The organism is Pseudomonas taetrolens (assembly GCF_900475285.1).
Taxonomy (GTDB): Bacteria; Pseudomonadota; Gammaproteobacteria; order Pseudomonadales; family Pseudomonadaceae; genus Aquipseudomonas; species Aquipseudomonas taetrolens.
Genome location: NZ_LS483370.1, coordinates 4235678 through 4293348, shown reverse-complemented (window position 1 = coordinate 4293348; position 57671 = coordinate 4235678). Strand labels below are relative to the sequence as shown.

The window sequence follows — 57671 nt, the reverse complement described above, 5'->3', positions numbered from 1 at the left end:
TGTCGCCGAGGATATCGTCACCGCCGGCGGCTTCGATCAGGGCATGGGGAATGCCCAGGCGACCTGACGTCATGGCGCGGTCTTCTCCGCTGTCATACAAAAACACCCGTGGCCGGCTCTCGGGCAGGGTCTTGCGGGTGTCTGCAACGCTCTGCTGCATTTGTGCAATCAAGGCGTTGGCGCGATCCTGCACGTCGAAGATCTTGCCCAGGTTGCGCAGGTCGTTGTAAGTGTCTTCGAGGCTGGCAGCCGGGCGCTTCATCACAAAGGCGCAGGACTCGGTCAGCTCATACACATTGATCCCCAGCGGGGTCAGGGTTTGTGGGGTGAGATCGCCGCCTACCCGCATGCCGTAATCCCAGCCGGCGAAGAAAAAATCAACGTTGGCATTGAGCAGGGTTTCGATCGAAGGGTACTTGCTCGCCAGTTCCGGCAGGCCGTCGAGAATCACCTGCATCTCGGGCGTGACCGCCTTCCAGCCGCTGATGCCGCTGTAGCCCGCCATGCGTGGCTTGAGGCCCAGGGCAAGCATCATTTGCGTCATGTTGATGTCGTGGCTGACCGCGTGTGTCGGCGCCTGATTGAACGTGACGTCGCGGTTGCAGCTCTGGATTGTCAGCGGGTAGCGGGTGGCTTCGGCCTGAGCCCATTGGGTAACAGACAGCAGGCTCAGGCAGAGCGCGAGGCGGATAAAAGTCATGGTTGGGTTATCCAGGTAATGCGCGGGTAGCCGGACAGGGGATGGTCATCGACCAGGGCCTGGACACCAAACACGTCGCGCAACAGGTCGACGGTCAGCACCTCGCGCGGGGTGCCGCTGGCGATGATCCGGCCGTGGTCGATCACATACAGCCGGTCGCAAAAAGCTGCGGCCAGATTAAGGTCGTGGATGCTGGCCAGGGTGCCGATCTGCAGGCGCTTGAGCAGTTGCAGCAGTTCGAGCTGATAACGTGGGTCGAGGTGATTGGTCGGCTCATCGAGGATCAGCAGCTCGGGCTGCTGCGTCAGCGCCCGGGCCAGAATCACCCGCTGCTTTTCGCCACCGGACAAGGTGGCGAAGGCGTGGTCTTCAAAACCGTGCAGGCCGACAGATTCCAGGGCGTCCCTGGCCAGTTGCCGATCGACCTCGGTGTCGCCATCAAACAGGCCTTTGTGCGGGGTACGACCCATGGCGACGATTTCAGCCACGGTCAGGCCGAAGGCGTCGGGGAATTCTTGCAACACCACCGCGATGCGTCGGGCGCACCAGCGCGATGATTGTTGCCAGAGGTTGTGCCGGTCCAGGTGGACTTCACCCCGCTCCGGCTTGCTGAAGCGATAAGCGCAGCGCAACAGGCTGGTCTTGCCGCTGCCGTTAGGCCCGATCAGCCCCACGAACTCCCCGGCCGCCACGTGCAGGTTGGCATCGCGCAGTTGAAACTGGTGATGACAATGGCCATGGCCCAAAGGCGTCCAGGCGAGCTGAGTGAGGGTGAGGCGGGTCATAAGGTTCCGGGGTTTGTGAACGTTGTCGCCGCTGGCGAAGGCTGCGATCGAGCGCGAAGCGGTCGCGCTCTTCTGCGCCAGCGGCGACAGGATTCCAGTTAAAAGGTGTAGTCGGCGGTCACGAAGAACGAGCGGGGCTCGCCCATGATCCATTGCTGGCCGCTATTGTATTGGCTTATGGCGTACTGGCGGTTGAACAAATTGTTCAGGCGCAGGCCCAGGGTGGTTTTGGGCAGGGCTTTCCAGCTCACGGAGGCATCGACCACGGTATAACTTGGTAGCTCAACGGTGTTGGCCGTGTCGGCATAGCGTGCGTCGACATAACGTACGCCGGCCCCGGCATTCAGCTCATCGGTGAGGGTTTTGCTCAGCCACAGGTTAGCGGTACGGCGCGGCACGTCGGTCGGGCGGTTGCCTTTGCGCGAGACGCCGCCATCATCGAAGGTGTCGTATTCGGCACGCACCACCGAGGCATTCGCCTGCAATTGCCAGCGGTTCGGCAGTTGCATCTCAAGGCTGGCTTCGAGTCCGTCGGATGATTGCTCACCGACTTGCAGCGACACGTTCGGGTTATTGGGGTCGGGCGTCAGCAAATCCTTTTTAACGATGTGGTACGCCGCCAGTGTCCACTCGCCGCGCTGGTCCCAGAACATCTGCTTGACGCCAATTTCGGTCTGGCGGGCTCTGGCCATGTCAAAACCCTGCTCGGTCGGGTACAGGCTGATCAGCCCGGCCACGCCGTCGACGCTGGTAGCTTGTTGCGCGTACACCGACATGTCCGGCGTCAGTTCATACACCAGGCCGACTTTCCAGCTGTTGGCCGACAGGCTGCGGTCAGTGCGAGTGTGGTCGATCAGGTCATCGCGGTCCAGGTGCACGATGTCGCGGCGCACACCGGTGACCAGCGACAGTTGATCGCTGAGCTCGGTGCGGTTCTCGGCAAACAGCGACACCTGTTGGGTGGTGGTCTTGAACTGATCGCGGTACGGCGAATGGCTGACGAACTCGCCGCGGTCCGGGTGGTATCGATCAATCGGTTCGCCGCCGTCTACCACATCGTCATAGGGCGCATTGCTGTGCAGATCGAAATGGATACGGTTGTAGTCGACGCCCACCAGGGTTTTGCTGTTCAGGCCCATCAGGTCATGGTTGAGGGTGAAGGTCTGACGGTCGCCCACCTGTTCCTGCTGATGCTTGATGCTGAAATAGCCACTGCGCAGCAGGGTTTGCCGGTTTTCGTCCCAGGCATGGTTTTCGGCGTTCTGCCAGCGGCGCTGGGCCTTGAGGTAATACAGTTCGTTGCGGGCGACGAGGTTGTCGTTGATCTGCCACTCGCTGTTGAGGCGTGTCCATTGATCGTTGTAGTGCAGCTTGGCGTCCCGCACATTGTATTGCTTGTCACGCAGGCTCTTGTGGTAGCGGCCGTTGATCAGCGGTACGCCGAAATCGTTTTGCGGTTGTTGGTCGCCATAGTCGTGGCTCAGGGTAAAGGCCAGGTCATCGCGTGCCTGCCAGCGCAGGGCGGCGCTGATATAGGTGTTCTCGGAGTCGCCGTGGTCGATCCAGCCATTGCTCTGGGTATGGTTGATAGCTAACCGATAGCTCAGGGTGTCGGTCAGCGAGCCACCACTGTCCAGTGCCTGCTGCCGGGTGTCGTCAGTGCCATAACCGACACGGATGCGGTTTTCGATTTCGCCGCTGAACGGCTTCTTCGGTATCACGTTGATCACTGCGCCGGTCGCGCCTTCGCCGTACAGCACCGAGGCCGGGCCGCGCAGCACGTCGATTCGTTCCACTGACCAATCGTCGACCGGGAAGGTCACGGTGCCAGCGCCGCTGTACATGCGGATGCCATCGTAGAGCTGCATCACCGAGCCTGCGCCGACAAAACCGCGGGCCGAGTAGGATGAACCTCCGTTGCCAGGGTTGCCATTGCTGGTGATGCCCGTGGTACGGGTTACCGCCTCCTGTACGTTGCGGTCGCCGCGTGCGCGAACCCGTTCGCCGCTCAGGCTTTCGACACTGGCCGGGGTTTCGAGGCTGTTGAGGTTCAGCCGTGAGCCGGCGCTGGTCGCGGTCTTGAGGTCGGTGTGTTCGGCATCGACTTCAGGCGCTGTGATGCTGGCTGCGGGCAACATCAGCGAAGGGGCGGTGTCGTCGGCCTGGGCGCTGTTGATCGCCAGCAGGCAGAGGCTGGAAAGCAGGTAGTTGTTCATCGGGGCAGTGAGTCGCTTATTTCAAGAGGTGTGCCCGCTGCCTCCTGGCGGCGGGTCATGCTGCGTGCAGCGTGTTGCCATTCAATGGGTGATCGTGGCGCGTCAGTATAACCAGCGCTCTGGAATGCGCCTCTCGGATGCCTAATCCTGGTTATGAGTGACGTTCACGTTGCCGGGTTGAACGAAAGATCAGCACCAGGCGATCCAGTGCCCACACGGCAATCAAAGAGGCGCCCACCAGCGGGAACACAATCGCCAGCGCGAGTATGATCAGCACCCCGGTTTTCCAGGTCGGCAGCTCGTGACGCAAGGGCGGTACGCCCCAACGACCTTGCGGGCGGCGCTTCCACCAGATCACCAGGCCGCTGATCGAACTCAGCAGGATCATCAGGCACACCAGCAGGATCGCAATCTGGTTCAGTGAACCGAACATTTTGCCTTCGTGCAGCATGACGCCCATTTCAGTGACGCGGGCGACAGTGGGGTAGTGCTGCCAGCGTACGTCGGCCAGTACCTCGCCGGTGTATTGATCCACATGCAGGGTGGCGTCATTGCGCGGGTCGTCCGCAAACACGGCGATGGTGAACACGCCTTCGGCGGTGGTGGGCAGGGTGATGCTGTAGCCCGGCTCGACCTTGCGTGCCGTGGCGGTTTCAAACACCTGTTGCAGGGTGACGCCGGGCGCTGCCGGGCCAGCCGAGTGACCGGCATGGGCCATGTGTTCGGCATGGGCGCCGGAGGTCGGCATGGGCGTGTTTTCCATGGCCCAGGGCACGGTCTGGCGAGTCGCGGTGTTGAGCGTTCGGGCTTCAAGGTCGGAGGCGGGCACGTTCATCCACATGGCGGCCGGGAACTGATTCCACAGTTCGGCGTATTGCTTGCCCCAGAAACCGGTCCAGGTCATGCCGCTGAGCAGCATGAACAACAGCAGCGCGGCGCCCCAGAAACCGGTCACGGCGTGCAGGTCGCGCCACAACACTCGGCCGCGCCGGCTCAGGCGCGGCCACAGAATGCCGGCTGCCGATTGCCCGCGGGGCCACCACAGGTAAAGCCCGGAAATCACCAGCACCACGCCCCAGCCGGCGGCCAGTTCGATCAGCCGGTCACCGAGGGTGCCAATCATCAGTTCGCCATGCAGTGCCCGAGCCACGGCTTGCAGGTTGAGTTTGGCGTCTTGCTCGCCCAGCACTTCGCCGTTGTATGGGTTGATAAACACATTGAGCTCGCGCCCGCCGTCATGAATGACGAACTGTCCGCTGCGCTCAGGGTTGATCGGGGGCAGGTACTGGCTGATATGGCCCTGTGGATAAGTGGCTTGCACCCGCTGCAACTGCGTGTCGGCGCTGAGGCGGTGATGGCCCGGGCTGACGTTGAGCAGGTGGTCGTACATCAAGGGGTCGAGCTGGGGCTTGAACAGATAGATGATGCCGGTCAGCGCCAGCAGGATCATGAATGGCGCAACGAACAGCCCGGCATAGAAATGCCAGCGCCAGGCCAGGTTGTAAAAAGACGGTGTTGGTTGGCTCATGTGAGCGGCTCCGCGAAGATGAGTTGGCGTTCTGCAGGCGCGATCACGCGCGCCTGCAGAGTGCGGGTCAGGTGTTTAGAAGCTCACATCCACTTTGGTCCACAGGGTGCGGCCCGGTTCATTGATCGGCCTCGGGTCGTTGGCCGGATAGCCGTAGCCCGCGTTACCCGCCATGTTCAGGTGCTCGCTGTAGTTTTTATCCAGCAGGTTGTCGACCCCGGCGCTGACTTTGAGATTCGCGTTGATGCGGTACGCGCCATTCAACGAGAACACGCCAAACCCGGCGCTTTTGGCGTAGTCCTTGCCGACCACGTTACCGGCGTTGCGGTCGATGCGGTTTTGCGCGGCAACCACGCGCCACAGGGCACCGGCGCTCCAGTCGTCTTCGCTGTAGGTGAGGCCAAAGCGAGTATCCAGCGGCGGCATTTGTGGCAGTGCCTTGCCGTCGGTGCTGTTCTTGCCCCAGGCGTAGGCCAGCGTCGCGTCGGCTTTCCAGTGCGAGGTCAACTGATAGGCTGCCCCGAGTTCGCCGCCCATGATGCGCGCATTGATGTTTTGTGCCTGGGAGGCGCCGCGGCTGTAGTCGAACAGGATGTAATCACGGACTTCCCCGGCGTAAGCCGATACCCAGGCTTCCAGGTCCGGGGTTTTGTATTGCAGGCCAACGTCGAGTTGCGTGGTTTTTTCAGGTTTGATGGCATCGAACGCATTGACCGAGCCGGTGGGGCCGGACGTCGGCGAAAACAGTTCCCAGTAATCCGGGAAGCGCTGCGCATGGCCAAGGCCGGCATACACCGTGGTCGGGCTGTCTGCCAGGTCGTGCTCGTAACGGATGAAGCCGCTGGGCAGGGTGTCGGCGCGGGTTTTATCGAGCGTGGGGTTGGCGCGGGCCATCATCCCCGAGCCCAGTTTTGCGCGGTAATCCTTGGCTGACGCGCGGTCCACGCGTGCGCCGGTAATCACGCGATCCCGCTCGGTGGCGTACCAGGTCAGCTCGCCAAAGGCGCCATAGTTATGGAAGTCGGCGTCTTTGCTCCAGTTCTGCTCCTTGTAGGTGTCGATGCCCATGCCGGAACGCTTGCGATGCTCGTTGGTCTGCGCGTCGATCCCGCTGATCAACTGGTAATCAGCCCAGCGCCAGGTGGCTTTGATCCGCGCTCCCAGGGTCCGACGGTCAACGTTGCTGGCCATGGGGCCGGCCATCATGCCGGTGCCTGAAGGCGTGCGCAGGCTGTAGTTATCCATGACGTGGTCAGCGTAGTTGTAATAGACCTGCGCTTCGATGCTGTCGAGCACCTCGCCGATATTGGACTTTTCAAAGCGCAGGCCGAGGCTTTCACGCTTGTACTGGCTACCGTCCATGCCGCGCCCGGCGGAACGTGCTTCACCATCGCCCTTGCCGGCGGTGAGTTCGAGCAGGGTGTCGGCGTCCGGGGTCCAGCCGAGGGCAATATCGCCGTTCCACTTGTCATAGCGCGACGGCACCGTGTCGCCATTGCCGTCTTTGTAATCGTCCGAGTGGGCGGTGTTGCCGATCACCCGCACATAGCCTTGCGGGCCACCGGCTGCGGCGTCCAGGGTCTTGTCGAAGCGTCCGTTGGAGGCCGCCAGCAGGCTTGCGTTGACCCGTGTGCCCAGCTCGCCAAAGTGCTCCGGTTCGCGTTCAAACAAGATGGTGCCCGCCGACGCGCCAGGACCCCAAAGCACGGTTTGCGGGCCTTTGATCACCGTCAGCCGGTCGTAGGTTTCAGGTGAGATATAGGACGTCGGGGCGTCCATGCGTCCGGGGCACGCGCCGAGCATCATGCCGCCGTTGGTGAGGATATTCAGGCGCGAGCCGAACATGCCACGCAGCACCGGATCACCATTGGTGCCGCCGTTACGGATCAAGGCGAAACCGGGAATGGTCTTCAGGTAGTCACCGCCGTCACTGGCGGGAACCGGTTGGCGCGGGTCCTTGGGGTGGGTGACCACCGTCAGCGGCGAACTGGGCGCCACGGCGGTGACCACCGTGGGGCTGAGTTCGTTGACAGGCCCGGTCGAGGTCTCGGCCAGGGCCGCAGGTGACAGCAGGGCGCAGCACAGTGCGCTCAAGGTAAAAGGCAATACCGTTTGGCCATGGGTCAAACGGTAAGCAGCAGTAAAGCGGGACATAGACATTCCATTCTTCAAGCAGATACGACACGGCCATGCACCTGCGCCTGTCTTGAGCAGGCTGCGGGCAGGCCGGGTGGTGAGAGAGGCGGTTGCTTAAAGAAAGGCGGGCGGTGCGCGGGAGCGAGCGCCGGGGAAGACCGGTTGCCGGGCATGGCCCAGTCGGGTATGCAACGCCAGATAACCCTTGGGACGCGGCGCATCCAGCAGGGTCAGATCAGGGCTGTGCGGCAGCGCCGGGCAACTGAACAGCAGGGTGCAATAGCCGCACTTTTCCCACATGGCGTGGTGATCAGTGGCAGGTGCCTGATGCTCTGCATGTTCCCCATGCCCGGCATGGGCCGACATATCCATATCCATGCCCACGTTCATCGACATGGGCATGATCATGGAGGCGTGATGATCCATCGGCACCGCTTGGGAAATCAGCGGGCCGATAAAGATCATCAGCATGGCAAACAGGCTCAACCAACTGCCGCGAATCTGCGACATGGCGTGCCTGGCGCGAGGGGCGCGCACCGGGTTCAAAAACCTTGGCGGTTAGTGGGCGTGAGCGTGATCCACAGGGGCGCCGGGGGCTTGCTTCTGCACATTGACCTCAACCGGAACGGCACCGGCTTTTTCAAAGTGCAGGGTCATCGGGAAGCGTTTGCCGTCTTGCAGCAGGCTGCGGTCTTTCAGACCGACCAGCATCACGTGGTACGCCATGGGCGCAAAGGTGACAGTGGCGCCGGCGGGCACGTCGACGCTCGGTACCGGCTGCATTTTCATCAGGTCGCCCTGCATCACGTGCTCATGCAACTCGGCCTTGTCGGCAATCGGGGTGTCGACGCTGAGCAGGCGGTCGGCGCTGCTCCCGGTGTTGTGGATCACGAAATACGCCGCCACCGTCGGTGCGTTGGGCGGCAGCTCCTGGGACCATGGGTGAGCGATATCCAGCTCGCCGCTTTTGTATTGATGGGCGTTGGCAAAAGTGGCAGGCAGCAAAAAGGCCGCCGCAATCAGGGCGTGCTTGACCAGTGACAGGTTCAACATGGCAATTCTCCGGAACGATTCAAGGCGCAAAAGGGTGCGGGGATGAATCAGGCCAGAGGCGAAGCGCGGGGGTTGAGGCTCGGCCATTGCTGGCGCGGGGTGGGGCGTTTGAGGTGATCCGGGACCAGGCTGTGGCCATGTTCGATGGCCGCGAAGTACAGCGTGGGCACATGGGCGGGCAAGGCCACCAACGGGGCCGAGCCTGAACAGCACCAGCAATGCTGCATGGTGGAGTGATCATCTGGCTGGCTGTCACCGGGCTCAAAGGTCCCCAGCGATACCGAGACCATTTTGGTGCCCATGGACGTGCAAAAGCTGCTGACCATGAACTGTTCGACGGGCGCACGATCTGACCGGGGCATCGCACCGGCCATCGACATGGCGAGCATGTTGAACAGCACTGCGAAGCAGGCGATCCAGGCAAATGCAAACCGTTGTCGGGACATGACGGATTCCGTGAATCAAGCGATCAAGGCGACTATTAAGCCTGAATGATCAGCGTAAGTAAAAAGGTCGGGTATGCGGTGAAACGTCGCGCAAGTTTAAACAATATGCGGCTCTTTGGTTCTGTATTTCATGTAGGAGAAATCTGGTGGGTAATGGGCACTCTACTCATCGGAATGATCTGGTGCCCTGCTGTTGACTGGGCTTTTGCCCACCGCCGAACAGGATGATCAAACGCTTTGCGTCATGTAACAAATAGATTCTATGCAAAACCCTGGGTGTTCAAAGCCTGCAACACCTCATCCACCGTCCATAACTCGCGTTCCACCGCAGGCAGCACCGGGCGTTTGAGGATCAGCACCGGCAGACCGTGTGCCCGGGCGATTTCGAGTTTGGGTTCGGTGGCGCTGCTGCCGCTGTTTTTGCTGATCAGCACGTCAAACCGGCGCTGTTCGAACAGGGTGCGTTCGTTGTTGAGGGAGAAGGGGCCGCGTGCGCCGATGACGTCGCAGCGGGCATTGCCCGGATACGGGTCGAGGGCGCGCAAGGTCCAGAATTGGCCTTGGGGGATTTCATCCAGGTGCGCCAGTGGCTCGCGGCCCAGGGTAAAGAACGGTCGCTGGAAGGGTTTCAGCGCGTTGACCAGTTCGGCCCAGTCAGCGACTTCACGCCAGTCGTCGCCTGTCTGCGGCTGCCAGGCCGGGCGACGCAAGGCCCAGCACGGGATGGCGCAGATGGCTGCCGCCTGAGCGGCGTTCTGGCTGATTTGAGCGGCATAGGGGTGAGTGGCGTCGAGCAACAGGTCAATGCCTTGATCGCAGATGTACTGAGCCAATCCCTGGGCGCCGCCGAAGCCTCCGACCCGTACCTGGCACGTCAGATCCCCGGGCACGCGGCCCACGCCAGCCAGGCTGTACACGTGGTGCGCTGGCAGTGTCCGGGCGATGGCCAGGGCTTCGGTCACCCCGCCAAGCAATAAAAGGCGTTTCATGCAAAGGCTCCGGCGTGACCGACGATCCCGCCCTGACGGTCAATGGCAAACACTTCGACCTGCACCTGTGCCGGGACGACGCTGCGGGCGAAGTCCAGAGCGTGCTGGCACACGGCGTCGCCCAGCGCGATCCCGACCGCACTGGCCATCGCCAATGCTTGCTGGCTGGTGTTGGCCTGGCGGATGGCGTCTTGCAGCGTGGCATCGGCGCCGATGGCGGCGGCCCAGTCGGCCAGTTGCGGCAGGTCGATGCTGGAATGCCGGCTGTGCAAATCCATATGCCCGGCGGCCAGTTTGCTGATTTTGCCGAAGCCGCCACACAGGCTTAACTTATCCACAGGGACTTTGCGCAGATGCTTGAGTACGGCCCCGACGAAATCGCCCATCTCGATCAGGGCAATTTCGGGCAGGTTGTAGACCCGGCGCATGGTGTCTTCGCTGGCATTGCCGGTGCAGGCAGCAATGTGCAGAAAGCCATTGGTCTTGGCGACGTCAATGCCTTGATGGATGGAGGCGATGTACGCCGCACAGGAGAACGGCCGGACGATACCGCTGGTGCCCAGAATGGACAGCCCGCCGAGAATCCCCAGGCGCGGGTTCATGGTTTTCAGCGCCAGAGCTTCGCCATCGCGCACATTGACCGTCACTTCGAAACCGCCGCTATAACCGAGCTCTTGCGCCAGTTGCAGCAAGTGACCGGTGATCATTTTGCGCGGCACCGGGTTGATTGCCGGCTCGCCGACGCCCAGCACCAGACCCGGGCGGGTCACGGTACCGACACCTTGGCCGGCGATAAAGCCAATGCCCGGCTGCGGTGTGAGGCGTACGCGGGAGTACAGCAACGCGCCGTGGGTCACGTCGGGATCGTCGCCGGCATCCTTGATCGTGCCCGCTTCGGCACCGTCATCGAGCAGGCGACAGAACTCCAGGCGCATCGTGACAACCTTGCCTTTGGGCAAGGTGATTTCCACGGCATCATGGCTGACGCCGCTGAGCAGCAAACGGGCGGCAGCCAGGCTGGTGGCAGTGGCGCAGCTGCCGGTGGTCAGGCCACTGCGCAGGGGCGCGGGTTGTTCGGCGGTTTCGTCACGCATCGTGGGGTTTGGTCATTTCAAGAAGTGTGATCGGCAGGGCTTGCCGCCAGGTGTCGAACTCGCCCAGCGGTTGGGCCTGCGCGACATGCACGCGGGTCAGTTCGCCACCATGCTGCTCGCGCCAGCTCATCAGGCGCATTTCACTTTGCAGCGTCACGGCGTTGGCCACCAGCCGGCCGCCGGGCCTGAGCTGCTGCCAGCAGGTTTCGAGCACGCCCTCGCGTGTGACGCCGCCACCGATGAAAATCGCATCCGGCCTTTCCAGGCCTGCGAGGGCGTGCGGGGCCTTGCCGCGAATCAATTGCAGACCGGGTACGCCTAACGCATCACGGTTGTGTTCGATCAGTTGCTGGCGCCCGGCATCGGCCTCGATGGCCAGAGTGCGGCAGCTCGGGTAGGTGCGCATCCACTCGATGCCGATCGAGCCGCTGCCCGCGCCCACGTCCCACAGCAACTCACCGGGTAACGGCGCGAGGCGGGCGAGGGTGATGGCGCGTACATCGCGTTTGGTCAGTTGGCCGTCATGCCGGAAAGCGCTGTCGGGCAAGCCGCCAACCCGTGACAGTGGTCGGGCGGTTTCATCGGCCAGGCATTCAATGGCGACCAGGTTGAGGTCGGCGATCGGCGTGCCGCTCCAGTCATTGGCGCTGGTCACGACTTGCCGTTCGGCCGGGCCGCCCAGATGTTCAAATACGCTCAGGCGGCTGGGACCAAAGCCGCGTTCGCGCAGCAGGGCCGCGATGGCCGCCGGGCTGTTGCCATCGTTGCTCAGCACCAGCAGGCGTACACCGCTGTGCAAATGGGCATTGAGTGCGGCAAGGGGACGGGCGACCACTGACAGCGTGACCACATCCTGCAACGTCCATCCCAGACGAGCGGCAGCCAGTGAGCAGGAGGACGGCGCAGGCAAGATCAGCATCTCGTCGCACGGTACTGCGCGAGACAGGCTGGCGCCCACGCCGAAGAACATCGGGTCGCCACTGGCCAGCACGCAAACCGGCTGCCCGCGTGACACCAGCACCGGTGCCAGCGAAAACGGGCTGGGCCAGGTCAGACGCTCGGCGCGGACACAGGCGGGCAGCAAGTCGAGCTGACGCGGCCCGCCAACCACCCGGGTTGCACCCAGCAAGGCACGGCGGGCGTTTTTGCCCAAGCCTTTGAAGCCATCTTCACCGATTCCCACAACTGTAAGCCAGGGCGACATGCCAATCCTCTTGTTCAACGTCGATTGATCCATCCGCACCGACCGCACTGGCCCGCAGATACTCGACGCATGATACGCGCCTTGGCCTGCGGATGCCTTTGGTAGCCGCGCACGAGTAAAACGAGGCCGCGTCCGGCGGCTACAAGGGTGAGTTCGTTATGCCTCAGGCTGCAGGCGCCAGCCCAGCACATTGAGCAAGTCACAGCCGTCACGCAGTAACAGCGCCGCTGCGATCCAGCGCACACCTGCACGATCCGGCCATGGCCGCCAAGCCATACGTCAGACGTATCGTATCCAGGCTTTTCATGCCAACGGCCAAAGCAGGCATAATGCGCGATCCGCACGCGCGCCTAGCCTTCTCTGGACCGACTTTTGACCTTGCCACCTCAACCTTCTGCCACGACGCCCGTGCGCCCTTCGGCTTGTCCGGGGTTGCTGCGTATCGTCCAGGCGATGGACGGCGGTATTTGCCGGGTCAAGCTGGCGGGCGGCTCGATCACTGCCGATCAGGCCGTGGCCGTGGCCGAAGTCGCTCAGCGCTATGCCAGCGGGGTGATCGAAGCGACCAATCGCGGCAACCTGCAAATTCGCGGGGTGGGCCCGCAGCACACGGAGCTGATTGCGCCGTTGCTGGCAGCCGGGCTAGGCCCGAGCCACGCGGCCAGCGATGACGTGCGCAACCTGATGCTCAGCCCGAGCGCGGGCATTGATCCGCAGATGACGATCGATACCTGGCCCCTGGCCCGGCAGATTCTCGCCAGCCTTGAAACCACTCCGCGCCTGGCCGAGCTGTCGGCCAAGTTCGCCGTGCAACTGGACGGTGGCGAAGGGCTGGCGATGCTCGAACATCATCACGACCTGTGGTTGTCGGCGTGTGAGCAGGATGGCCAGACGCTGCTGGCCTTTGGCCTGGCCGGTTGCCCGGCGCACACCCCGGCATTGGCTGCGGTGCCTGTTGCGGCGGGCCATGAACTGGTGCTGGCTGTGCTCACACTGTTTCTCGACCTGGCCCGCCCTGAGCAAACCCGGATGCGCCATCTGCTTGAGGAGGTGCCCGTTGCGCAGTGTGTTCAGCTGCTGGCGCAACGACTGAGCGTTGCCCTGATTCCACTGACGGGCTGGCACCGCGAGATCAATCCCAAACCGCTGCACATCGGCACTTACCCACAGCGAGAATCGGGCCGGGTCTGGATTGGCGCCGTTGCACCGTTGGGGCGGCTGGATGCGCTGATGCTCAACGGGCTGGCGCAGGTGGCGCGTGAACACGGAGACGGCACCTTGCGTTTCACCCCGTGGCAAAGCGTGTTGTTGCCCCATATCTCGGCGGCAGATGCTGTACGCGTCACCGCTCGACTACAGGCGCTGGGCCTGCTCTGTGAGGCGGCTGATCCCTTGGCGCATCTGGTCGCGTGCACCGGCTCCAGCGCCTGCGCGAAAGGCCTGGCCGACACCAAACAGGATGCCCGCCAGTTGGCGGCGGGCTTGTCCCGCCCGCTGAGTATTCACCTGACCGGCTGCCCGCGTTCCTGTGCGGCGGCCCACGAAGCGCCAGTCACGCTGCTGGCGGTGGCACCCGGTCATTACGACCTTTATTTACGTACCGCAGAACAGCCGGGTTTCGGCGTTCTGCGTGAGCGAAACCTTACTATTGAAGCGGCGAGCGCCTGGCTTGAGGCCCGCCAATGGAGCAACACTGATGATTGATTACATCCGCGATGGTCAAGAGATCTATCGCAACTCGTTCGCCATTATTCGTGAGGAAGCCAACCTTGATCGCATCCCGGCAGACCTGGAAAAACTCGCGGTACGAGTGATTCACGCCTGCGGCATGGTTGATGCCATTGACGACCTGCGCTTTTCGCCGGGCGCGGGCAAGGCCGGGCGTGATGCCCTGGCCGCCGGTGCACCGATCCTGTGTGATGCGCGAATGGTGTCCGAGGGGGTTACCCGGACCCGTTTGCCCGCCAACAATCAGGTGATCTGCACCCTGCGCGAAGAAGGCGTACCGGAGCTGGCTCTGGAACTGGGCAACACCCGCTCGGCAGTCGCGCTCGAGCTGTGGCGTCCGTACCTGGAAGGCAGTGTGGTGGTGATCGGCAATGCACCGACCGCTTTGTTTTACCTACTGGAAATGATCGACGCCGGTGCTCCGAAGCCGGCACTGATTCTGGGCTTCCCGGTCGGTTTTGTCGGCGCAGCCGAATCCAAGGCGATGTTGGCGGCCGACAGCCGCGGAGTGCCGTTTGTGATCATGCAGGGCCGTCGCGGCGGCAGCGCAATGGCCGCTGCAGCGGTTAACGCCTTGGCGACGGAGATCGAATGATGACGCAACCTGGACGTTTGATCGGTTTGGGCGTTGGCCCGGGTGATCCCGAGCTGATTACGGTAAAAGCCTTGCGCCTGCTGCGTGAGTCGCCGGTGGTGGCTTACTTTGTCGCCAAAGGCAAAAAGGGCAATGCGTTCGGCATCATCGAAGCGCACCTGCAAGGCGCTCAAACCTTGATGCCACTGGTGTACCCGGTGACCACGGAAGCCTTGCCGGCGCCGTTGTCGTATGAGCAAGTGATCAGCGACTTTTATGACGAGGCGGCTGAAGAAGTGGCCGTGCATCTGGCGGCCGGCCGCGATGTGGCGGTGATCTGCGAAGGCGATCCGTTCTTCTACGGCTCTTACATGTACTTGCATGACCGTCTGGCGCAGCGTTTTGAAGCTCAAGTAGTCCCGGGTGTGTGCTCGATGCTGGGTGGCGCTTCGGTGCTTGGCGTACCGCTGGTGTACCGCAACCAGAGCCTGTCGGTGCTGTCTGGCGTGTTGCCTCACGATGAACTCAAGCGCCGCCTGGCCGACGCCGATGCAGCGGTGATCATGAAGCTGGGGCGCAACTTTCACAAAGTGCGCGAAGTACTGGGTGAGCTGGGGTTGGCCGAGCGTGCGCTGTACGTTGAGCGCGCGACCATGAACAACCAGAAAATCGTGCCGTTGAATGAAGTCGAGCCGATGTCTTCGCCTTACTTCTCTCTGATCATCGTGCCCGGTGAACGGTGGCAAGGGTGAGTCGCGGCGCACCGGCCATTGTCATCCTGGGCAATGGCAGCCTGAACACGGCGCGGCGTATTCAGCAACGCTACCCGCAGGCGCGGATTCACGGTCTGGCGCAGCGCGTTGAAGGCGCTGACTGCACCTACAGTGATTTTGGCGCCACCTTGCGTCAGCTGTATCAGCAGGACACGGCGATCATCGCATTGTGCGCCGCAGGTATTGTGATTCGTTCGCTGGCGCCGGTACTGCTGGAGAAGGGCGCCGAACCGCCCGTCCTGGCCGTGGCTGAAGACGCCAGCGCGGTCGTGCCGTTGTTGGGTGGGCTGGGCGGGGTGAACGACCTGGCGCGGGAAATCGCGGCACACCTGGCCGTGGCTCCCGCGATCACCACCAGCGGCGAACTGCGTTTTGGTACCTGTTTGCTGAACCCGCCGAGCGGCTATGCCTTGGGCGACCTGGAGCTGGGCAAACGGTTTGTCTCTGATTTGCTGGCGGGCGAGCCGGTGCGCATCGAAGGCGACGCACCGTGGCTGGCCCGCGCGCAATTGCCTGAGAGTCAGCAGGCTCGTTTGGCGATCCATGTGGGCAGCGCTGAGCGTACGCCGACCGCCAATGAGCTGTTGATCTACCCGCGCAATCTCGTGGCGAGGGTCTGCACGCCGACCCCTGAACTGGCGCAAGCCGTTCGTGACGCGTTGCACGCCGCCAGCCTCGCGTGGCAATCCCTGGCCTGTCTCATTGCCGAAGACACCTTGATGGCAAACATGCAGGTGCACGAAGCCGCGGCGGAGCTGGGTGTGCCGTTGCGCTTTGTCAGTCCGGGTGAACAGACCTTGGCTGTCGCTGGGCAAACGCTGGCATGGCATGAAGCGGATAATGGCCTGGCGCTTGGGGCGGCTCCGGGCCCTCTGGACCCGCAACAGATCGGCCGTGTTCGCGGACGGCTGGCCGTCATCGGTCTTGGCCCTGGCGCTGCCGACCTGATGGTGCCCGCGGTCAAGGCCGAACTGGCCCGGGCCAACGATGTACTGGGCTATGAAACCTATGTGCGCATGGCCGGGCCGTTTCGCGACGATCAAGTGCTGCACTGCACTGATAACCGTGAAGAGATGCAGCGCGCGCGGCATGCCTTCGAGCTGGCGGCTCAGGGTCGTTCAGTGGTGGTGGTGTCGTCGGGCGACCCTGGCGTGTTTGCTATGGCAGCGGCGGTCCTTGAAGCCTTGCACGCGTCCAGCGACCCGCAGTGGCACAGCGTTGAGCTGGAAATGTTGCCGGGGGTATCGGCCTCCCTGGCCACCGCGGCACAGGCCGGGGCACCGTTGGGCCACGACTTTTGCGTGATGTCACTCTCGGACAATCTCAAGCCGTGGAGCATCATCGAAAAGCGCCTCGACCTCGCCTGCGAGGCTGACCTGGCGCTGGCGTTCTATAACCCGATCTCCCGGTCGCGGCCTTGGCAACTGGGGGTTGCACTGGAAGTCGTCGCTCGCCACCGCACTGCGCAAACGCCGGTGGTATTGGGGCGGGATATCGGCCGCCCCGGGCAGACGTTGCGTGTGACCACGCTCGGCGAACTGACCCCTGAACAAGTCGACATGCGCACCATGGTGCTGATCGGTTCGTCCACCACCTGCACTTTCCCGCGTGCCGATGGTCGGGAGTGGGTGTACACGCCGCGCTGGTACGGCGAAAAACCCTGATACCGGCCTGGATCACGTTTAACAACAATGGCCCTGGAGGGGTCATTGTTGTCAGGGCGTTTTATATCGGACAGACGTGTGCAGCGCGTTATCGTGATTGAGTAGGTTTTTTCTGCTGATTAATGAATATTTAGACAAGAGTAAGTGGGTTTGCTTACTTTGTTTTGTGGTGTATTTAGTCCTGTCTTTTGAATGCCTTTGTTCTTCGGGTTGGTACAAGCTAAGTTCGAAAAATTTGTAATATTCAGTATGGCGTTAAGGTTGGCGGCCAGGGTTTTTGACGTCTAGTTTTTAAAGTGTCGGGTAACTAATGATTCGGCACTTTTAAACTTTATGGGACTTCTGTGTATGTTGATGACTGAACACGCATTGCCAACTGAACGTGAAAGTGAACAGTTTTTTAATCGCATGAAAATGCCGCCCCAGCCTCGCTTCGCAAGAATGAGTGCGTTGTCGGCATCCGGAAAAATGCAGGGGGCTTCGGACCTGCCGACGGGATCAGACGAAGCAGGCGCCGTGGTAGGCAGAAAGGCGCCGATCATCATCGCCTTTGCCGATGGCCTCTCGCCGGACAAACGCCATGCCGCAATGAACAGCACGCAATTGTCAGAGCAATATGCAGACAGCAGGGCCGATCGCAAAACCCAGGCACTACGCTGGCATGAGGCTTATGTCGAAAGCATGCGTCATTGCGGCTGGCTTTTTACCAGTTATGTGTTCTCCGATCACGACACTTCCAAGGCCAATGTCTCTATGGACAGTATCGTTATGGATATTGTGAGCATGGTCGCGGGGGCAAATACCCAGGCGGTTCTGGAACTGTTGGGTCGGGTCTTTGATGCGATAAAACAGGACGCGCCTACCATTAACCTGTTTGACAAAAACAGCAAGAAAGACTCGGTCGGTCATTGCCAGATCATGCCCTGCATGGAGTCGCCCGGGGGCATAGGTGTGTCGGTATTTACCGGGCTGGAGTGTCACTTTTCGAGTCTTGAAGGCGGCGCCTGGTTCTGGAAGTGGAAAACCTCCAACTTGAAAATCAAAAAGGCGGCGACCATGGTCAATTTGAACTTTGCGCATTATCAGCGGCATGAACGCACGATTCTGTCGAAGCTCGACGGTGCCGCCGATGACTTCTTTGCCAACGTGCGCTTTTAATTTTTGAATCGTGACCACGGGAGTGCTGTTGGGGCCTTGCCTGTGCCGCGGTATGGAGACTTTTCAACATGGACTATGACGTGAAAGTGGTGGCAGGGCAGTTGCTTCTGTTATCGAAGTCACTGACGCCTGAGCACAAAGAGGACGTGGTGCAGTCGCTGCTATTTGCGCAGCTCTATGCCAACTCCAGGACCGACAAGTTCTGTCAGGCGCTTGAATGGGACAAGTACCAGGTCAAGGCCCTGCAAGAGGCCCGGTGGATTACGACGCTGGTTCAGACCCGAAGCAATCAGCCTTCGCCCCGACAGGTCATGAGTGTCTCCCGGTTGCTGACCTTGCAACTGGGGAGTGTGCTGGAGGACGGAGGCAGCGTTCGGCTTGACGCCGTCAGCCGTGCACTGACGGCACTGACGCGCACGCCGCTGGCCAGGCAGGTCTTTGACGAGGCCGGCCTGATGCGCACCGCGATGTGCGTTACAGAAGATTCGGCCCCCGCTTCACGGGTTTCGCTGCAGGTGACGCTGGTAGACCCTGCTGCGCTGGCAGTGTCCATCCATATTGGCTTCAAGGCGCGAGTGGCATTCGCTGACGATTTGCTGACACGGCGCTTTTCAGGTCTCGACGTGGACGGGGATGTGGTGACGACGGTCACGCGCTCGGAGCTGGATATCCCTAATTACGCCCGCGTACGAAGCAAAATCCTCTCGGCCCTCGGTACCCAGCAGGAGACGCTGGTGGTTGAGGTGGGCATCCCGCTTGTACCGGCTGAGTGGGCAGGCAGGAGCGAGACATGAGTCAACAGGCGGTGCTGGTGGCGGGAAACCTGGTTTCTTTTGCCAAAGACGTTACAGAGCAGGATCGTCAGGATGTGATGGACTTGATGCTGTATGCCGACCTGTCAGCCAGCAAAAAATATGATCAGACCACCTTGAGCATCAGTTGGCTGAATCATTACCAGCAACGGTTGATCAAGTTCGGCTGCGAACTGAAAGCGTTCATTGATCCTGAAACACTGTTCGCTTCGGATTTGCAGAGTTTCTATCAATTGACCTGCCAAGTGTATGGCAGCGTGGGGTCGATCGCACTGTCGCAGCAGCTGCGTGCCTCTTTCTCGGCGCTGGACCTGGATCAAACGGCCATGGATTTGTTTCAGCGCTCCATGGGCAACGCAAGGAGCGTGATCATCAAGGCCACGCCTTGCGAACTGACCGCCAGCAATGAATTGATGATTCTGTTTTGCGCCATCAAGCTGACGTCGACGGTAGACGTCGAGGGCTTTTTGTTCTGGAAAGAGACATTCCGCGATTTGAGCATTCGCCCCGACGGCGGTGTTTTCCTGTTTCGCCGGGAGATCTACGACCGCTATCGGGCGGGTATCCGAAGCCGGTTGGCGGGGCTTTCAGAGCAGTTCTTTCATCCGCTGAAGGCCCCGCAGCCCTGAAACCATTCGCCCGGTTGTGGGGGTGGCTCAGGGCACCATGTAGCCCCGGATGCCGGTAAAGATGATCTGTGCGGCAAGGGCGCAGACGAACAGCCCCATCAGGCGACTGACGATCTGCAGCCCTTGCTCCCCCAAAATGCGTTCAATCCGGCCGGACAGGTAAAGCACTACGCCAACGGTCAGGCTGGCCAGCGCAATACTCACAATGGCCATCAACTTGTCGTCCCAGTGCGGCTGCCCGACCCCCATCACCAGCAACGCACCGATAGTGCCCGGCCCTACGGTCAGCGGGATGGTCAGCGGTACGATGGTGACGTCCTGGTTTACGTTGTCAGTCTGTACTGCAGACTTGCCCTGAGCCATGCCCAGGGCGGAGATGAACAGCACGCTACCGGCGCCGATGCGGAACGCATCCACAGTGATGCCAAAGACGTTGAAAATCACCCGGCCAAAGAGGTACAGCAATACGCTTGAGACCAGTGTCGCCAGTGCGACCTTCCAGGCCAGGTACCGGCGCTCTTTTTTAGAATAACCACGCGTCAGGCTGATAAAGCACGACAGCACGAAGAACGGGCTGTAGAGCACCAGCATCTTCAAGTACACACTGAATAACACATGGAGCATGGTCGGAGCTCACATAGAAGGAGGGCGCCGAAAGTCTATCAGGCTGCCAACAATCTGTCGGCTTACGTCTGGTTCCACTGGGCATGAGGTTCACGCAGCTCGCGTTGCGCGACCCAATACTCCACCAGCTCACGCAGTTGGGACAGTTCTACCGGCTTGGCCATGTGGCCGTCCATTCCAGCCTGTCGGGCGCGCTCTTTGTGTTCGCTCAGAATGTGCGCGGTCAATGCCACCACCGGCGTACGAACGCGTTGGTGGCTGACTTCCCAGGCCCGGAGTTGTTCGGTCGCCGAAAACCCGTCGAGTACCGGCATTTCACAGTCCATCAGCACCAGGTCGTAGCGATGGGCTTTCATGGCTTGCAAGGCTTCTTCGCCATTACAGGCGTTATCGGGTTGCACGTTGAGCTTGCCCAGCATCCCGCGGATGACCTTGGTGGAGATGTTGTTGTCTTCGACCACCAGAATACGGAAGTCGGCGGGCACTGAGACGGGCGCAGCCGCCGGGCCATTGTTGGCCGTTTGTGCAGCGCTATGGCCCTTGTTGCGTTGGGTCAGCTCATCGGCCAGGGTAGTTTTCAGGGTGTAACCTGCCACGGGCTTGGCCAGGATGCGCTTGATTCCGCAGTTACGGGCGATGATCTTGCTCGGTGCGTTACTGATCCCGGTGAGCATGATCAACAAAATATCGTGATTCAGGCTCGGGTCTTCCTTGATCTTGGCAGCCAGTTGCATGCCGGTCATGCCGGGCATGTTCTGGTCCAGCAAAACGATATCGAAGTAATCACGCAGATGAGCTTTGGTGCGCAGCACGGCGAGGGCTTCTTTGCCCGACGCTGCGGCACTGACATTCAAGCCCCAGGCCGAGCACTGCTGCACCAGCACTTTGCGGCAGGTGTCGTTGTCATCGACCACCAGCACTCGAGCCCCCTTGAGCGGGCTGTCGAGGTCGGAAGTCGGGTGTTCGAGGTGTTGTGGGTCCAGAGGCAAGGTCAGCCAGAGATTGCTGCCCGTGGTCTGCCCGGTCTTTATCCCGAATTCTCCACCCATCAGCATGATCAGCTGGCGTGCAATCACCAGCCCCAGATGACCACCCAAGCGGGTAGCGGCAAGGAAGTTCTTGCTGTGCAGTTCGGCGTGCAACAGGGCCTCGCGCTCCTGATCATCCATTGGTTGGCCGGAATCCTGAATGGCAATCCGTAACCGTGGCGGGCCACTGCGTTCTTCCAGGGCCACGACGATGAGAATCTCGCCTTCGGTGGTTTTCTTCAGGGAGCTTTCAAGCAGACTTAACAGGGTTTGGCGCAAGCGCGTAGGGTCGCCACTAATGACGCGCGGGACTTGTGGCTGAATGAAACTGATGAGCTCGACATTCTGCTGCTCGGCCTTGGTACGGAAAATGTTCAGGCAGTCTTCGATCAATGCGTTGAGGTCGAACTGCACATCATCCAGTTCAATTTGCCCCGATTCGAGTTTGGAAATATCAAGTATTTCGTTAATCAGCGTCAGTAGTTCATTACCAGCGCTGTGGATGGTCTGCACGTAGTCACGTTGTTTGACCGACAACGGTGTCCCCAGCAACAGCTCGGTCATGCCCAGTACACCGTTCATGGGGGTGCGGATCTCATGGCTGATCTTGGACAGAAATTCGGTCTTGGCATTGACCTCAGCGTTACTGGCTGCCAGGTCGCGACTGATGCTGAACTGACTTTCAGTGATGCTGCGGTTGCGTTCGCTCAAGGCAACACTCATCAGGCAGCCGCTGATACAGACCACCAGCATCAGCGCCAGAATCAGCTCTTGCGGGGCAATCAGCGTCAAACTCACGAGTGCAGGCAGAATCACCAAAGTGCCAATATTGAATAGCACCATGGCCGCCACGAACAGACGGGCAGGGCGGTAGCCCTTTTGCCAGTGATAAGCCGCAACCAGCAGGATGCTCAGGCTGGCCAGCCCGACCAGGCCGTAGGTCATCAGGTTCAATGGCAGGGTGTCGATAAACAGCAACAGCAAGCCACCGAGGGTGATGATCAGAATGTCGGCCAACAACAGTTTATTCAGCGGATGCGGGCCACGGGGCGAGAAGAAGGTGTAGGTAAACATCAGCCCGCAAGGCGCAGTGATCAGCAAGGCCAGATAGGCGCCGGGAGTGTGTGTGATACGCCAGTCCGGGAGCCAGTCCCCTAGCAAGTTCAAGAACAGCACAGTACTGCTCAGGAGCAGGATTTCACAGATAGCGAGCCACAGGCTGCTGATGGAACGGGTGAAGGCAAATCGCAGAAGATTATGCAGTACCAGCATGATCAGGCAGCCGAGCAGTAGGCCATAGAGCAAGGGCATGCCTTGGTTTGCGGCAAGCATGACGGCGGTGTCCAGTGTTATATGCGGGCGTACCTGGTGGTCGGAGACCAGTCGCAGGTAAACATCGAGTTCATGAGGGCTCTGAGGCAAGGGCAACAGGTAGTCGCTGCTCGGCAGAGGTTTTTGTGCCTGGGTCAGGTCATTGCCCGTGGTGATTTCGTTGATCAGTTTTTGATCATCGAGGACGTACATGTCCAACCGAGCCAGGTCGGGTGCAAAGATCCGCACAACCTGTTGGTTTTTTTGGGGCTGTAACCGAAAGCGCAGCCAAAGGGCCTCGCCGGGTTCAGCGGCGGCCAATTGTTCGAGTTCGATGGGACTGAATTGATTGGTAAATCGTGCAGAGCGAACATCGCTCAGTTGCAGGTCACCCTGGGGGTCCGGCAGGACTGACCAGGTACTGCCTGTGGCTGAATGTGCCGGCAGCGAGACGAGCAAAGCGGTCAGCAAACTCACAGTTAAAGCTATGGCGATCCTGAGCCAGCGCAAGGCGAAATCCCTTCGTAAAGTGAAGCCAGAGGTGAACTATGCGCGGCGCTGGAACAGTTAGGCAAGGGCTGGGTGCCCCCGCCTATCCGTATGGATTGTTTATTTCTAGACGTCGCCACGTTCGCGTGCAATGGCTCGGTAGCCGATGTCGTTACGGTAGAAGCAGCCGTCCCACTCGATGGCTTTGGCCAGTGCATACGCTTGCTGTTGAGCGGCCTCAACCGTGTCGCCCATGGCTGTAGCGCACAGTACGCGACCGCCGGAAGTGACCACTTCACCCGCATCGTCAAGGGCCGTGCCTGCGTGGAAAACCTTGCCTTCCAGTTGTGCAGCCGCATCCAGACCGTGGATCACGGCCCCTTTAGCGTAGTCGCCAGGGTAGCCGCCGGCGGCCAGTACGATACCCAGGCTCGGACGTGGATCCCACTGAGCTTCTACCTTGTCCAGAGCTTGAGCCAGTGCGGCTTCGACCAGCAGGACCAGGCTCGACTGCAGGCGCAACATGACCGGTTGGGTTTCCGGGTCACCGAAGCGGCAGTTGAACTCGATGACTTTCGGGTTGCCCGCTTTGTCGATCATCAGGCCGGCATACAGGAAACCGGTGTAGACGTTGCCTTCTTCAGCCATGCCGCGCACGGTCGGCCAGATCACCAGATCCATGACGCGCTTGTGGACGTCGGCCGTGACCACTGGAGCAGGGGAGTAAGCACCCATGCCGCCCGTATTAGGGCCGGTGTCAGCGTCGCCAACACGTTTGTGGTCCTGGCTGGTCGCCATTGGCAATACGTTCTTGCCATCGACCATGACGATGAAGCTGGCTTCTTCGCCGTCGAGAAACTCTTCGATCACGACGCGTGAGCCGGCTTCGCCAAACGCATTGCCTGCAAGCATGTCGCGCACGGCGTCTTCGGCTTCTGCCAGGGTCATGGCGACGATAACGCCTTTGCCCGCGGCCAGGCCATCAGCCTTGATCACGATCGGTGCACCGACCTTTTGCAGGTAAGCCAGCGCAGGTTCGATTTCAGTGAAGTTCTGGTAGTCGGCGGTCGGGATCTTGTGACGCGCCAGGAAGTCCTTGGTGAATGCCTTGGAGCCTTCCAGCTGGGCAGCGCCCGCGGTCGGGCCGAAGCAGTCGAGGCCACGGGAGCGGAACAGGTCCACGACACCGGCAACCAGTGGTACTTCCGGGCCAACGATGGTCAGGGAAACATTTTTCTCGGCAAAGTCAGCCAGTTGCTCAAGGGCCAGCACGTCGATCGCGACGTTTTCGCACTTGGCCTCAATGGCGGTACCGGCGTTGCCCGGGGCAACGAATACTTTGGCCACACGTGGGTCCTGAGCGACTTTCCAGGCCAGAGCGTGTTCGCGGCCACCGCTGCCAATGATCAAAACATTCATTTCAAAAACCTCGGATGACGCTGAATTCGGGAATTCTATGTTCTGTAGGAGCGAGCGTGCTCGCGATCGCATCACCACGGCCCAGATGGCTGGACCGTGTCGCCTGCATCGCGAGCAAGTTCGCGCCTACAGAGGCATGGGGAAGCGGTGTTTTAGTGGCGGAAGTGACGCATGCCGGTGAACACCATGGCAATGCCGGCTTCATCGGCAGCAGCAATCACTTCGTTATCGCGCATCGAGCCGCCTGGCTGGATCACCGCAGTGATACCGGCCTTGGCCGCGTTGTCCAGACCGTCACGGAACGGGAAGAATGCGTCCGATGCCATGACCGAGCCTTGAACCTGCAAGCCAGCATGTTCGGCCTTGATCGCAGCGATACGGGCCGAGTTTACGCGGCTCATCTGGCCCGCGCCGACACCGATGGTCTGACGGTTCTTGGCGTAGACGATGGCGTTGGATTTCACGTACTTGGCCACTTTCCAGGCGAAAATCAGGTCGTTGATCTCTTGCTCGGTCGGTGCGCGCTTGGTCACGACTTTCAGGTCTTCGCTGCCGATCATCTGGATGTCGCGGCTTTGTACCAGCAAACCGCCATTCACGCGTTTGAAGTCCCAGGCCGGAGTGCGCTCTGCGCTCCACTCGCCGCATGCCAGCAGGCGTACGTTGGCTTTGGCAGCCACGATAGCGCGGGCTTCTTCGCTGACGGACGGGGCGATGATGACTTCGACGAACTGACGCTCAACGATAGCCTTGGCCGTTTCGGCGTCCAGCTCGCGGTTGAATGCAATGATGCCGCCGAATGCCGATTCGGTATCAGTCGCGTAGGCCAGTTCGTAAGCCTGACGGATGCCGCCTTCGGCGTCCGGGCTGACTGCCACGCCGCACGGGTTGGCGTGCTTGACGATAACGCAGGCGGGTTTGACGAAGCTTTTTACGCATTCCAGTGCGGCATCGGTGTCTGCCACGTTGTTGAAGGACAGTTCCTTGCCTTGCAACTGGGTCGCGGTGGAGATGCTGACTTCGGCAGGCTTGGCTTCAACATAGAACGCCGCGCTCTGGTGCGGGTTCTCGCCGTAGCGCATTTCCTGAGCCTTGATGAACTGGCTGTTGAAGGTGCGCGGGAACTGGCTGCGACCTTCGGTGCTCAGGGTTTCTGCGGCCTGGTTCACGGTGCCCAGGTAGTTGGCGATCATGCCGTCATAGGCTGCGGTGTGCTCGAACGCCTTGAGCATCAGGTCGAAGCGCTGGGCGTAGGTCAGGCCACCGGCCTTGAGGTTTTGCAGGACGTTGGCGTAATCGCTGGCATTCACCACGATGGCCACGTCTTTGTGGTTTTTGGCAGCCGAACGGACCATGGTCGGGCCGCCGATATCGATATTTTCGATCGCGGTCGGCAGGTCGCAGCCTGGCTTGGAGATGGTGGCTTCGAACGGGTAGAGGTTGACGGCTACCAGGTCGATCGGCTTGATGCCGTGCTCGTTCATGATGGCGTCGTCAATGCCGCGACGGCCGAGGATGCCGCCGTGGATTTTCGGGTGCAGGGTTTTCACCCGACCGTCCATCATTTCCGCGAAGCCGGTGTAGTCAGCAACTTCAACTGCAGCCACGCCGTTATCTTGCAGCAGCTTGAACGTGCCGCCGGTGGACAGGATCTCGACGCCGAGGGCTTCCAGTTCACGGGCGAAATCAAGGATTCCGGTTTTGTCGGAAACGCTGATTAGAGCGCGGCGGATCGGCAGGCGGGTAGTCTGATCGGTCATCTCGATTTCCATCAAAAGCAAAGGAGTCAGCAAAAAAGGCGGCCCGTTTTACCAGGACGCCTTTCAGGTTTGATTGAATGCTTACAGCAGATCGTACTGTTTGAGTTTTTTGCGCAAGGTACCGCGGTTCAGTCCCAGTAACTCGGATGCTTTGGTCTGGTTGCCCTTGACGTAGTTCATGACGCACTCGAGCAAGGGGGCCTCGACTTCTGAAAGCACCAGGTTGTACACGTCCGTAACTTCAGCGCCCTCCAGATGGGCGAAATAATTGTGCAGCGCCTTTTCGACACTCCCGCGAAGGGTCTGACCTTCTTCGCTTGGTGTATTGAGGTGCTGTTTCAAGTTGACGTTGTCGCTCACGGGCGTTGTTCCACTCACTAATGTCTCGGTCATCATCGTCATGCGGCCACCCATCCTTCGTCCCCTGTCACCAGGCTCTTGTGTCGTTCGGCGAAAAACGCCTGAACGTTGGCGCATTGTGCTTCCGTATCTTCTAAACGATTGAAGTGGGCGCGAAACTCCTTGGCGCCCGGCAAGGTTGCGAGATACCAGCCGACATGCTTGCGGGCAATACGTACGCCCAGCACCTCCCCATAGAAGGCATGCAATGCGGCCAGATGCTCTAGCAGAATACGTTCCACTTCGCTCATCTGCGGTGCCGGCAAGAGTTGCCCGGTACGCAAAAAGTGATCAACTTCGCGGAAAATCCAGGGCCGCCCCTGGGCCGCCCTGCCAATCAAAAGTCCGTCGGCGCCGGTTGCTTGCAGCACATGCCGGGCCTTGTGGGGTGAATCGATGTCGCCATTGGCAAACACCGGGATCGACACGGCCTGCTTGATCGCGGCGATGGTGTCGTACTCGGCTTCGCCGGTGTAAAGGTCGGCCCGGGTTCGGCCATGCACTGCCAGTGCTTGAATCCCGGCCTGTTCGGCAATTTTTGCCACCGTAAGGCCGTTTTTGTTGTCCCGGTCCCAGCCGGTACGGATTTTCAGGGTGACCGGCACATCAACTGCGGCCACAACGGCCTGCAGGATCTCGTTCACCAATGCTTCATCTTTCAATAACGCGGAGCCGGCGGCCTTGTTGCAAACCTTCTTGGCCGGGCAACCCATGTTGATGTCAATAATCTGTGCGCCCAGTTCCACATTGGCTCTGGCGGCGTCTGCCAGCATTTGCGCGTCACCGCCGGCAATCTGTACCGAGCGGGGCTCGGGATCACCGTCGTGAATCATGCGCAGGCGCGATTTGCGACTGTTCCAGAGACTCATGTCGCTGGTGACCATTTCCGAAACAACCAGGCCTGCGCCCATCCGTCGACAAAGCTGACGAAAGGGCTGGTCTGTGACGCCCGCCATCGGGGCGAGAATCAAACCGTTATGTAATGTATATGGGCCGATGCGTACCGCCGACATAGGACTTCCCTGTTGTGGGGCCGGATCTTGGGAGTTCGAAAAAGGGTTGGCATGATACCCGCTCTCGATGACTGGATAAAGACTGAACTGGATAAAAATTGAACAACCCGTGGCAAGTTGCTTGCTTGAACCGCCAGCTCGCAGAGGTCAACTCATGGCCGCAAGCGTGTCGCTGGCCACTAAAAACGCGTGAGGTTCATTCCGGGGAGTGAAAGCTGAGGCTGTAGTTAACCGCCTTGGGGCCCGGATCAAGGATGTCCAGAGCAATATGGATAGGGGTTTGTGGTGGCATTTCGGCCTTGGCCAGGTCGCCGCTCAGGTACTCGCCGGGTTTGAAGCGGCGACTGGCAATCATTTTGCCATTGAGGTCGGCGAAGCGCATTTCCAGCAAGGGGAACGGCTGGGAGAACGGCGCGCGGTTATACAGGATGGCATCGACTACCAGTGCCCCGGCGAACTCAGGGTGGCTGCGCACCACCAGGTTGCTGCTTTTGATCCGGTCAATATCGACCTTTGAAGGTACGGTGCAGCCGATCAGTGGGCACACTTGCTGAAAGTAAGGGCGGTACAGGTCCTGTCGGGCCAGCTCCTCGAAGTGGTAGGCAATGTACTGGCCGGCCAGCGCGCCACCCGCCAACAGCACCAGCAAGCCCCAGAGCAGGCGCTTGCCCCAAGGGCTGCGGCGCTTTTTCCAGTCCAGGTGCAGGGGCGTGTCGACCAGATCCAGCAGCATGTCATCGCGTATGCCCGGTTCGTTGCGTCTGGATTTGTCTTTGCCGGCAGGGGCCGCCTCAACAATCTCTTCGTCTTCGTCTTCGTCTTCGTCTTCGTCATCGGTTGCTGACAGGCGTTCGCCGATCAGCGGCGGCTCCTGTTCATCATCGTCCATCGACAACCTGAGTTGCGGGGTGTCGTCGAGATCGTCGATGTCGAGAGACAGGGACGGCTCGGTGCGTTCGGATGTGTTTGGCTCGAGGGGCTTTGCTGCGGCCTGTGCCGCCAGCGCCGAGGTTTCGGCGCGCTCGGCAGCAGAGTCGCTGAACAGGCTGTCAGACCATTCGCTTTCCTCTGCGTCGGAGGTTTCGCGCCGCGCACTCAGCGAAGGGTCTTTGGGTTTGTGCGGTTGGCCGAAGCTTTTGCTGGGCTGGATTTCAAGTTCTTCAAGCCTGGCCAGTTCTTCGTCCAGATCCAGATGGTCGAGGTCGAGCTCGGTCGCCTGCCACGGTGTCGGTTCGGCGGCCTTGGGCGTAGCGGGCGGCGCGATGGTCGCGGGTGCCACAGCAGCGGGCGTCGCGACCGGTGGCTGCTCTGTTTCAGTGCTTTTATTCAGCAGTTGCTGTGCGGCATTGAACACTTGCAGGCAGGCGCCACAGCGCACCACGCCGCGCGCCATGCTCAATTGAGCATGGTTGACGCGGAAGCTGGTTTGGCAATGCGGGCACTGTGTAACGAAGCTATCGCTCATGCGGCCATCCGGATTAGTCAGGCGTGCATTCTAGCGCCGACGGCCACTGATGCGCACCCAGCCGTCGCGATTGGCGATAGGGTCAAGGTCGAAATCCCTGGCGTAGGCAGCCGCCACTTCTTCGCCCTGTTCGGCGAGGATACCCGACAATGCCAGGCGGCCACCGGGTTTGACCAGGCTCGACAGTTGTGGTGCCAGTGCGACCAATGGCCCGGCGAGGATATTGGCGACCACGACATCGGCCTGAACCTGTGGCAGGTCTTCGGGCAGGTACAGCGGAAACAGGGCCGGCTCGATGTTGTTGCGTCCGGCGTTATCGCGCGAGGCTTCCAGCGCCTGTACATCGATATCGGTGCCGATGGCCTCCTTGGCGCCCAGCAGCAGGGCGGCGATGGCCAGAATCCCCGAGCCGCAGCCGAAGTCCAGCACGTTGCAGTCCTTGAGGTCCTGACCGTCGAGCCATTCCAGGCACAGCGCGGTGGTCGGGTGGGTGCCGGTGCCAAACGCCAGGCCCGGATCGAGCAGCAGGTTCACGGCGCCCGGCTCGGGAGCTGCGTGCCAGCTGGGTACGATCCACAGGCGCTGGCCGAAGCGCATCGGGTGGAAGTTGTCCATCCAGCTGCGTTCCCAATCCTGGTCTTCGATGACTTCGGCGTGGTGCTCGGGCAAGGGCGAGCCGGTCAGCAGTTCCAGATGGGACAGAACGAGTTTGGCTTCGGTGCCGCCTTCGAACAGTGCCAGCAAGTGGGTGTGCGACCACAGTGGGGTGGTGTTGAGTTCAGGTTCAAAGATCGGTTGATCTTCGGCGTCCATGAACGTGACCGAAACAGCGCCGACTTCGAGGAAAGCGTCTTCGTAGGTTTCGGCTTGTTCCGGGCTGATGGCGAGGCGTACTTGCAGCCAAGGCATGGCGGGCACCTTTGAATTAAGAGGAATATGCAGCCTGTCGGGCCGCGAAAGCGCGCAAGTTTACGCGAGCAGGGGCGTGGCGGGTAATCAAAATACGATGAAGCGCCTGGCGGGCGTCAGCAAAACCCGTAAACAACAAAGCCGCTCGAAAGCGGCTTTGTTGATCAGAAAACAAACTTACTGGTTAGCCAGTTTGTGTTCCAGGTAGTGAATGTTGACGCCGCCTTCGCAGAAGCCTTCGTCATTCACCAGATCACGGTGCAGCGGGATGTTGGTTTTGATCCCGTCGACCACGATCTCGTCCAGGGCATTGCGCATGCGCGCCATGGCTTCGTCACGGGTCGAGCCCCAGGTGATCAGCTTGCCGATCAGGGAGTCGTAGTTGGACGGAACCTTGTAGCCGCTGTACAGGTGCGAATCGACGCGAACGCCGTTGCCGCCTGGTGCGTGGAAGTGCTTGACCATGCCCGGGCTCGGCATGAACGTCGCCGGGTCTTCAGCGTTGATCCGGCATTCCAGCGAGTGACCGTGGATTTTTACGTCGTCCTGGCTGAAGGTCAGCTTGTTGCCTGCCGCAATGCTCAACATCTCTTTGAGGATGTCGATGCCGGTGACCATTTCGGAAACCGGGTGCTCTACCTGCACGCGAGTGTTCATCTCGATGAAGTAGAAGCGACCATTTTCGTACAGGAACTCGAACGTGCCTGCGCCGCGGTAGTTGATGTCGATACACGCCTGAACGCAACGCGCCAGAACTTCTGCGCGTGCGGTCTCGTCAATGCCGGGTGCCGGTGCTTCTTCCAGAACCTTTTGGTGACGACGCTGCAGCGAGCAATCGCGGTCGCCCAGGTGGATCGCATTGCCCTGGCCGTCGGAAAGCACCTGAACTTCCACGTGACGTGGGTTGGTCAGGTATTTTTCGAGGTAGACCATCGGGTTGCTGAACCAGGCGCCTGCTTCTTCGCGGGTCTGCTTGGCTGCTTCGATCAGGTCTTCTTCGCGGTGCACAACGCGCATGCCGCGACCACCGCCGCCGCCAGCGGCCTTGATGATCACCGGGTAGCCGACTTCACGGCCAATGCGCAGTGCGGTTTCTTCGTCTTCAGGCAACGGGCCGTCAGAACCCGGAACCGTCGGAACGCCTGCCGCGATCATCGCGTGCTTGGCCGACACCTTGTCGCCCATCAGGCGGATGGTATCGGCTTTAGGACCGATGAAGGCAAAGCCGGATTTCTCGACTTGCTCGGCGAAGTCGGCGTTTTCAGCCAAAAAGCCGTAGCCCGGGTGAATCGCCGTGGCGCCGGTAACTTCAGCGGCCGCGATGATTGCCGGAATGTGCAGGTAAGACAGGTTGGCTGGTGCCGGACCGATGCAGACGGTTTCGTCCGCCAGGCCCAGGTGCATCAGTTCCTTGTCGGCAGTGGAGTACACTGCGACGGTCTTGATGCCCAGTTCCTTGCACGCCCGCAGGATACGCAAGGCGATTTCACCGCGGTTGGCGATAAGAACTTTTTCCAGCTTCTGAGGCTTCAACATCGTTGGCTCCCCGTGGTTCAAACGATGGTGAACAGCGGTTGGTCGAACTCAACCGGCTGACCGTTTTCTACCAGGATGGATTCGATAACACCGGCTTTTTCAGCCTGGATGTGGTTCATCATTTTCATCGCTTCAACGATGCAAATGGTGTCGCCGACCTTAACGGTCTGGCCCACTTCAACGAAGGCTGGCGAAGTTGGCGCCGGGGTGCGGTAGAACGTACCGACCATTGGCGACTTGACCACAAAACCGTTCAGTTTCGGGGCGGCCGGAGCTTCGGTGATGGTAGCAACCGGGGTTGCGGCGACCGGAGCGGCAGCGGCTGGCGCTTGCATTGGAGCAGGCGCGTAGAACTGCTGGGCTGGAGTCTTGCTGTGACGGCTGATGCGTACGGACTCTTCGCCTTCTTTGATTTCCAGCTCGTCGATACCGGACTCTTCCAGCAGCTCGATCAGTTTCTTAACTTTACGGATATCCATGAATCGTCAACTCCCAATGGGTCGGTCAGGGGCGTTTAGCTTGTAGTTCAAGCTGTTCCAGGGCGGCCTCCAAGGCCAGTCGATAACCGCTGGCGCCAAGGCCGCAGATCACACCTACCGCAACGTCGGAGAAGTAGGAGTGATGGCGGAAAGGTTCGCGTTTGTGCACGTTAGACAAATGCACTTCGATGAATGGGATGCTCACTGCCAGCAACGCGTCACGTAATGCCACGCTGGTGTGGGTAAAAGCAGCCGGGTTGATCAAAATAAAATCCACCCCTTCATCGCGGGCGGCATGAATCCGGTCGATCAATTCATACTCGGCATTGCTTTGCAGATAGAGCAAATGGTGACCGGCATTACGGGCCCGCTGCTCCAGATCCTGATTGATTTGCGCCAGGGTAGTCGCGCCGTAGACGCCCGGCTCACGGGTGCCGAGCAGGTTCAGGTTGGGGCCGTGCAGCACCAGAAAGGTCGCCATCTGCTGTTCCTTGTTATGTGTGTGCAGTTGTCAGTGCCGGGCGACTATGCCGAAAAGCGGATTCGCTGTCCAGTTAACTGCAATAGCCAGCACAATGACCGATGTTCGCGAAAAGTTTGTGACTGGAGCTCTAGTTCTGGTCATTCGCGTTCGCGACACGTTCGGCGAAGTCCGCCGCATTGATCTCGCCGATGACCCGCTGGTCACTTATTTCGGCGCCATTTTTACCAAAGAACATCAGCGCCGGAGGACCGAACAAGTGGTAGTGATCGAGCAGGGCACGCTGCTCGGGATTGCTGGCCGTCATGTCGAAGCGAATCATCCGGTAGCCTTTGAGCAAAGCGAGCACACGCGGGTTGTCCAGCACTTCATGTTCAATCACCTTGCAACTGATGCACCAGTCGGCGTACCAGTCCAGCAACAACGGTTGGCCTGCTGCCCTGGCTTCGGCCAGCGCGTTATCCAGCTCGGCGGGCGTGCTGATGCTGAGCCATTGGCCTGCCTGTTGCGGGGCGGCCGGTGTGGCGTTGCTGATCGATTGCGAAGGGCCGAGAGGATTCAGCGGGTTGCCCTGGCCATTGAGAGCGCCGTACCAGCAGGCCAGGCCATAAACCAGCAGCATCAGGCCTAGCAGTTGGGCGAGGCGCTGGCGCGGAGTTTTGTGGGTCAGCTCCAGGGTGCCCAGGAACAGGCTCACGCCCACCGCCAGCAAACCGATCAGCAGCAAGGTGATCGGCCCAGGCAGCACGCGGCTGAGCAAGCCAATGGCCAGGCCTAGCAGCAACACGCCGATCGCATTTTTGACGCTGACCAGCCACGGCCCGCTCTTTGGCAGCCATGCTGCACCGCCAGTGGCCACCAGCAGCAGCGGAGCGCCCATGCCCAGGCCCAGCGCGAACAATTTCAAACCGCCGCCTAAGGCATCGCCGCTGGCGCTGATATAGAGCAAGGCACCGGCCAGTGGTGCTGACACACAGGGCGATACCAGTAAGCTGGAGACCACGCCCAGCACGGCAGCGCCCCACAGCGATCCGCCCTGGGTGCGATTGGCGACGCGATCCAGGCGGTTGCTGATGGCTTGCGGCAACTTCAGCTCGAATACGCCAAACATCGCCAGGGCAAAAATGGCGAAGAACAGGGCAAACGGGACCAGCACCCACACCGATTGCAGACGGGCCTGCAGATTGAGTTGAGCGCCGAACATGCCCATCAGCGCCCCCAGCAGTGCAAAGCACGCCGCCATGGGCAATACGTAGGCCAGAGACAGGCTGAAACCGCGCAGGCCGCCCACCTGACCGCGTAATACCACGCCTGACAGAATCGGCAGCATAGGCAGCACGCAGGGGGTAAAGGTCAGCCCAAGGCCGGCGAGGAAAAACAGCGCCAGTTCGCGCCAGCTCCAGGACGTTGCCGGCATGCTGCTGTCATTGGCGGGTGCTGAAACGGTCGTGCCATCGATGCTCAGGCGTTCGGTTTCAGGCGGGTAGCACAACCCTTTGTCGGCGCAGCCCTGGTAGGTGACCAGCAGGGTGAAGGCACGTGAGTCGTTGGTCGGGCGGGGTACTTCAACATCGAGAATGCCGTGATACACCTCGACATCGCCAAAGTACTCATCGTGCTTGGCTTCGCCGGGCGGCAATTGCGCAGTACCCAGTGCGATGCCGGCGGGTTCGGTCTTGAAGCCGAACTTGTGCCGGTACAGGTAATAACCTTCGGTGGGGACAAAACGCAGCGTGATCGTTTCGGGAGTGCTGTCGATCAGGTTCAGCTTGAACGCTTCTCGCACGGGTAAAAAATCGCTGCTGTTATTGATCGCCCCCAGGGTGGCGCTGGGGCGGTTATCCAGCAGCCCGGCGCCAAAGGCTGGCACGGCAAACAACACACACAGGATCAACATCAGGCGGCGCATGGCAATCTCGCAAATCAAACGTGCGGCCATGATAACGGAGTGGGTCGATCGGCGCAGGTGCAGGTCAAAAACCGACCCTCAATGCGTCTGTCTCGTTTGAGTGTCTGGATACCGGAACGCCGCACGTGCATAGGCGTGGCTGCGAGCTTGTTCTATAGTGCCGTGCTGTAGCGCCCGGCCCGGCTTCTGTGTGATTAAAAAGCATGTATGCAAGGCACGATGGGGTAGGGTTGTGGTCGAACCGTTGAATCAAGTATTGAAAAGGACATAGCCATGCTGGACTGGAAGAAGCGTGAGGGCAGCACCCGCGAATCGGTCAAGGAGACACCTGCAAAGCCGCATGGCTATTTCAAAAGCATTTTGTTGAGTCGCTCCATTGCCGTGCTGGTGGGCATTTATGTCCTGGTGTGCCTGGGGCTCGGGTGGTACTGGAGCCAGGAGCCGGCCCTGTTCCCGGTCCAGCAAGTGGCCCAACAGGCTGCCGAGAAAGACGGCAAGCAAATAGTCCCGGGTTTTACCACGGTTGAAACGCTCAAGGCCGTCGCCGGTACATTGCTCACCAAGCCGGGTGGCTACCTGTCCAATGACCGTTTTCCGCCGGGCGTGCTGCTCGACAATATCCCGAGCTGGGAATATGGCGTGCTGGTGCAAGTACGTGACCTGACCCGTGCCATGCGCAAAGACTTCGCCCGCTCGCAGTCGCAGTCGGCCGAAGATGCGGATCTGGCCAAGGCCGAGCCGCGGTTCAACTTCGATAACAAGAGCTGGATGCTGCCTTCCAGCGAGTCCGAGTTCCAGGAAGGGCTTAACTCACTGAGCCGTTATCAGGCGCGCCTGTCTGATCCTAATCAGAAAAACGCGTTGTTCTATGCCCGCGCCGATAACCTCAACAACTGGCTGGGTGATGTAGGGACCCGTCTGGGTTCGCTGTCGCAGCGTCTGTCGGCCAGCGTGGGTCGCGTCAAGCTCAACAGCACGCTGAAAACCGAAAGCCTGCAACCGGGCCAGGTGCCGGTGGTGGACGAGGAAATCGTCGAAACGCCGTGGATGCAGATCGACAACGTGTTCTATGAAGCGCGTGGTCAGGCGTGGGCCTTGTCCCACTTGCTGCGTGCCATTGAGGTCGACTTCGCCGATGTGCTGGCCAAAAAGAACGCGACGGTCAGTGTTCGTCAGATCATTCGTGAGCTGGAGGCCGCTCAGGAACCCGTCTGGAGCCCGATGATCCTCAACGGCAGCGGTTATGGCATGTTGGCCAACCACTCGCTGGTCATGGCCAACTATATTTCCCGGGCTAACGCAGCAGTCATGGACCTTCGTCAATTGCTCTCGCAAGGATAAAACATGGCGATCTCAGCTTCGGAAGCCGCGCACCGTGCGGCCTCCGATGTCGAACAGGTGGTGTGGGTCGACCGTGATGACCGGATCCTGGGTGCTTTGCCGCGCCATGAGCTGCGTGAGCGCAGCCTGATCGGGCGCGGCACGTTTATCCTGCTGTTCAACAGCTCTGGCGAGTTGTGCGTGCATCAGCGCACCCAGAGCAAGGCGCTGTATCCCGGGTATTGGGATGTGGCGGCGGGCGGCATGGTGGGGGTTGATGAAAGCTATGCCGAGTCGGCTTCCCGTGAACTGGCAGAAGAGTTGGGCGTGAGCGGTGTGTCGTTGATCGCCCACGACCGGTTTTACTTCGAAGGCCCGGAAAACCATCTCTGGTGTGCCGTGTTTTCGGCCGTGTGGGACGGGCCGCTGCAGATCCAGCCCGAAGAAGTCCAGCACGCCCATTTCCTCCCGGTGTCCGAGGCCTTGCGCTTGAGTGAACTGCAACCCTATTGCCCGGATTCACTGGATGCGCTGAAGCGTTACCTGATGCGCAAAGGCGCCCTGTAGCGCGTAATGTGTAGCCGCGGACGAGTAGAACGAGGCCGCGTCCGGCGGCGTAGCCGAGGTGCGCAGGCTGCGGCACTTGATTGGCAACAGAGTATCCATAGGTTTGCGTGAAATTTTGCGCCGATTGGCTCTTGGGCAGCGGGACATTTGTCGTTACACTGCGCGACCTTTTTCACGCTCAAGCCGTTTTTCGCTTGAGTTGCGCTGCCCCTGCCAGAGTGGGGCTTCGCGGTCGGTAGAGCGCGACGCATCAGCGTCATGCACCGGCCAATTTCTTGTCCTCCAAATGAGGATTGCCGGTGGCCAAAAAAGCCGCATCCTTCGCCGCCCTGGGTGGCCTGGTATTTTCCACCGACGCAGGTCGTCACTGTCCGGACTGTAGCCAGCCGGTGGCCGCCTGTACCTGCAAACAAACCCAAATCCCCGACGGTGATGGCATTGCTCGCGTACGTCGCGAAAGCAAAGGCCGTGGCGGCAAGACGGTTACGACGATAACCGGCGTGCCGCTGGCTGAAGACGCGCTCAAGGAGTTGGCCACGGCGTTGAAAAAACGCTGCGGTACCGGCGGTGCGTTGAAGGACGGCATCATCGAGATTCAGGGCGATCACGTCGAACTGCTGCTGGGCGAGCTGGTAAAGCACGGGTTCAAGGCCAGGAAGTCCGGCGGTTAGCAGCCTCTGTGAAGACCACCGCGTCGCCGACCTGTCGCCCTCCGGGGGCTGACAGGGCACGCGCGCCATGGCTTTCACAGAGCCTGTTCTGACGGGTTTCTAAACTCCGCGCTGTTGTCAGGGTCTACCCTGCACAGACTCTAATCGTCACTTTCACTCTTTAGACTGCGCCAACCTGCTCTCAGGCTGGGCTATTTGACTTATTTATAGGGGACTTCAATGTCCGTACGACGCACACGCAAAGACGATGGCAGCCAATGGACAGTTGCGGACAGCCGCAGTGTTTATGGGATTCGCCATTGGGGGGCCGGATATTTCGCGATCAATGAAGCCGGTCGCGTAGAAGTACGTCCGAACGGCCCGAACAGCTCGCCCATCGATCTGTACGAGCAAGTCGACGAACTGCGTAAAAGTGGCTTGTCTTTGCCATTGCTGGTGCGTTTTCCGGATATTTTGCAAGACCGTGTACGGCAGTTGACCGGCGCCTTCGATGCCAACATCGAGCGTCTGGAATACCAGAGCCAGTACACCGCGCTGTACCCGATCAAGGTTAACCAGCAAGAAGCCGTGATCGAGAACATCATCGCTACCCAGGATGTTTCGATTGGTCTGGAAGCCGGGTCCAAGCCTGAGTTGTTGGCTGTGCTGGCGCTGGCCCCCAAGGGCGGCACCATCGTCTGCAACGGTTACAAGGACCGTGAGTTCATCCGTCTGGCATTGATGGGCCAGAAGCTGGGCCACAACGTCTTTATCGTGATCGAGAAAGAGTCTGAAGTAGACCTCGTGATCGAAGAAGCTGCCTCGCTCAAGGTCAAGCCGCAGGTCGGCTTGCGCGTACGCCTGTCATCCCTTGCGTCGAGCAAATGGGCTGACACCGGTGGCGAAAAATCCAAGTTCGGTTTGTCTGCCGCGCAATTGCTGTCGGTGGTTGAACGCTTCCGTGCCGCTGGCCTGGATCAGGGCATTCGTCTGTTGCACTTCCATATGGGTTCGCAGATCGCCAACCTGGCCGACTACCAGCACGGTTTCAAAGAAGCGATCCGTTACTACGGCGAACTGCGCAACCTTGGCCTGCCGGTCGATCACATCGACGTGGGCGGCGGTCTGGGCGTGGACTACGACGGTACGCACTCGCGCAACGCCAGTTCGATCAACTACGACATGGACGACTACGCCGGTGTCGTGGTGGGCATGCTCAAGGAGTTCTGCGACGCGCAAAGCCTGCCGCACCCGCATATCTTCTCTGAAAGCGGCCGTTCGCTGACCGCTCACCACGCCATGCTGGTGGTGCAAGTCACCGACGTCGAGAAACACAACGACGACGTGCCGGTGATCGAGAATAAAGAAAGCCTGCCCGAAACCGTTCAGTGGCTGGTTGACCTGCTGGGTCCGACCGACATCGAGATGGTCACCGAGACCTACTGGCGCGCGACGCACTACATGAGCGACGTGGCGGCCCAGTACGCCGACGGCAAAATCACCCTGTCTGAAAAAGCCCTGGCCGAGCAGTGCTACTTCGCGGTCTGCCGTCGCCTGCATAACTCGTTGAAAGCGCGTCAGCGTTCCCACCGTCAGGTGCTCGACGAGCTCAACGACAAGCTGGCTGACAAGTACATCTGCAACTTCTCGGTATTCCAGAGCCTGCCGGACACCTGGGCGATTGGCCAGGTCTTGCCGATCCTGCCGCTGCACCGTCTCAACGAAGAGCCGCTGCGCCGTGCGGTACTGCAAGACTTGACCTGCGATTCCGACGGCAAGATCAAGCAATACGTCGACGAGCAGAGCATCGAAACCAGCTTGCCGGTTCACGGGCTGAACGAAGGCGAGGATTACTTGCTGGGTATCTTCCTGGTGGGCGCTTACCAGGAAATCCTGGGTGACATGCATAACCTGTTCGGTGACACCGACTCGGTGAACATCTACCAGAATCCGGATGGCAGTGTTTACCACGCCGGTATCGAGACCCACGACACCATCGAGGACATGCTGCGCTATGTGCACTTGTCGCCCGAAGAGTTGATGACTCATTACCGTGACAAGGTGGCCAGCGCCAATATCAGCACCAAAGAGCGCACTCAGTACCTGGATGCTTTGCGCCTGGGCCTGACCCGCTCGTCGTACCTGTCTTCGTAAGTTTCTCGAAGCCTTGAAAAACGCCGCCTCCTGAAGGGGAGCGGCGTTTTTTTATGCCTGTCGATCAAGGGTTGAACCATTGATCCTTGCGCTGCATGTTCCACGCATAGACACCCAGCGTCAGGCTGCGCAGCACCATGAACAGCAGGAAACTTATCCACAGGCCGTGGTTGCCAAAGCTGTGCAAGGCCCAGGCTACCGGGAAGGCGAGGAGCACGCTAATCACCATGGCATCGCGCATTTCACGGGCGCGGGTGGCGCCGATAAACAGCCCGTCGAGCAGGTAGCTCCACACGGCAATCAGCGGTAACAGCGCCAGATAAGGGACGTACTGGAAGGCGGTTTCGCGCACGCTCGGGATGTCGGTCTGCAGCTCGATGAATAAATGCCCGCCGAGCCAGAACAGCAGGGCAAAGCCCAGGCTCGCCAGCAAAGACCATCCACAGGCCACCACCATCGAACGGCGCAATGCCTGGCGGTCCCGGGCGCCGATGGCGTGTCCGCATAACGCTTCTACGGCGTGAGCCAAGCCATCCAGGGCGTGGGCCGCCAGGAGCAGGCCATTGAGCAACAGCGCGTTGGCAGCCACCGTGGCATCACCCAGGCGTGCGCCTTGCAGGGTGATCAGGAAAAACACGGACTGCAGCATCAGGCTGCGGATAAAAATATCGCGGTTGACCCCCAGCAGCGGTTTCCAGTTTTGCCACACCCGCAGCGCGGCCCACAGCAGGACGCCCGGGTACTTGCGCAATGCACTGCGGGTCAGCCACAGGCCCAGCAGGGCGCCGCTCCATTCAGCAATCACCGAGGCCCGTGCCGAACCGACCACCCCCCAATCGAGACCGAGGACAAACCACAGGTTCAGCGCAATGTTCACCAGGTTCGTGGTCAGCAGAATGGCCAGCGGTGCCCGGGCGTTTTGCGTGCCCAGGAACCAGCCGACCAGGGCATAGGTGGCCAGCGCCCCCGGCAGACCGAACAGGCGGGTGTGGAAGAAGTCCAGGGTCAGCCCATGCAACTCGGCCGACGGCTGCATGACGCTGAGCGCCACCCCGCTGAAGGGAATCGCAATCATCCCCAGCACCATCGACAGCAGCACACTGAGCAGCAGGCCTTGCAGCAGGATTTGCCGAAGCGCCGTGCCGTCTCCGCGTCCGGCGGCCTGAGCGGCAAACCCGGTGGTGCCCATGCGCAAGAAGCCCATTGCCCAGGCCAGAAAGACATACAGACTGGAGCCCACCGCGACGGCGCCCAACTGATGGGCGTGGGGCAAGTGGCCGATGACGGTGCTGTCGACCAGCGCCACCAGCGGAACAGAGATATTCGACAGAATCATCGGCGCCGCCAACGCCCACACCCGGCGATGGGTCGGACGGTCGCGCCAGTCAGCTAGTAAGGAAGAGGACATGCAGGCTCCTTTGGGGAGCGGCATTGTAGCGGGACGACGCAGTTCTGTAGCCGCTGACGAGGCACGAAGGCTGCACAGCAGCTGCAAAACCTGGCTGCTCGGTCCATCTGACACTCCAAGTTACGTAGTCAAATCAAGTTACGTAGTCAAATTGACCGGTAGAGATAGTCAGCCACATGCTCCTTGGCCTGACATATAGCCAGGCAGTAACTCAGGATGAAAAAAGCCGATTCTGATGACCCTTTGTTTCGCAGGCCTATGGGAGGCTCACTTCCGAACGGCGGAGCCTCATGGGCTGCGTGGAACAAACCCTCTGTACCTATGCCTATATACATTCCAAGAGATGAGTGGCCGTCCCCCGCGGAGCGTACAGACTTGGTCTTTGCCAAGTCCTGTGTGTCATCAAACTGGTGCCGTACAGATGCTGGTGCAGCCATAGAGCCTGCCTCGAATTTCGGCAATGTCATGGTGGCTACCTCCATGCTTTTACCTGACGCTTCGGCGGCTATAGCCTTAGCCCTTGGGGCCGATGCCGGCCTCGCTCGTGTGGCCGGTGGCGGCATTATGCAACAGCGGCTGACCTGGATGCTGCGCGGAGTTAGCGGCCCCGCCGGCGTTTTTATACTGGGTATGCTCCCTGCAAAAATGGCTGACGGTACGCTGCATACTGACGGCCAGCTACGCACAATGAGCCGGGTCGCTACACGGGTGCGTTTTCAGTTTCGGCGTGATGCCGAAGGCGTTTTGCAGGTCTACGGAATTCACACTAGTGCCTTAGGGGACGACTCGGTTCGCACAATTCAGGTCAAGTGGAATGCGGCCAAAACCGCGATGGAAGCCGAACTGAGTGGGATTACCATTATTTGGACGCCTCAAAGTGGGTCTTTAGGGCCCATTGCGCCGCTGATTTACCCCAACAATAGAGGAGCGCAACTGGGCACTATTTTTGTGCATCCGATCCCGGAGAATGCTGACAGCCAAGTCGAAGGCTTGCCCGGCGAGAACATTACAACTGACGATTGCATTCTGATCTTTCCCGCAGAGACGGGTCTAAAGTCGCTGTATGTGGTGTTTGCTAAACCTATTGGCGGTGACCACAGTTATTACCCATCGCCAAAAGGACTGACGGCTTTTCCTGATGCGGTACGTGATCGTCCGAAATCAAGTGTCCAGGGTGGTGGTAAAAAGCGAAGTCGCTGGAAAGATAAAAAAGGAAGGATTTATGAGTGGGACAGCGAGAACGGAGCTGTTGAGATATACGACAAGCAGGGCAAGCACTTAGGTGAGTTCGATGCTGATACTGGAAAAATGAGAAAGCCTCCAAAAGCAGGCAGAACAACACCAAAATAAGGAGGCAAGCATGTTCTTGGAAATTACAGGGTTTTTAGCAGGCAACAGCGAAGACAGCTCAATCAAATTTGAGCTGAATGTTTCTCCTGAGTTGGAGCTGGCAGTAATGGAATGTCTTGGCTGGCAGAGTTTGGCTGCCGAATGTGATGGTGAGCGGTTATTAACCAATGACCAAGTCCGAGAAATTGCCTCATTAATCAATGAGCCGCTGCCAACTGAACTTGAAATGTACATAGGCGTACGAGCTTGATCCCTTCAATTGGGGAATAGGGAAGACATACAGCTCCTTTGGGAAGCTGATTTGTGGTGTTGCCCAAATCAGCTTCTGTCTTTAGTTGCTTCTCCCTCCGGGAAAGGGAGAGGGGCTTTAGATCTCGATGCCTGCGGTTCGTATATAGTCAATGCCTTCACTGCCCAGTCAACGAGTACACCATGCTTAACAAAGGATTGTTCCTGGCTTGCGCGCTGGCGCTGCTGAGCGCTTGTGATTCTTCGACCCCTGACCAGCCGGTGCCGCCATCGGCAGCGGTGACGCCGCCGATTCAGGACGTCAAGGTTCTGGCCGAGCGCTATGCCGGGCAGGCGTTAAGTGTGGTGGATGTGTCCGAGGTGCAACTGGACGGTGCCAGCGCCTTGTCCGTGAGTTTCTCGGTGCCGTTGGAGCCCGAACAGAACTTCGCGGACAAACTGCATGTGGTGGACGCCAAGAGCGGTAAGGTCGATGGCGCCTGGGAGCTCTCCGACAACCTGATGGAGCTGCGCCTGCGCCATCTGGAGCCGCAGCGTAAGTTGATCCTCACCGTCGACCCTGGCCTGCGCGGGGTCAATGACACCCAACTGGCCGGCGAGTACGTCAGTCGTCTCGAAACCCGCGACCTGCAGCCTACGGTCGGCTTTGCCAGCCGGGGTACTTTGCTGCCGACACGTCTGGCCGAAGGTTTGCCGCTTATTGCGTTGAACGTCGACAAGGTGGATGTCGAGTTCTTTCGGGTCAAACCCGAATCCCTGCCCGCGTTTCTCAGCCAATGGGGCCGTAACAGCAGCCTGCAAAGCTATGAAGCCCGCGACCTGTTGTCGATGGCCGAGCTGGTCTACGGTGGGCGCTTTGATCTGAACCCGGCGCGCAATACGCGCGAAACCCTGATTCTGCCAACGGCGGGCATCAAGCCCTTGCAGCAGCCGGGTGTTTATCTGGCGGTGATGAAAGCGTCTGGTAGCTACAACTATTCACAGCCGGCCACTTTGTTCACCCTCAGTGACATTGGTCTTTCGGTGCACCGCTACCAGAAGCGCCTGGATGTCTTCACCCAGGCGCTGGAAGGCGGCAGTGCCTTGAGCGACGTCGAATTGGAACTGCTCGACGGCAAGGGCAAGATGCTGGCCCAGGGCAAAACCGACAATAAGGGGCATGCGGAACTGGCATTGCCTGCCAAGGCCGAGGTGCTGTTGGCCCGCCAGGGTGATCAAACCAGCTTGCTGCGGTTGAACACCGCTGCGCTGGACCTGGCCGAGTTCGACATTGGCGGGCCGCAGGCGCACCCGTTGCAGTTTTTCGTGTTTGGCCCGCGAGACCTGTACCGCCCGGGCGAAACCGTACTGCTCAATGCCTTGCTCCGTGACCGTGATGGCCACCCGGTCAAGCCGCAGCCGGTCAGCGTTGAAGTGCGTCGCCCGGACGAGCAGGTGAGCCGCAAGTTTGTCTGGACACCGGACGCGTCCGGTTTCTATCAATACCCGTTGCAGTTGGCCAGCGAAGCCCCGACCGGGCGCTGGCAACTGGTGTTTGATCTGGGTGATGGCAAGCCGCAGCTTTATGAATTCCTGGTCGAAGACTTCCTGCCCGAGCGTCTGGCCCTGGAGCTCAAGGGCAGCGCCACGCCGTTGGCACCCGGGCAAACGGCGGATATCCAGGTCAATGGCCGTTACCTGTACGGCGCCCCGGCGGCGGGTAATCGTTTGAGCGGTCAGGTCTATGTGCGGCCGTTGCGCGAAGCGGTCAAGACCTTGCCGGGTTATCAGTTTGGTTCTGTGACTGAAGAAGAGCTGAGCCAGGATCTGGAGCTCGAAGAACGTGTGCTCAATGCTGAGGGCGAATACACCATCAGCCTTGAAAGCCAGTGGAGCAACGCCAAGTCGCCGCTGCAATTGATCGTCCAGGCCAGTTTGCAGGAGTCCGGCGGGCGGCCGATCACCCGGCGACTGGTGCAACCGGTGTGGCCGGCGGATCGTCTGCCGGGTATACGCGGGCTGTTCGAGGGCACCGAAACCGATGGCGATGGCCCGGTGCAATTTGAACTGCTGGTGGCCGACAACGAAGGCCACAAACTGGCGACCGAGAACCTCAAGGTGCGGCTGGTTCGCGAACGCCGCGATTACTACTGGAACTACTCGGACAACGACGGCTGGAGCTATCACTACAACGAGAAGTTCCTCAACCTCAGCGAAGAAACGGTCAACCTCAAGGCTGGCGAAACCGCCACCGTCAGCTTCCCGGTGGAGTGGGGCCCGTATCGGGTTGAAGTCGAAGACCCGAAGACCGGCCTGGTCAGCAGCCTGCGTGTCTGGGCCGGTTATCGTGCCCAGGACAACGCTGAAGGCGGAGCGGTGCGTCCCGATCAGGTCAAGCTGGCGCTGGACAAGGCTGCGTATGCCGAGGGTGATACCGCCCGGGTCACGGTGACGCCGCCAGCAGCGGGCAAGGGTTACTTGCTGGTCGAGGGCAGCGATGGCCCGTTGTGGTGGGAAGAAATCGAGGTGCCGGCCGAAGGCAAAACATTCGAGGTCAAACTTGATTCCACTTGGGCGCGGCATGACCTGTATGTCAGTGCGCTGGTGATCCGGCCCGGCGAGCGCAAGGCCAATATCACCCCGAAACGCGCAGTGGGTGTGCTTCATCTTCCGCTGGATCGTACCGCACGCAAGTTGGCGGTGACCCTCGATGCCCCGGAAAAAATGCGCCCCAAACAAGTGCTGACGGTTAAGGTGCAGGCCAAAAACGCCGATGGCAGCATTCCTGCGCAAGCCCATGTGCTGTTGTCCGCAGTGGATGTGGGGGTACTGAATATCACCGAATATCCAACCCCGGACCCTTACGCGAGTCTGTTTGGGCGCAAGGCCTATGGTGCGGACCAACTGGATATCTACGGGCAATTGATTGAAGCCGGGCAGGGCCGTCTGGCCAGCCTGGCGTTTGGCGGGGATGCGGCGCTGGCCAAGGGCGGCAAACGCCCGGCGACCAGCGTCAACATTGTCGCGCTGCAAAGTGCGCCGGTGACGCTGAACGCGCAGGGCGAAGGTGAAGTCAGCGTGCAAATCCCGGATTTCAACGGTGAGCTGCGAGTCATGGCGCAAGCCTGGACCGATGACCGCTACGGCATGGCCGAAGCCAAAACCGTGGTGGCTGCGCCGTTGGTGGCCGAACTGGCCGCTCCGCGTTTTATGGCCGGTGGCGATGAGACCCGCCTGGCCCTGGACCTGTCCAACCTCACTGACAAGCCGCAACAGCTACAGGTCAGCCTCAATACCCAAGGGCCGTTGAGTCTGCTGGGTGATGCGCGGCAGACGTTACAGCTCAGCCCCGGCCAGCGCAGCACCTTGCAGATCCCGATCAAGGCGCTGGGCGGTTTTGGCAGCGGTAAGGTCGGCGTAACGGTCGAGGGGCTCGACCTGCCGGGAGAAACCCTGGCGCCCTTTACTCGCGAATGGACCTTGGGCGTACGCCCGGCGTACCCGGCGTTGCTCAAGCATTACCGCACGGTGCTCAGCGACCAGCCGTGGAGCCTGCCCGATCACGCGTTGCAAGTCTTTGAACCGGCAGGCCGTGAAGCCTTGCTCAGCCTCTCGAGCCGTCCGCCGCTGAACCTGGGCGAGCAGATTCGCGCACTCAAGGCTTACCCGTACGGTTGCTCCGAGCAAACCACCAGCGGCCTGTATCCGGCGTTGTATGCCGATGCTGCGCTGCTCAAACGCCTGGGCCTTGAAGGCGAGCCGGACGCCGAGCGCAAACGCAAGATCGAACTGGGCATTGAGCGTTTGCTGGGCATGCAACGCTACAACGGCAGTTTTGGCTTGTGGGGCGCGGACGGTCAGGAAGAGTATTGGTTGAGCGCTTATGTCACCGACTTCTTGCTGCGCGCCCGCGACCAGGGTTATGCCGTTCCGCCCGAGGCGCTGAAAAAGGCCAGCGAGCGTCTGATGCGTTACGTGCAGGAGCGCAACCTGATTGAAGCCGACTACAGCGACAACCTTGAGCACACCCGCTTTGCGGTGCAGGCCTACGCGGGGTTGGTGCTGGCCCGCAGCCAGCAGGCGCCTTTGGGGGCGCTGCGCAGCCTCTTTGAGCGCCGCAGTGATGCGCGCTCCGGTTTGCCTCTGGTGCAGTTGGCGATAGCGCTGCAGAAAATGGGCGATCAACCGCGGGCGGATCAAGCGCTGGTGGCCGGTTTGGCCGCGACTCGCAAAGCCAATGAATGGCTGGGTGATTACGGCAGCCCGCTGCGTGATCAGGCGCTGATCCTGGCGCTGCTGGAAGAGAACGACCTGATGAGCGGCCAGCGCGAGCAGCGCTTGTTTGAGCTGTCAGACCAATTGGCAGCGAGCCAGTGGCTATCGACGCAGGAGCGTAATTCGCTGTTCCTCGCGGGCCGTGATCTGTTGAGCAAGCCTGAAGCCAGCTGGACGGCGCAACTGGGTAGCGCTGGAGAGACCCGCGAGCTGAACAACAGTCAGCCGGCACTCAAGCTGGAAGGGCCATTGCTGGCCACGCCGCTGACGGTGCGTAATCAGGGCAGCACGGCGATTTATCAGCAACTGACGATTTCAGGTTATCCACAGCAGGCACCCCGGGCGGGTGGCGAGAACTTGAGTATCCGTCGTGATTACCTGGGCATGGATGGCGAACCGCTCAACCTCGACACCCTGAAAAGTGGTGATCTGGTGCTGGTACATCTGGCGGTGAAGGCCAAGGAGCGCGTGCCGGATGCGCTGGTGGTGGATTTGCTGCCGGCGGGCCTGGAGCTGGAAAACCAGAACCTGGGCCAAAGTGCGGCGAGCCTTGAAAACGCCAGCAGTCAGGTCAAGCAATGGCGCGAGTCGATGCAAAACGCCAGCATTCAGCATCAGGAGTTCCGGGATGATCGTTATGTCGCGGCGCTGAATCTGGACGGTAACGGCACCTCGCACTTGCTGTACCTGGCTCGTGCCGTCACGCCCGGTACTTACCGCGTACCGCCGCCACAGGTGGAATCGATGTACCGTCCCGACTGGCAGGCCGTGGGCGAAACGCCGGGTCCGATGGTGATCAAAGGCCGGTAACCCTTCTTTTGTAACCGCTGCTGCGGGCCGCTGGCGCCCGTCGCAGCCTGCGGCAGCGGCTACTGAAGCTGGGGTGTTCTAGCTGATGATCCAGCTCAATACCCATAACCCCAGCAACAACCAGATCACGCCGCCAACGATCGAGGCGCGCATGAAAGCCCGGACGGCGTTGTACAGAAGCAGCAGACCGATCACCAGAATGGCAATGCTGATGATCGACGTTTCCATGCCCAGGGTGCGGCTCAGGCCGTCGATGAAATTCCCGCCGGCGTTGCTCAGGCCGCTGAAAATGCCACTCAACCCTTCAACGATAAAACGAATAATGGCCCCGAACATTTGTCCCAGGCTCTCGAAAAATCCTTCAACTTGCATGTGTGTGTCCCGATGAATGAGGCCGCTACTGTGCCAGAGATACGCCTTGGGCTGCTATGCCCTGCGCGTAGTTCCCTGCAAGGGCGTGAAGCCAGGTGTTGAAGGTGAAGAAAACCCTGCGCTGGAGCGCTGCCAGCCTGTTGCTGGTTGTCGCCTCGCTGTGGCTGGCTGATCGTCTTTGGCCTCTGCCACTGCCCAAGGATGACCTGGCCCGTGTGGTACTGGCCGAAGATGGCACCCCGCTGTGGCGCTTTGCCGATGCCAACGGTGTCTGGCGCTACCCTGTGCAGACCCACGAGGTATCACCGCTGTACCTGGATGCCCTGCTGACCTATGAAGACCGCTGGTTCTTCAGGCATCCCGGGGTTAATCCGTTGGCGCTGGGACGTGCCGCCTGGCAAAACCTGAGCGGTGGGCGGGTGCTGTCGGGAGGCAGCACCTTGTCGATGCAAGTTGCCCGATTGCTCGATCCCCATGAGCGCACGCTGTCCGGCAAGCTGCGTCAGCTATGGCGAACGGCGCAACTGGAATGGCACTTGTCCAAGGAACAGATCCTCAACCTGTACCTTAACCGCGCGCCGTTTGGCGGCACCTTGCAAGGTGTGGCGGCGGCCAGTTGGGCGTATCTGGGCAAGCCGCCGCAACAGCTCACCCACTCCGAAGCGGCGCTCCTTGCGGTGCTGCCGCAAGCCCCGAGCCGGTTGCGTCCGGACCGCCACCCGGAGCGTGCCCAAGTGGCACGGGACAAAGTGCTGCGGCGATTGGCCGACTATGGCGTATGGACCACAACCGCAGTCAATGACGCCCTGGAAGAACCCCTGTTGCTGGCCCCGCGTCAGGAACCGAACCTCGCACCGTTGCTGGCCCGACGTCTTAACCGGCCACACAGCCCGCCACTGATTCGCACCACCCTCGACGCCAGTCTGCAGCGTCGGCTAGAAGACTTGTTATTGGGCTGGCGTGCCCGATTGCCAGAACACACTTCGGCCGCCATCGTGGTGGTCGAAACCGACACCATGGCGGTGCGGGCGTATCTGGGATCGGTGGATATCAACGACGCTCGTCGTTTCGGCCATGTCGACATGATCAGTGCCCTGCGCTCGCCGGGCTCCACGCTTAAACCGTTCTTGTACGGGATGGCGATGGATGCCGGGCTGATTCACTCCGAGTCGCTGCTGCAAGATGTGCCGCGTCGCTATGGCGATTATCGGCCGGGCAATTTTTCCATGGGCTTCAGCGGGCCAGTATCGGCCAGCGCGGCGCTGGCGATGTCGCTCAACTTGCCGGCGGTGCAGTTGCTTGAAGCTTACGGTCCGAAACGCTTTGCTGGTGATATGCGCAACGGCGGTGTGCCATTGAGCCTGCCGGCGTTGGCCGAGCCCAATCTGGCGCTGATCCTGGGCGGCGCCGGCAGCCGGCTGGAAGATCTGGTCAGTGGCTACAGCGCGCTGGCGCGGGAAGGGCGCAGCGCCAGTCTGCGTCTGCAGCCCAGCGACCCACTGCATGAGCGGCGCTTGTTATCGCCGGGTTCGGCGTGGATTATCCGGCGCATTCTCAGCGGTCAGGCGCGCCCGGATCGTGACCCGCGTGCCGAACTGGTGCAGCGCCCGCAACTGGCCTGGAAGACGGGCACCAGCTACGGTTTTCGTGATGCCCTGGCGATCGGTGTCGGGCCGCGCTACTTGATCGGAGTCTGGATCGGCCGGCCGGATGGCACGCCGGTACCAGGGCAATTCGGTCTGGCGTCGGCTGCGCCGCTGATGCTGCAAGTTCATGACGTGCTGAGTAATCGCGACAGCCAGCGTGGCATTGTGGCGCGGGTACCGGCAGTGCCGGGCAGCGTCGGGGTAGCCGCTATTTGTTGGCCGTTTGGGCAACCTTTGAACAAGCGGGATCCCAATTGCCGGCGCCAGCGTTTTGCCTGGACGCTGGATCACACCACGCCGCCCACCTTGCTGGCCACTGATCAACCCTTGGGTGTGGGGTTGCGGGAGCGTATCTGGGTCGATCCGCACGGCCTGCGTGTCGGCCCGCAATGTCCCGGGGCACAGATGCGGGAAGTCGCGGTGTGGCCCGCTCCGCTGGAGCCCTGGCTGCCCCGGGCTGAGCGCCGAGAGTCACGTTTGCCGTCCGCTTCGATTACCTGTGCGCCCCCTGCCTTGAACACGGTCACGGCGCTGTCGATTGTTGGCGTGCGTGAGGGCGACCGCTTGCGACGCCCCGCTGCGAGCCAGACGCTGCTGACCCTCAAGTTGTCGGCGTTGGGTGGGGACGGCCAGCGCTGGTGGTTTCTCAACGGCGTACCGCTGGGTGACAGCGCCCGCCAGGAAACCCTCAACGCGACACTTGAGCAGGCAGGGCGGTATGAGTTGAGTGTGCTCGATGAAAGTGGGCAAACTGCGCGGGTAGAGTTCAGTGTCGTGGAGTGAATTTTCAGGCGGTTGCAAGAGCGCGCGGCCATGACAAAAACGACGTGTTAAGTTGTTTTAACGCTCAACTAAGCACCTTTTGGCATGAGGTTTTTCAGGGCGGCACGACGTGGGTAAGAACAAACAGCGTCACCTGGTGGAATAAAACGTCTGTGTTTGTTTGGCGCCGTGCCAATGTCTGCAGGTTGCAGAGATTAGTCAGGGGGAAGTGCGTGCTGAATGCAGGAGGGCGAGGGCTTAATAAAAAAGGCCTAAGTTGGCATATGACAACTTAGGCGCTTGTCTTTTTGCAGTGCTTTCCACGCAGAAAGTACGTCCGTCTCGTCCTCTGTATCAAGAAATACGTGTGGGTGAAACGGCTTATATCTTAGGCGGCAGAACTAGTAACCGCTGTCTGGATTTTGGTAAAGATTGCCCCGACGGCAGTCGAAATGGTCGGTACAAACGCCACCAGCGCGACCGCCACCATGCCCGCAATGAGTGCGTACTCAATACCCGAAGCGCCTTCCGTACGCTTTGCAAACAACTTGGCCTGGTGTATGAGGAATGCCTGGGCCGGCACATACACTTTCAGAACAGTATTCATAATCATCTGACATCTCCTTGATGCGTCGGGGTGAGCACTGCGACACCGAGTTTGGTGCTTGAGGATGCTTGTAGGGTGATTCCGATTCGCCATTACAGCATTGGCAATAATTCACTGTTCAGCAACTGTAATAAATAGCTAATTATAAAGTATTAATCCAAATTAGTATTGGGCGAGAAATGCGTTCTAAATCAGAGTATTTATAAATTCTTGAAGATTTTTAGACGGGCTGATGGCATTTTGGTTCGCCTGCGCTACTTTCACAAAGCAAAATGATTGAAACAGCGTGATCTGTTCATCGTTGCCTGATGGTGCGTGATTTATTGGATCTGCAGTACGCCGTGGGGAAAGGGAGTTTAACTATGAACAATCGACGCAGTTTGATATTGGCCGCGATTTTGTTTGTCGGCGCTATTGTGGCAGGTTACTGGGGGTTGGTATTGACCCGGCAACAACCGATCGCGACAGCCCCGGTGGCTCAGACCGTTGAGCAGGGAGTGGCGACGGTTGAGGATCAGACCCGGCAGCCGGTCGTTGTGTTGGCCCGTGATGTTCCCCCGCATGTGCCGCTGACAGCCGCTGACCTGTCTCTGGAGAAATTGCGTACCGCGCCACCCGGCAGCCTGACCTCGATCGATCAGGCTGTGGGGCGTACGCCATGGCGTGCGCTTAACGCAGGGACCTGGCTGAGCGAGCAAAGCTTTGACGTTGGAGGGCCCTTGGCCCGCATGATCCGCCCGAACGAACGTGCCCTGGCCGTGGCCATCGACGAAGTTGCCAGTGCGGGCGGCCAGTTAACCCCCGGCGATTACGTCGACATCCTGCTGTTTCTGCGCCAGGACACCGACAACCCACAGCAGTCGGCGCAGGTGGTGTTGCCTGCCGTGCGGGTGTTGAGTGTGGGCGAAGAGCTGGGCCTGACCAGCGACGGTCAACTGGCAGGCCGCCCCTTGACTGCCGAAGAGGCGCAGCAGCAAGCACTGCGCCGTGCCAGCGCCCGGACTGCGGTGCTGGCCGTTCCCGAACCCTTGCTCAATCAACTGATGCTCGCCACTCAGGCCGGCACCTTGCGGTTGGCCGTACGCAGTGCCCAGGAACAGCGCCTGAGCAAGTACTGGGCGGGCGAGCAAGACGCTCCCTCCAACCTGGAGAACGCCAAGCGCAGCCTTTACCAGTTCAACCAATTGGCTCTGGCCGGCCCGGTGAAAGCACCGGCTACGAGTTATTCGGGGCCTGCGCGCGTGCGCGGCATTGAAATTATTCGGGGCAATCAAACCGCCCAACAGCCTGCTCAATAAAAAACCTGATTTGCAAGGGAAGCCCAGCATGAGTCGTCGTTGCGTTCCGCTGTACAAACGAGCTGCCTGGACTCTGATCTTAAGCAGCCTGCCATTTGAAATGGTGGTGGCCAATTGTTCGGTTCTCGAACCATTGCCTGCGGTCCTGGAAGTGGCCCAAGGGACACAGAAAGCGCTGGAGTCTGTGGTGAATATTTCTCGCATTGCAGTGGGCGATCCGACCATCGCCGATGTGCATGCCAATGGCAGCAATGCCTTTTTGCTGACGGGCATGGCCCCGGGCACGACCAGCCTGATGGTCTGGACAGCCTGTTCCAAACAGCCGCGCCAGAGCATGGTGTTCGTCAAGGGCAAGGCGACAGAGGGCTTCACCGGGGCATCGGTTGTGCCCTCTGAAGACCCGACACTTTCCAGTCAGGTACAAACTGAAATTCGATTTGTTGAAGTCAATCGCACCAAATTGCAGGAAGCCAGCACTTCGATTTTTGGAGTGGGCACTAACTTCTTGCTCGCTTCACCGGGGTCATTTCTCAGCAATGCCGAAGGGCTTATCACTGGCGGACCGGTCGCGAACGACAAGTACTTCAATATCGGTTTCGGGGGCGGTCGGGTCAAAGCCATGATCAACGCACTGGAAGGCAGCGGTTTTGCCTACACCCTGGCGCGTCCCACGCTGGTTGCGTTGAGTGGTCAGAGTGCGAGCTTTCTCGCGGGGGGCGAAGTACCGATCCCGATCCCCAGCAGCGGCAGCGATAACGTGTCGATCGAGTACAAGGAGTTCGGTGTCCGCCTCACGCTGACCCCGACTGTCGTGGGGCGCGACCGTATCTTGCTCAAGGTGGCGCCAGAAGTCAGTGAGCTGGATTACACCAATGCCGTGAATATCGCCGGAACCCTGGTCCCGGGCTTGAATGTGCGCCGCACCGATACCAGCATCTCCCTGGCCGACGGCGAGAGCTTCGTGATCAGTGGCCTGATCAGTACGCGCAACAGTTCACAGGTGAACAAATTCCCGGGACTGGGCGACATACCGATTCTGGGCGCTTTTTTTCGCGACTCCAACATCAGCCGTGAAGAGCGTGAGTTGTTGATGATCGTGACGCCACGACTGGTTCAGCCGTTGGCGGCCAACGCACCGTTGCCTTCATTGCCGGGCGAAAAACTGCGCAATTACGACCCTAACTGGTATCGCCTGTACTTCCTTGAAAACGGTAATACCAATCGCCGTAGCGGGTTATCTCAATGAGCGAGAACTTGAGTCAGACGTTCCTCGCGCTGACGCGCAACAGCACTGATCTTGAATGGCTGCAAGGGGCTCTGGCACCGCTGGGCCAAGTGGTCGGTGCAGGTCCCGGCAGCAGCCTGGATGAGTTGTTGGCGCTGGTGGATGTCACGTTCGCCGGCTTGATCTTTGTCGGTCTGGACCGAGACAAGGTGGTGTCTCAATGCGCGCTGATTGAAGGTGCGCTGGAGGCCAAGCCGATGCTGGCGATTGTTGCCCTCGGCGATGGCATGGATAACCAGCTGGTGCTCAATGCCATGCGCGCGGGTGCGCGGGATTTTGTCGCTTACGGTTCACGCTCCAGTGAAGTGGCCGGGCTGGTGCGTCGGCTGAGCAAGCGCTTGCCTCCGGTCACTCCGAATGCCGAGCTGGGCGGGCTGAGCGTATTGTTCAGTGCTCAATGCAACGCCGACGGTGCGTTGCTCGCCAGCCACTTGGGGTTGGTGGTGCAGAAAAATGAAGATAAAACCCTGTTTCTCGACCTTGGGGTGCCCCGCGGGGATGGCCTGGCGTTGCTGGGCCTTGAGAGCTCGTTCTTTTTTGGTGATGCCTTGCGCCATTTGCGCCGCCTGGACAGCACCCTGATCGACAGCGCGTTTACCAAAGCTCCCGGTGGTTTGCGGATTCTGGCCCACAGCAACAACGATGAGCCACTGGAGCACACCAGCGCGGCCGAGTTGTACATGTTGCTCAGTGCCCTGCGGCAGCACTTCCAGCATATCGTGGTCAACCTCACCGGCCAGCCGGACAGCGAGGCGTTGCGCACCTTCGTCAGTCACTGCGACACATTGCTCTGGTACACCGATCAAAATGTCCTCGATTGCCGCCGCAATCTTGAGGTGCTCAGTGCATGGCGGGCCAAAGGCATGGGGCTCGACCATGCCACATTACTGGTTGACCGTTACATACGCGGTGTTGCACCGGATACCGATGCCCTGGTCAAGAGCTTTGGATTTGCCCTGGCCAGCACCTTGCCGCTCAGCCCGGAGCTACGGCTCAGTGCCAAGAACCAGGCCGTCACCTTGTTTGACCTGGGGCCGCGCGAAGCCCTGAGCCAAGGCTTGAAGAAGCTTGGCGAGCGACTGGCGAAAGGCTCTAAAGGGGCGCCGCAAGGTGTTAGCAAACCGGGTGCCTGGTTGAGCCGTCTGTGGGGGGGCAAATGAATAAAGAACTTCTGTTCGGCTCAAGCCTGAACAAGGACGGGCGTGCAGACCATGACGGTCTGAAACTGGTGCTGCATCGCTACATCATTGATGCCATTGAAGAGAACGGGAATAACCTGCTGGAAGGATCGCGTGTTGCCCTGGCGCAGTTTGTAACCGAGCGTGTTGCCGAGTACGTCTCGCGTCTGCACCTGGCCATTTCACGTTACGAAATGGAGCGGCTCGCCGAAGAAATCGTCGACGAACTCACGGGTTTCGGGCCGCTTGAAGTCTTGCTGCGCGATCCGGCGGTGACTGAGATTCTGGTCAACGGCCCGCACCGGGTCTTTGTCGAGCGCGAAGGCATCCTGTTTCAAAGCGAGTTGCGGTTTATCGATGACCATCACGTAGAGCGTGTGATGCAGCGCATTCTGGCTCCGTTGGGGCGGCGTCTGGACGAGTCGTCGCCTATGGTCGATGCGCGCATGCCCGACGGCAGCCGGGTGAACGCGATTATCCCGCCGATTGCGCTTGATGGCCCGTGCCTGTCGATTCGCAAGTTTCGCAAGGACATGCTCAAAAGCAGCGACCTGGTTGCGATGCACACCATCGATCAGGCCATCCTCGAGTTCCTTCAGGAGGCCGTCAGCAAACGCTGCAATATCCTGATCAGCGGCGGTACCGGTACCGGTAAAACCACGCTGCTGAACATTCTCAGTCAGTTGATCGACCCGCATCAGCGGCTTGTCACTATTGAGGATGTGGCCGAATTACAGCTGGGGCATCCCCACGTGGTGCGCCTGGAGACACGTCCGCCGAATGCTGAAGGGCACGGTGAAGTCAAAGCCAGCGACCTGATTCGCAACGCTCTGCGGATGCGCCCGGATCGCATCATTCTGGGCGAGATCCGTGGTGTGGAAGTACTCGATGTCCTGACCGCGATGAACACGGGCCACGATGGTTCGATGAGCACCGTCCACGCCAACAACGCGCAGGACGCCCTGTTGCGTCTGGAAACCCTGGTCGGTTTGACCGGGCGCACGGTGGCAGAAAAGACCTTGCGCCAGATGATCTGCGCCGCACTGGATGTGATTATTCAGCTGACCCGCATGCCCGATGGGCGTCGTTGCGTCAGCGAAGTGCTGGAAGTGGTCGGGGTACGTGACGATGTGTATGTCACCAATACCTTGTTCCGGCTCGATAAACGCACAGGCTATGGATTTGTGCGAGACGCCCTGAACCCGGCGGGTGACAAGTTGCGTCATGCGCCGATTCTGAATTCAAACGGCTGAGGGACTGCCAATGATCCCGGCCTTACTGCTATTCATGATCAGCCTGATGATGTTCGGATTGTCGCTGCGCCTGGTATATGGCGCTTTGCGTGACCCGGCGACCAACCGGGTATTGGAGCGCCTGGGTGCGGCTCAGCCAGCGCTGGGGCAGAAGAGCGTGAGCGTGGCTTGGCTGGACAGGGCCTTTCTCCAGGCGGGCCTGGGGCGGCCTTCTGAACGTATTGGGTTATGGCTGGCGATGTGGGCCGGGGTGGCGCTGCTGGCCGGTTTGATCGGCGGCTGGGTGTTTCTGTTTGCGCTCCTGGTGCTGCCACCGTTGCTGCTCAAGCTGTTTGTCAGTTGGCGTTACCAGCGCCGGGTAAAGCGCATGGTCGAACAGCTGCCACAGTTGCTCGACTCTTGCGTGCGCAGCCTCAAGTCGGGGCGGACCTTGGCTGATGCCGTGTTGCACGCGATCGAGTCATCCAGCGACCCGCTCAAGAGCAGCATCAGTCGGGTGTCGCGCAACGTGCAATTGGGGGTGAGTTTACCCGAGGCGGTACAGGATTTCGCCGAGCTATATGAGCGTGAAGAATTCCGCATGTTCGCCCTGGGATTGAAGGTCAATTATCGCTATGGCGGTAACGCCAGCGAACTGCTGGAAAACCTGATTGTGCTGATCCGCGAACGTGACCAAGGGGCTCGCAGGCTCAGGGCCATGACCGGTGAAACACGCATTACGGCGCTGGTTCTGGCGCTGTTGCCGTTGCTGGTGGGCGGGTATTTCATGCTCACTAACCCGACATATTTGATCAACATGTGGCACGACTCGGCGGGCCAGTACGCGTTGCTTACGGCCTTTATCATGCAGGCGATTGGTTGCCTGGCACTGTGGCGCATGGTGCGGAGCGTATGACATGGCTTTTGTGATATGTGCCGTTCTGCTGTTGGGCGCTCTTGGGCTGCTGATTTACAACGTGGTCCAGAATCGGTTGCGCCACCAACGGGTGATACAGCGCCTGGAAGGTGGCAGGGCCGGCCCCGGCAAGTTCAATGAGTGGATGCGGGCACTGGGCAGCAGCAAGTACGGGCAGCGATCGGTCTCGATGGACTCCGAAACCCAAACTTTGCTCAACCGTGTGGGCTGGCGCACGGCTAGCCAGCGTTCGCTGTTTGCGGCATTCCAGATCGGCGTTCCGGTGGCGTTTACCGGGTTGGTGTTTTTGGGGTATGAGCTGTTTTTTCCGCGCTCGGGCAATTTGCTGATCGTGCTGCTGTTCGCCCTGGCCCTGGGATATCTGATCCCCAAGCGTTTGTTGGCTTACGCGGCGAAAAAGCGCCAGCAGCAGGCGGCCATTGAGATTTCAACGTTTATACCGTTACTGCGGATTCTGTTTGAGTCCGGGATGGCCGTTGAACAGGCGCTGCGGGTGCTGAGCCTGGAGGCTCGGCAGTTGTTGCCGGTGCTCACCAGCGAATTGCAGGTGGTGCTGGCTCGGGTGGACTCCGGGCTGGAGCTGAGCCGCGAGCTGAACAAGGCCGCCAGCCTGCTGGCAGTGGATGAGTTCGATGACACCTGCGTCATCCTTCAGCAATTGATTCAGCAGGGGGGCGGGGCGATGAAATCGCTGCAGTCGCTCAAGGAATTGCTCGATGACCGACGCCTGACGCGCATGGAGGAGTACATCTCAAAAATGTCCGCCAAGATGTCAGTGGTGATGATGACGTTTCTGTTTCCGGCGCTCCTGATTGTATTGGGCGGGCCGAGTTTTCTTGCCATGGCACGAGCCTTTTCCTCTTGATCGGGAGTATGTACATGAGAGCTGTCATCGTCGCCTGTGGGCTGTTGCTGTTGGGCGGCTGTGCAACGGACGGGCAGAGTAACCCGCCGTGGGCAGGCCTGACCGGCAGCAGTTGCACCAAGTTGAGTGGCGATCAGGAGTTGTCGCTGAACCTGGCCGACGACATGGCCAGGGAAGGCAAGCTGCACGCCAGCCTGGCCAACCTGCAAAGCCTGCCGGAGCGCCACGCCCAAGTGCAACTGCGCAAGGCGCGTATCTATCGCCAGCTGGGACGGGCTGAAGCCGAGCCGTTGTATCGCGGATTGCTGGGCACCTGCCTGGAGGCTGAGGGTGAGCATGGTCTTGGGCAATTGGCTGCTGGGCGCGGCAATTACCCATTGGCCACCTCTCACCTGGAGCGAGCAGCGAAGCTGGCG

At 60.2% G+C, this 57671-nt stretch carries 47 protein-coding genes and 1 pseudogene (2 of these 48 running past the window's edge); 22 read left to right on the top strand and 26 right to left on the bottom strand.

The window, feature by feature from the left end; translation table 11 throughout:
* The 11 genes and pseudogenes from DQN55_RS19815 to DQN55_RS19765 form a co-directional block, all read right to left on the bottom strand.
* Window positions 1-700 carry the 5' portion of an ABC transporter substrate-binding protein gene (locus DQN55_RS19815; protein WP_048382697.1) on the bottom strand. It extends 251 nt beyond the left edge of the window, so only the first 700 of its 951 coding nucleotides appear in the window; its start codon is at window positions 698-700; the stop codon falls past the left edge of the window.
* The gene (locus DQN55_RS19810; protein WP_048382695.1) at window positions 697-1485 is read right to left on the bottom strand and encodes an ABC transporter ATP-binding protein; all 789 of its coding nucleotides are present in this window, start codon (window positions 1483-1485) and stop codon (window positions 697-699) included. The genes DQN55_RS19815 and DQN55_RS19810 overlap by 4 nt, the downstream gene beginning before the upstream one ends.
* 98 nt (window positions 1486-1583) lie before the next feature.
* Window positions 1584-3701 carry a TonB-dependent receptor gene (locus DQN55_RS19805; RefSeq protein WP_048382694.1) on the bottom strand — a complete coding sequence of 706 codons (2118 nt, stop codon included), beginning with the start codon at window positions 3699-3701 and terminating at the stop codon, window positions 1584-1586.
* Window positions 3702-3852: 151 nt separating this feature from the next.
* The gene (locus DQN55_RS19800; protein WP_048382693.1) at window positions 3853-5229 is read right to left on the bottom strand and encodes a PepSY-associated TM helix domain-containing protein; all 1377 of its coding nucleotides are present in this window, start codon (window positions 5227-5229) and stop codon (window positions 3853-3855) included.
* A gap of 75 nt (window positions 5230-5304) precedes the next feature.
* Window positions 5305-7314: pseudogene (locus DQN55_RS19795) on the bottom strand (TonB-dependent copper receptor); the annotation flags it as partial.
* Window positions 7315-7479: 165 nt separating this feature from the next.
* Complete coding sequence (locus DQN55_RS19790) at window positions 7480-7875, bottom strand: DUF2946 domain-containing protein (RefSeq protein ID WP_048382691.1); 396 nt, start codon at window positions 7873-7875, stop codon at window positions 7480-7482.
* A gap of 48 nt (window positions 7876-7923) precedes the next feature.
* Window positions 7924-8418 carry a copper chaperone PCu(A)C gene (locus DQN55_RS19785; RefSeq protein ID WP_048382690.1) on the bottom strand — a complete coding sequence of 165 codons (495 nt, stop codon included), beginning with the start codon at window positions 8416-8418 and terminating at the stop codon, window positions 7924-7926.
* A gap of 47 nt (window positions 8419-8465) precedes the next feature.
* Window positions 8466-8864: a DUF2946 domain-containing protein gene (locus tag DQN55_RS19780; RefSeq protein ID WP_048382688.1), complete on the bottom strand. Its 399-nt coding sequence runs from the start codon at window positions 8862-8864 to the stop codon at window positions 8466-8468.
* A gap of 260 nt (window positions 8865-9124) precedes the next feature.
* Entirely contained in the window at window positions 9125-9853 is a 729-nt protein-coding gene (locus tag DQN55_RS19775) for a cobalt-precorrin-6A reductase (protein WP_048382687.1), read from the bottom strand.
* Window positions 9850-10947, bottom strand: coding sequence for a cobalt-precorrin-5B (C(1))-methyltransferase (locus tag DQN55_RS19770; protein ID WP_048382686.1), 1098 nt, complete (start codon window positions 10945-10947; stop codon window positions 9850-9852). The genes DQN55_RS19775 and DQN55_RS19770 overlap by 4 nt, the downstream gene beginning before the upstream one ends.
* Complete coding sequence (locus DQN55_RS19765; protein WP_048382685.1) at window positions 10940-12151, bottom strand: bifunctional cobalt-precorrin-7 (C(5))-methyltransferase/cobalt-precorrin-6B (C(15))-methyltransferase; 1212 nt, start codon at window positions 12149-12151, stop codon at window positions 10940-10942. The genes DQN55_RS19770 and DQN55_RS19765 overlap by 8 nt, the downstream gene beginning before the upstream one ends.
* A 453-nt stretch (window positions 12152-12604) precedes the next feature.
* Between DQN55_RS19765 and cobG the strand changes: the two genes are divergently transcribed.
* From cobG to DQN55_RS19730, 7 genes are all read left to right on the top strand, one after another.
* Window positions 12605-13855: a precorrin-3B synthase gene (cobG, locus tag DQN55_RS19760; protein ID WP_048382684.1), complete on the top strand. Its 1251-nt coding sequence runs from the start codon at window positions 12605-12607 to the stop codon at window positions 13853-13855.
* Window positions 13848-14474 carry a precorrin-8X methylmutase gene (locus DQN55_RS19755; RefSeq protein ID WP_048382683.1) on the top strand — a complete coding sequence of 209 codons (627 nt, stop codon included), beginning with the start codon at window positions 13848-13850 and terminating at the stop codon, window positions 14472-14474. The genes cobG and DQN55_RS19755 overlap by 8 nt, the downstream gene beginning before the upstream one ends.
* Window positions 14471-15205, top strand: coding sequence for a precorrin-2 C(20)-methyltransferase (locus DQN55_RS19750; protein ID WP_172601034.1), 735 nt, complete (start codon window positions 14471-14473; stop codon window positions 15203-15205). Before DQN55_RS19755 ends, DQN55_RS19750 begins: the two co-directional genes overlap by 4 nt.
* Entirely contained in the window at window positions 15202-16890 is a 1689-nt protein-coding gene (gene cobJ / locus DQN55_RS19745) for a precorrin-3B C(17)-methyltransferase (RefSeq protein WP_048382682.1), read from the top strand. Before DQN55_RS19750 ends, cobJ begins: the two co-directional genes overlap by 4 nt.
* Before the next feature lie 516 nt (window positions 16891-17406).
* Window positions 17407-18048 carry a hypothetical protein gene (locus DQN55_RS19740; RefSeq protein WP_126514220.1) on the top strand — a complete coding sequence of 214 codons (642 nt, stop codon included), beginning with the start codon at window positions 17407-17409 and terminating at the stop codon, window positions 18046-18048.
* 68 nt (window positions 18049-18116) lie between these two features.
* Window positions 18117-18842 (top strand): hypothetical protein, encoded by a 726-nt coding sequence (locus tag DQN55_RS19735; protein ID WP_048382680.1) that lies wholly within the window; start codon window positions 18117-18119, stop codon window positions 18840-18842.
* Window positions 18839-19489, top strand: coding sequence for a hypothetical protein (locus tag DQN55_RS19730; RefSeq protein WP_048382679.1), 651 nt, complete (start codon window positions 18839-18841; stop codon window positions 19487-19489). The genes DQN55_RS19735 and DQN55_RS19730 overlap by 4 nt, the downstream gene beginning before the upstream one ends.
* 27 nt (window positions 19490-19516) lie before the next feature.
* Here the strand turns inward: DQN55_RS19730 and DQN55_RS19725 are convergent, their stop codons facing one another.
* The 12 genes from DQN55_RS19725 to DQN55_RS19670 all read right to left on the bottom strand — a co-directional run bounded on the left by DQN55_RS19725 (window position 19517) and on the right by DQN55_RS19670 (window position 34311).
* The gene (locus tag DQN55_RS19725; protein WP_048382678.1) at window positions 19517-20113 is read right to left on the bottom strand and encodes a MarC family protein; all 597 of its coding nucleotides are present in this window, start codon (window positions 20111-20113) and stop codon (window positions 19517-19519) included.
* 62 nt (window positions 20114-20175) lie between these two features.
* Window positions 20176-22962, bottom strand: a complete 2787-nt coding sequence (locus DQN55_RS19720; protein WP_048382677.1) for a hybrid sensor histidine kinase/response regulator — start codon at window positions 22960-22962, stop codon at window positions 20176-20178.
* A 105-nt stretch (window positions 22963-23067) separates the two neighbouring features.
* The gene (purD, locus tag DQN55_RS19715; RefSeq protein ID WP_048382676.1) at window positions 23068-24360 is read right to left on the bottom strand and encodes a phosphoribosylamine--glycine ligase; all 1293 of its coding nucleotides are present in this window, start codon (window positions 24358-24360) and stop codon (window positions 23068-23070) included.
* Window positions 24361-24512: 152 nt separating this feature from the next.
* Window positions 24513-26120: a bifunctional phosphoribosylaminoimidazolecarboxamide formyltransferase/IMP cyclohydrolase gene (gene purH / locus DQN55_RS19710; protein WP_048382675.1), complete on the bottom strand. Its 1608-nt coding sequence runs from the start codon at window positions 26118-26120 to the stop codon at window positions 24513-24515.
* An 81-nt stretch (window positions 26121-26201) separates the two neighbouring features.
* Window positions 26202-26522: a DNA-binding transcriptional regulator Fis gene (fis, locus tag DQN55_RS19705; RefSeq protein ID WP_003439210.1), complete on the bottom strand. Its 321-nt coding sequence runs from the start codon at window positions 26520-26522 to the stop codon at window positions 26202-26204.
* Entirely contained in the window at window positions 26519-27532 is a 1014-nt protein-coding gene (gene dusB, locus DQN55_RS19700) for a tRNA dihydrouridine synthase DusB (RefSeq protein WP_048382674.1), read from the bottom strand. Before dusB ends, fis begins: the two co-directional genes overlap by 4 nt.
* Before the next feature lie 196 nt (window positions 27533-27728).
* Window positions 27729-28997, bottom strand: a complete 1269-nt coding sequence (locus tag DQN55_RS19695; RefSeq protein WP_048382673.1) for a DUF3426 domain-containing protein — start codon at window positions 28995-28997, stop codon at window positions 27729-27731.
* Between the two features lie 30 nt (window positions 28998-29027).
* A complete protein-coding gene (gene prmA, locus DQN55_RS19690) occupies window positions 29028-29906 on the bottom strand; it encodes a 50S ribosomal protein L11 methyltransferase (protein WP_048382672.1) in 879 nt (292 codons plus the stop codon).
* 177 nt (window positions 29907-30083) lie between these two features.
* Window positions 30084-31442, bottom strand: a complete 1359-nt coding sequence (gene accC / locus DQN55_RS19685) for an acetyl-CoA carboxylase biotin carboxylase subunit (protein ID WP_048382671.1) — start codon at window positions 31440-31442, stop codon at window positions 30084-30086.
* A gap of 17 nt (window positions 31443-31459) precedes the next feature.
* The gene (gene accB, locus DQN55_RS19680; protein WP_048382670.1) at window positions 31460-31921 is read right to left on the bottom strand and encodes an acetyl-CoA carboxylase biotin carboxyl carrier protein; all 462 of its coding nucleotides are present in this window, start codon (window positions 31919-31921) and stop codon (window positions 31460-31462) included.
* A 25-nt stretch (window positions 31922-31946) separates the two neighbouring features.
* A complete protein-coding gene (gene aroQ / locus DQN55_RS19675) occupies window positions 31947-32402 on the bottom strand; it encodes a type II 3-dehydroquinate dehydratase (RefSeq protein ID WP_048382669.1) in 456 nt (151 codons plus the stop codon).
* A gap of 130 nt (window positions 32403-32532) precedes the next feature.
* Window positions 32533-34311, bottom strand: a complete 1779-nt coding sequence (locus tag DQN55_RS19670; RefSeq protein WP_048382900.1) for a protein-disulfide reductase DsbD — start codon at window positions 34309-34311, stop codon at window positions 32533-32535.
* 273 nt (window positions 34312-34584) lie between these two features.
* On the opposite strand from DQN55_RS19670, the gene DQN55_RS19665 reads away from it, so the two are divergent.
* From DQN55_RS19665 to speA, 4 genes are all read left to right on the top strand, one after another.
* Entirely contained in the window at window positions 34585-35652 is a 1068-nt protein-coding gene (locus DQN55_RS19665) for a DUF2333 family protein (protein ID WP_048382668.1), read from the top strand.
* A 3-nt stretch (window positions 35653-35655) separates the two neighbouring features.
* On the top strand, window positions 35656-36198 hold the full coding sequence (locus tag DQN55_RS19660; protein WP_048382667.1) for an NUDIX hydrolase: 543 nt from the start codon (window positions 35656-35658) through the stop codon (window positions 36196-36198).
* 299 nt (window positions 36199-36497) lie between these two features.
* Entirely contained in the window at window positions 36498-36869 is a 372-nt protein-coding gene (locus DQN55_RS19655; RefSeq protein ID WP_048382666.1) for a translation initiation factor Sui1, read from the top strand.
* A gap of 219 nt (window positions 36870-37088) precedes the next feature.
* Window positions 37089-39002: an arginine decarboxylase gene (speA, locus tag DQN55_RS19650; protein WP_048382665.1), complete on the top strand. Its 1914-nt coding sequence runs from the start codon at window positions 37089-37091 to the stop codon at window positions 39000-39002.
* Window positions 39003-39066: 64 nt separating this feature from the next.
* Here the strand turns inward: speA and DQN55_RS19645 are convergent, their stop codons facing one another.
* Complete coding sequence (locus DQN55_RS19645; protein WP_048382664.1) at window positions 39067-40410, bottom strand: MATE family efflux transporter; 1344 nt, start codon at window positions 40408-40410, stop codon at window positions 39067-39069.
* Window positions 40411-40785: 375 nt separating this feature from the next.
* Between DQN55_RS19645 and DQN55_RS19640 the strand changes: the two genes are divergently transcribed.
* The 3 genes from DQN55_RS19640 (at window position 40786) to DQN55_RS19630 (ending at window position 47073) form a co-directional block, all read left to right on the top strand.
* Window positions 40786-41760: a colicin E3/pyocin S6 family cytotoxin gene (locus DQN55_RS19640; protein ID WP_231995622.1), complete on the top strand. Its 975-nt coding sequence runs from the start codon at window positions 40786-40788 to the stop codon at window positions 41758-41760.
* Window positions 41761-41770: 10 nt separating this feature from the next.
* Window positions 41771-42010 (top strand): pyocin S6 family toxin immunity protein, encoded by a 240-nt coding sequence (locus DQN55_RS19635; protein WP_048382662.1) that lies wholly within the window; start codon window positions 41771-41773, stop codon window positions 42008-42010.
* A gap of 182 nt (window positions 42011-42192) precedes the next feature.
* Window positions 42193-47073, top strand: coding sequence for an alpha-2-macroglobulin family protein (locus DQN55_RS19630; RefSeq protein WP_048382661.1), 4881 nt, complete (start codon window positions 42193-42195; stop codon window positions 47071-47073).
* A gap of 78 nt (window positions 47074-47151) precedes the next feature.
* On the opposite strand, the gene DQN55_RS19625 is transcribed toward DQN55_RS19630, so the two are convergent.
* On the bottom strand, window positions 47152-47445 hold the full coding sequence (locus DQN55_RS19625) for a hypothetical protein (RefSeq protein ID WP_048382660.1): 294 nt from the start codon (window positions 47443-47445) through the stop codon (window positions 47152-47154).
* Window positions 47446-47582: 137 nt separating this feature from the next.
* On the opposite strand from DQN55_RS19625, the gene pbpC reads away from it, so the two are divergent.
* Window positions 47583-49874 carry a peptidoglycan glycosyltransferase PbpC gene (pbpC, locus tag DQN55_RS19620; protein ID WP_048382899.1) on the top strand — a complete coding sequence of 764 codons (2292 nt, stop codon included), beginning with the start codon at window positions 47583-47585 and terminating at the stop codon, window positions 49872-49874.
* 367 nt (window positions 49875-50241) lie between these two features.
* Here pbpC and DQN55_RS19615 read toward each other — a convergent pair whose 3' ends face one another.
* Window positions 50242-50466: a Flp family type IVb pilin gene (locus DQN55_RS19615; protein WP_048382659.1), complete on the bottom strand. Its 225-nt coding sequence runs from the start codon at window positions 50464-50466 to the stop codon at window positions 50242-50244.
* Window positions 50467-50822: 356 nt separating this feature from the next.
* On the opposite strand from DQN55_RS19615, the gene cpaB reads away from it, so the two are divergent.
* The 7 genes in view from cpaB to DQN55_RS19580 are tightly spaced (at most 28 nt apart) and all read left to right on the top strand, a layout consistent with a single transcriptional unit that may run on beyond the window.
* Entirely contained in the window at window positions 50823-51758 is a 936-nt protein-coding gene (gene cpaB / locus DQN55_RS19610) for a Flp pilus assembly protein CpaB (RefSeq protein WP_048382658.1), read from the top strand.
* Between the two features lie 28 nt (window positions 51759-51786).
* The gene (locus DQN55_RS19605) at window positions 51787-53004 is read left to right on the top strand and encodes a type II and III secretion system protein family protein (protein ID WP_048382657.1); all 1218 of its coding nucleotides are present in this window, start codon (window positions 51787-51789) and stop codon (window positions 53002-53004) included.
* On the top strand, window positions 53001-54203 hold the full coding sequence (locus DQN55_RS19600) for a pilus assembly protein (protein ID WP_048382656.1): 1203 nt from the start codon (window positions 53001-53003) through the stop codon (window positions 54201-54203). Before DQN55_RS19605 ends, DQN55_RS19600 begins: the two co-directional genes overlap by 4 nt.
* Entirely contained in the window at window positions 54200-55474 is a 1275-nt protein-coding gene (locus DQN55_RS19595) for a CpaF family protein (RefSeq protein WP_048382655.1), read from the top strand. Before DQN55_RS19600 ends, DQN55_RS19595 begins: the two co-directional genes overlap by 4 nt.
* Before the next feature lie 10 nt (window positions 55475-55484).
* Complete coding sequence (locus DQN55_RS19590; RefSeq protein WP_048382654.1) at window positions 55485-56369, top strand: type II secretion system F family protein; 885 nt, start codon at window positions 55485-55487, stop codon at window positions 56367-56369.
* Between the two features lies 1 nt (window position 56370).
* Window positions 56371-57255, top strand: a complete 885-nt coding sequence (locus tag DQN55_RS19585) for a type II secretion system F family protein (protein WP_048382653.1) — start codon at window positions 56371-56373, stop codon at window positions 57253-57255.
* 14 nt (window positions 57256-57269) lie between these two features.
* Window positions 57270-57671 carry the 5' portion of a tetratricopeptide repeat protein gene (locus DQN55_RS19580; protein ID WP_048382651.1) on the top strand. The gene runs 291 nt beyond the window's last position, so the window shows 402 of its 693 coding nt (coding positions 1-402); it begins with the start codon at window positions 57270-57272; its stop codon lies beyond the right edge, outside the window.

Bases quoted from the DNA above. Each gene is read 5' to 3' on its own strand.
- DQN55_RS19615 (WP_048382659.1), bottom strand. From the start codon at position 50,466: ATGATTATGAATACTGTTCTGAAAGTGTATGTGCCGGCCCAGGCATTC.
- DQN55_RS19805 (WP_048382694.1), bottom strand. From the start codon at position 3,701: ATGAACAACTACCTGCTTTCCAGCCTCTGCCTGCTGGCGATCAACAGC.
- accC (WP_048382671.1), bottom strand. From the start codon at position 31,442: ATGTTGAAGCCTCAGAAGCTGGAAAAAGTTCTTATCGCCAACCGCGGT.
- DQN55_RS19800 (WP_048382693.1), bottom strand. From the start codon at position 5,229: ATGAGCCAACCAACACCGTCTTTTTACAACCTGGCCTGGCGCTGGCAT.
- DQN55_RS19750 (WP_172601034.1), top strand. From the start codon at position 14,471: ATGATGACGCAACCTGGACGTTTGATCGGTTTGGGCGTTGGCCCGGGT.
- DQN55_RS19665 (WP_048382668.1), top strand. From the start codon at position 34,585: ATGCTGGACTGGAAGAAGCGTGAGGGCAGCACCCGCGAATCGGTCAAG.
- aroQ (WP_048382669.1), bottom strand. From the start codon at position 32,402: ATGGCGACCTTTCTGGTGCTGCACGGCCCCAACCTGAACCTGCTCGGC.
- DQN55_RS19770 (WP_048382686.1), bottom strand. From the start codon at position 10,947: ATGCGTGACGAAACCGCCGAACAACCCGCGCCCCTGCGCAGTGGCCTG.
- DQN55_RS19785 (WP_048382690.1), bottom strand. From the start codon at position 8,418: ATGTTGAACCTGTCACTGGTCAAGCACGCCCTGATTGCGGCGGCCTTT.
- DQN55_RS19695 (WP_048382673.1), bottom strand. From the start codon at position 28,997: ATGAGCGATAGCTTCGTTACACAGTGCCCGCATTGCCAAACCAGCTTC.
- DQN55_RS19595 (WP_048382655.1), top strand. From the start codon at position 54,200: ATGAATAAAGAACTTCTGTTCGGCTCAAGCCTGAACAAGGACGGGCGT.
- cpaB (WP_048382658.1), top strand. From the start codon at position 50,823: ATGAACAATCGACGCAGTTTGATATTGGCCGCGATTTTGTTTGTCGGC.
- DQN55_RS19730 (WP_048382679.1), top strand. From the start codon at position 18,839: ATGAGTCAACAGGCGGTGCTGGTGGCGGGAAACCTGGTTTCTTTTGCC.
- DQN55_RS19630 (WP_048382661.1), top strand. From the start codon at position 42,193: ATGCTTAACAAAGGATTGTTCCTGGCTTGCGCGCTGGCGCTGCTGAGC.
- fis (WP_003439210.1), bottom strand. From the start codon at position 26,522: ATGACGATGATGACCGAGACATTAGTGAGTGGAACAACGCCCGTGAGC.
- prmA (WP_048382672.1), bottom strand. From the start codon at position 29,906: ATGCCTTGGCTGCAAGTACGCCTCGCCATCAGCCCGGAACAAGCCGAA.
- DQN55_RS19600 (WP_048382656.1), top strand. From the start codon at position 53,001: ATGAGCGAGAACTTGAGTCAGACGTTCCTCGCGCTGACGCGCAACAGC.
- dusB (WP_048382674.1), bottom strand. From the start codon at position 27,532: ATGTCGGCGGTACGCATCGGCCCATATACATTACATAACGGTTTGATT.
- DQN55_RS19660 (WP_048382667.1), top strand. From the start codon at position 35,656: ATGGCGATCTCAGCTTCGGAAGCCGCGCACCGTGCGGCCTCCGATGTC.
- DQN55_RS19635 (WP_048382662.1), top strand. From the start codon at position 41,771: ATGTTCTTGGAAATTACAGGGTTTTTAGCAGGCAACAGCGAAGACAGC.
- DQN55_RS19590 (WP_048382654.1), top strand. From the start codon at position 55,485: ATGATCCCGGCCTTACTGCTATTCATGATCAGCCTGATGATGTTCGGA.
- DQN55_RS19810 (WP_048382695.1), bottom strand. From the start codon at position 1,485: ATGACCCGCCTCACCCTCACTCAGCTCGCCTGGACGCCTTTGGGCCAT.
- purD (WP_048382676.1), bottom strand. From the start codon at position 24,360: ATGAATGTTTTGATCATTGGCAGCGGTGGCCGCGAACACGCTCTGGCC.
- DQN55_RS19670 (WP_048382900.1), bottom strand. From the start codon at position 34,311: ATGCGCCGCCTGATGTTGATCCTGTGTGTGTTGTTTGCCGTGCCAGCC.
- DQN55_RS19765 (WP_048382685.1), bottom strand. From the start codon at position 12,151: ATGTCGCCCTGGCTTACAGTTGTGGGAATCGGTGAAGATGGCTTCAAA.
- DQN55_RS19625 (WP_048382660.1), bottom strand. From the start codon at position 47,445: ATGCAAGTTGAAGGATTTTTCGAGAGCCTGGGACAAATGTTCGGGGCC.
- DQN55_RS19755 (WP_048382683.1), top strand. From the start codon at position 13,848: ATGATTGATTACATCCGCGATGGTCAAGAGATCTATCGCAACTCGTTC.
- cobG (WP_048382684.1), top strand. From the start codon at position 12,605: ATGGACGGCGGTATTTGCCGGGTCAAGCTGGCGGGCGGCTCGATCACT.
- DQN55_RS19775 (WP_048382687.1), bottom strand. From the start codon at position 9,853: ATGAAACGCCTTTTATTGCTTGGCGGGGTGACCGAAGCCCTGGCCATC.
- DQN55_RS19725 (WP_048382678.1), bottom strand. From the start codon at position 20,113: ATGCTCCATGTGTTATTCAGTGTGTACTTGAAGATGCTGGTGCTCTAC.
- DQN55_RS19780 (WP_048382688.1), bottom strand. From the start codon at position 8,864: ATGTCCCGACAACGGTTTGCATTTGCCTGGATCGCCTGCTTCGCAGTG.
- purH (WP_048382675.1), bottom strand. From the start codon at position 26,120: ATGACCGATCAGACTACCCGCCTGCCGATCCGCCGCGCTCTAATCAGC.
- DQN55_RS19735 (WP_048382680.1), top strand. From the start codon at position 18,117: ATGGACTATGACGTGAAAGTGGTGGCAGGGCAGTTGCTTCTGTTATCG.
- DQN55_RS19790 (WP_048382691.1), bottom strand. From the start codon at position 7,875: ATGTCGCAGATTCGCGGCAGTTGGTTGAGCCTGTTTGCCATGCTGATG.
- accB (WP_048382670.1), bottom strand. From the start codon at position 31,921: ATGGATATCCGTAAAGTTAAGAAACTGATCGAGCTGCTGGAAGAGTCC.
- DQN55_RS19605 (WP_048382657.1), top strand. From the start codon at position 51,787: ATGAGTCGTCGTTGCGTTCCGCTGTACAAACGAGCTGCCTGGACTCTG.
- speA (WP_048382665.1), top strand. From the start codon at position 37,089: ATGTCCGTACGACGCACACGCAAAGACGATGGCAGCCAATGGACAGTT.
- DQN55_RS19585 (WP_048382653.1), top strand. From the start codon at position 56,371: ATGGCTTTTGTGATATGTGCCGTTCTGCTGTTGGGCGCTCTTGGGCTG.
- DQN55_RS19645 (WP_048382664.1), bottom strand. From the start codon at position 40,410: ATGTCCTCTTCCTTACTAGCTGACTGGCGCGACCGTCCGACCCATCGC.